This window comes from Solirubrobacter ginsenosidimutans (assembly GCF_027587205.1).
The window spans coordinates 1-57,013 of the sequence record NZ_JAPDOD010000008.1; the positions used below are offsets into that span (position 1 = coordinate 1).

At 71.8% G+C, this 57,013-nt stretch carries 53 protein-coding genes; 26 read left to right on the forward strand and 27 right to left on the reverse strand.

Translation table 11 applies throughout. The features are described from left to right. From OM076_RS11455 to OM076_RS11470, 4 genes are all read right to left on the reverse strand, one after another. On the reverse strand, positions 1-451 hold a 451-nt coding region (locus OM076_RS11455), incomplete at its 3' end, for an eCIS core domain-containing protein (protein WP_270040005.1). A gap of 62 nt (positions 452-513) precedes the next feature. Continuing rightward, complete coding sequence (locus tag OM076_RS11460) at positions 514-1,611, reverse strand: hypothetical protein (RefSeq protein WP_270040007.1); 1,098 nt, start codon at positions 1,609-1,611, stop codon at positions 514-516. A 60-nt stretch (positions 1,612-1,671) separates the two neighbouring features. Next, positions 1,672-2,502, reverse strand: a complete 831-nt coding sequence (locus tag OM076_RS11465; protein WP_270040008.1) for a methyltransferase domain-containing protein — start codon at positions 2,500-2,502, stop codon at positions 1,672-1,674. 38 nt (positions 2,503-2,540) lie between these two features. Continuing rightward, positions 2,541-4,415: an alpha/beta fold hydrolase gene (locus OM076_RS11470; RefSeq protein ID WP_270040010.1), complete on the reverse strand. Its 1,875-nt coding sequence runs from the start codon at positions 4,413-4,415 to the stop codon at positions 2,541-2,543. Between the two features lie 120 nt (positions 4,416-4,535). Between OM076_RS11470 and OM076_RS11475 the strand changes: the two genes are divergently transcribed. Together OM076_RS11475 and OM076_RS11480 are read left to right on the forward strand one after the other, a co-directional pair. Beyond that, positions 4,536-5,333, forward strand: a complete 798-nt coding sequence (locus OM076_RS11475) for a sigma-70 family RNA polymerase sigma factor (protein WP_270040011.1) — start codon at positions 4,536-4,538, stop codon at positions 5,331-5,333. After that, positions 5,320-5,799: an ester cyclase gene (locus OM076_RS11480; protein WP_270040012.1), complete on the forward strand. Its 480-nt coding sequence runs from the start codon at positions 5,320-5,322 to the stop codon at positions 5,797-5,799. Before OM076_RS11475 ends, OM076_RS11480 begins: the two co-directional genes overlap by 14 nt. A 3-nt stretch (positions 5,800-5,802) precedes the next feature. Here OM076_RS11480 and OM076_RS11485 read toward each other — a convergent pair whose 3' ends face one another. Further along, the gene (locus OM076_RS11485; RefSeq protein WP_270040014.1) at positions 5,803-6,105 is read right to left on the reverse strand and encodes a YciI family protein; all 303 of its coding nucleotides are present in this window, start codon (positions 6,103-6,105) and stop codon (positions 5,803-5,805) included. Positions 6,106-6,206: 101 nt separating this feature from the next. Between OM076_RS11485 and OM076_RS11490 the strand changes: the two genes are divergently transcribed. Next, complete coding sequence (locus OM076_RS11490) at positions 6,207-7,742, forward strand: alpha/beta hydrolase (RefSeq protein WP_270040015.1); 1,536 nt, start codon at positions 6,207-6,209, stop codon at positions 7,740-7,742. A gap of 6 nt (positions 7,743-7,748) precedes the next feature. Here OM076_RS11490 and OM076_RS11495 read toward each other — a convergent pair whose 3' ends face one another. Then, on the reverse strand, positions 7,749-9,086 hold the full coding sequence (locus OM076_RS11495; RefSeq protein ID WP_270040017.1) for an FTR1 family iron permease: 1,338 nt from the start codon (positions 9,084-9,086) through the stop codon (positions 7,749-7,751). Beyond that, the gene (gene efeO, locus OM076_RS11500; RefSeq protein WP_270040020.1) at positions 9,083-11,023 is read right to left on the reverse strand and encodes an iron uptake system protein EfeO; all 1,941 of its coding nucleotides are present in this window, start codon (positions 11,021-11,023) and stop codon (positions 9,083-9,085) included. Before efeO ends, OM076_RS11495 begins: the two co-directional genes overlap by 4 nt. 83 nt (positions 11,024-11,106) lie before the next feature. Here efeO and OM076_RS11505 point away from each other — a divergent pair, with 83 nt between their 5' ends. The 3 genes from OM076_RS11505 to OM076_RS11515 are packed head-to-tail and all read left to right on the forward strand — an operon-like array spanning position 11,107 to position 12,564. Beyond that, positions 11,107-11,958, forward strand: a complete 852-nt coding sequence (locus OM076_RS11505) for a hypothetical protein (protein WP_270040021.1) — start codon at positions 11,107-11,109, stop codon at positions 11,956-11,958. 34 nt (positions 11,959-11,992) lie between these two features. Beyond that, positions 11,993-12,394 (forward strand): hypothetical protein, encoded by a 402-nt coding sequence (locus OM076_RS11510; RefSeq protein WP_270040023.1) that lies wholly within the window; start codon positions 11,993-11,995, stop codon positions 12,392-12,394. Then, positions 12,391-12,564: a hypothetical protein gene (locus OM076_RS11515; RefSeq protein WP_270040024.1), complete on the forward strand. Its 174-nt coding sequence runs from the start codon at positions 12,391-12,393 to the stop codon at positions 12,562-12,564. The genes OM076_RS11510 and OM076_RS11515 overlap by 4 nt, the downstream gene beginning before the upstream one ends. 4 nt (positions 12,565-12,568) lie before the next feature. On the opposite strand, the gene OM076_RS11520 is transcribed toward OM076_RS11515, so the two are convergent. The 3 genes from OM076_RS11520 to OM076_RS11530 are packed head-to-tail and all read right to left on the reverse strand — an operon-like array spanning position 12,569 to position 14,255. Continuing rightward, positions 12,569-12,724 (reverse strand): hypothetical protein, encoded by a 156-nt coding sequence (locus OM076_RS11520; protein ID WP_270040025.1) that lies wholly within the window; start codon positions 12,722-12,724, stop codon positions 12,569-12,571. Further along, positions 12,700-13,761 (reverse strand): hypothetical protein, encoded by a 1,062-nt coding sequence (locus OM076_RS11525; protein WP_270040027.1) that lies wholly within the window; start codon positions 13,759-13,761, stop codon positions 12,700-12,702. Before OM076_RS11525 ends, OM076_RS11520 begins: the two co-directional genes overlap by 25 nt. Next, positions 13,758-14,255: an RNA polymerase sigma factor gene (locus OM076_RS11530; RefSeq protein ID WP_270040028.1), complete on the reverse strand. Its 498-nt coding sequence runs from the start codon at positions 14,253-14,255 to the stop codon at positions 13,758-13,760. The genes OM076_RS11525 and OM076_RS11530 overlap by 4 nt, the downstream gene beginning before the upstream one ends. A 60-nt stretch (positions 14,256-14,315) precedes the next feature. On the opposite strand from OM076_RS11530, the gene OM076_RS11535 reads away from it, so the two are divergent. From OM076_RS11535 to OM076_RS11575, 9 genes are all read left to right on the forward strand, one after another. Continuing rightward, positions 14,316-14,600 carry a YciI family protein gene (locus tag OM076_RS11535; RefSeq protein ID WP_270040029.1) on the forward strand — a complete coding sequence of 95 codons (285 nt, stop codon included), beginning with the start codon at positions 14,316-14,318 and terminating at the stop codon, positions 14,598-14,600. Positions 14,601-14,758: 158 nt separating this feature from the next. Beyond that, entirely contained in the window at positions 14,759-15,340 is a 582-nt protein-coding gene (locus OM076_RS11540; RefSeq protein WP_270040030.1) for a M15 family metallopeptidase, read from the forward strand. Continuing rightward, complete coding sequence (locus tag OM076_RS11545; RefSeq protein WP_270040031.1) at positions 15,337-15,855, forward strand: hypothetical protein; 519 nt, start codon at positions 15,337-15,339, stop codon at positions 15,853-15,855. Before OM076_RS11540 ends, OM076_RS11545 begins: the two co-directional genes overlap by 4 nt. Next, positions 15,852-16,910, forward strand: a complete 1,059-nt coding sequence (locus OM076_RS11550; RefSeq protein ID WP_270040033.1) for an efflux RND transporter periplasmic adaptor subunit — start codon at positions 15,852-15,854, stop codon at positions 16,908-16,910. Before OM076_RS11545 ends, OM076_RS11550 begins: the two co-directional genes overlap by 4 nt. Next, positions 16,907-17,581 (forward strand): ABC transporter ATP-binding protein, encoded by a 675-nt coding sequence (locus tag OM076_RS11555; protein ID WP_270040034.1) that lies wholly within the window; start codon positions 16,907-16,909, stop codon positions 17,579-17,581. Before OM076_RS11550 ends, OM076_RS11555 begins: the two co-directional genes overlap by 4 nt. Then, a complete protein-coding gene (locus OM076_RS11560) occupies positions 17,578-18,801 on the forward strand; it encodes an ABC transporter permease (protein WP_270040035.1) in 1,224 nt (407 codons plus the stop codon). Before OM076_RS11555 ends, OM076_RS11560 begins: the two co-directional genes overlap by 4 nt. A 59-nt stretch (positions 18,802-18,860) precedes the next feature. Then, a complete protein-coding gene (locus OM076_RS11565) occupies positions 18,861-20,447 on the forward strand; it encodes an FMN-binding glutamate synthase family protein (protein WP_270040036.1) in 1,587 nt (528 codons plus the stop codon). Continuing rightward, complete coding sequence (locus OM076_RS11570; RefSeq protein ID WP_270040038.1) at positions 20,444-22,174, forward strand: thiamine pyrophosphate-dependent enzyme; 1,731 nt, start codon at positions 20,444-20,446, stop codon at positions 22,172-22,174. Before OM076_RS11565 ends, OM076_RS11570 begins: the two co-directional genes overlap by 4 nt. A gap of 34 nt (positions 22,175-22,208) precedes the next feature. Next, entirely contained in the window at positions 22,209-23,786 is a 1,578-nt protein-coding gene (locus OM076_RS11575) for a PAS domain S-box protein (RefSeq protein ID WP_270040040.1), read from the forward strand. Here the strand turns inward: OM076_RS11575 and OM076_RS11580 are convergent. After that, positions 23,755-25,107, reverse strand: coding sequence for a TRAFs-binding domain-containing protein (locus tag OM076_RS11580; RefSeq protein ID WP_270040042.1), 1,353 nt, complete (start codon positions 25,105-25,107; stop codon positions 23,755-23,757). The genes OM076_RS11575 and OM076_RS11580 overlap by 32 nt on opposite strands. A gap of 87 nt (positions 25,108-25,194) precedes the next feature. Between OM076_RS11580 and OM076_RS11585 the strand changes: the two genes are divergently transcribed. After that, positions 25,195-26,073, forward strand: a complete 879-nt coding sequence (locus OM076_RS11585) for a DUF4231 domain-containing protein (protein ID WP_270040044.1) — start codon at positions 25,195-25,197, stop codon at positions 26,071-26,073. Here the strand turns inward: OM076_RS11585 and OM076_RS11590 are convergent. From OM076_RS11590 to OM076_RS11600, 3 genes are read right to left on the reverse strand one after another with little or no spacing between them, the layout of a single operon-like run. After that, entirely contained in the window at positions 26,063-26,824 is a 762-nt protein-coding gene (locus OM076_RS11590) for a methyltransferase domain-containing protein (protein WP_270040045.1), read from the reverse strand. The genes OM076_RS11585 and OM076_RS11590 overlap by 11 nt on opposite strands. 25 nt (positions 26,825-26,849) lie before the next feature. Continuing rightward, positions 26,850-27,452, reverse strand: a complete 603-nt coding sequence (locus OM076_RS11595; protein WP_270040046.1) for an acyl-CoA dehydrogenase family protein — start codon at positions 27,450-27,452, stop codon at positions 26,850-26,852. Between the two features lie 3 nt (positions 27,453-27,455). After that, the gene (locus OM076_RS11600; RefSeq protein WP_270040047.1) at positions 27,456-28,019 is read right to left on the reverse strand and encodes an OsmC family protein; all 564 of its coding nucleotides are present in this window, start codon (positions 28,017-28,019) and stop codon (positions 27,456-27,458) included. A 2-nt stretch (positions 28,020-28,021) separates the two neighbouring features. Here OM076_RS11600 and OM076_RS11605 point away from each other — a divergent pair, with 2 nt between their 5' ends. The 3 genes from OM076_RS11605 to OM076_RS11615 all read left to right on the forward strand — a co-directional run bounded on the left by OM076_RS11605 (position 28,022) and on the right by OM076_RS11615 (position 39,260). Then, positions 28,022-30,937, forward strand: coding sequence for an ATP-binding protein (locus OM076_RS11605; RefSeq protein WP_270040048.1), 2,916 nt, complete (start codon positions 28,022-28,024; stop codon positions 30,935-30,937). 359 nt (positions 30,938-31,296) lie between these two features. Continuing rightward, complete coding sequence (locus tag OM076_RS11610; protein WP_270040049.1) at positions 31,297-34,701, forward strand: ThuA domain-containing protein; 3,405 nt, start codon at positions 31,297-31,299, stop codon at positions 34,699-34,701. 191 nt (positions 34,702-34,892) lie between these two features. After that, positions 34,893-39,260, forward strand: coding sequence for a PKD domain-containing protein (locus OM076_RS11615; protein WP_270040050.1), 4,368 nt, complete (start codon positions 34,893-34,895; stop codon positions 39,258-39,260). A gap of 42 nt (positions 39,261-39,302) precedes the next feature. Here the strand turns inward: OM076_RS11615 and OM076_RS11620 are convergent, their stop codons facing one another. Further along, positions 39,303-39,815, reverse strand: coding sequence for a GNAT family N-acetyltransferase (locus OM076_RS11620; protein WP_270040051.1), 513 nt, complete (start codon positions 39,813-39,815; stop codon positions 39,303-39,305). 30 nt (positions 39,816-39,845) lie between these two features. Between OM076_RS11620 and OM076_RS11625 the strand changes: the two genes are divergently transcribed. Further along, positions 39,846-40,394, forward strand: coding sequence for a helix-turn-helix domain-containing protein (locus OM076_RS11625; RefSeq protein WP_372518029.1), 549 nt, complete (start codon positions 39,846-39,848; stop codon positions 40,392-40,394). Positions 40,395-40,398: 4 nt separating this feature from the next. Here OM076_RS11625 and OM076_RS11630 read toward each other — a convergent pair whose 3' ends face one another. The 4 genes from OM076_RS11630 to pdxR form a co-directional block, all read right to left on the reverse strand. Continuing rightward, positions 40,399-40,875 carry a MerR family transcriptional regulator gene (locus tag OM076_RS11630; RefSeq protein WP_270040052.1) on the reverse strand — a complete coding sequence of 159 codons (477 nt, stop codon included), beginning with the start codon at positions 40,873-40,875 and terminating at the stop codon, positions 40,399-40,401. Between the two features lie 6 nt (positions 40,876-40,881). Beyond that, positions 40,882-41,751, reverse strand: a complete 870-nt coding sequence (locus tag OM076_RS11635; protein ID WP_270040053.1) for an SDR family NAD(P)-dependent oxidoreductase — start codon at positions 41,749-41,751, stop codon at positions 40,882-40,884. An 88-nt stretch (positions 41,752-41,839) separates the two neighbouring features. Next, entirely contained in the window at positions 41,840-42,313 is a 474-nt protein-coding gene (locus tag OM076_RS11640) for a hypothetical protein (protein ID WP_270040054.1), read from the reverse strand. A gap of 390 nt (positions 42,314-42,703) precedes the next feature. Beyond that, positions 42,704-44,149: a MocR-like pyridoxine biosynthesis transcription factor PdxR gene (pdxR, locus tag OM076_RS11645; protein WP_270040055.1), complete on the reverse strand. Its 1,446-nt coding sequence runs from the start codon at positions 44,147-44,149 to the stop codon at positions 42,704-42,706. Between the two features lie 67 nt (positions 44,150-44,216). On the opposite strand from pdxR, the gene OM076_RS11650 reads away from it, so the two are divergent. Further along, positions 44,217-44,861, forward strand: coding sequence for a pyridoxamine 5'-phosphate oxidase family protein (locus OM076_RS11650; protein ID WP_270040056.1), 645 nt, complete (start codon positions 44,217-44,219; stop codon positions 44,859-44,861). Next, entirely contained in the window at positions 44,858-45,520 is a 663-nt protein-coding gene (locus OM076_RS11655) for an MBL fold metallo-hydrolase (protein WP_270040057.1), read from the forward strand. Before OM076_RS11650 ends, OM076_RS11655 begins: the two co-directional genes overlap by 4 nt. Before the next feature lie 3 nt (positions 45,521-45,523). Here OM076_RS11655 and OM076_RS11660 read toward each other — a convergent pair whose 3' ends face one another. Next, entirely contained in the window at positions 45,524-45,964 is a 441-nt protein-coding gene (locus OM076_RS11660) for a MarR family winged helix-turn-helix transcriptional regulator (protein WP_372518030.1), read from the reverse strand. 86 nt (positions 45,965-46,050) lie between these two features. On the opposite strand from OM076_RS11660, the gene OM076_RS11665 reads away from it, so the two are divergent. Further along, positions 46,051-46,695 (forward strand): FMN-dependent NADH-azoreductase, encoded by a 645-nt coding sequence (locus OM076_RS11665; protein ID WP_270040059.1) that lies wholly within the window; start codon positions 46,051-46,053, stop codon positions 46,693-46,695. On the opposite strand, the gene OM076_RS11670 is transcribed toward OM076_RS11665, so the two are convergent. Genes OM076_RS11670 through larA form a run of 4 tightly spaced genes read right to left on the reverse strand, consistent with a single transcriptional unit; the run spans position 46,692 to position 50,933 of the window. Next, the gene (locus OM076_RS11670; RefSeq protein ID WP_270040060.1) at positions 46,692-47,447 is read right to left on the reverse strand and encodes a hydroxypyruvate isomerase family protein; all 756 of its coding nucleotides are present in this window, start codon (positions 47,445-47,447) and stop codon (positions 46,692-46,694) included. The genes OM076_RS11665 and OM076_RS11670 overlap by 4 nt on opposite strands. Continuing rightward, positions 47,444-48,487, reverse strand: a complete 1,044-nt coding sequence (locus OM076_RS11675; protein WP_270040061.1) for an MBL fold metallo-hydrolase — start codon at positions 48,485-48,487, stop codon at positions 47,444-47,446. The genes OM076_RS11670 and OM076_RS11675 overlap by 4 nt, the downstream gene beginning before the upstream one ends. Continuing rightward, positions 48,484-49,683, reverse strand: coding sequence for a magnesium transporter CorA family protein (locus tag OM076_RS11680; RefSeq protein ID WP_270040062.1), 1,200 nt, complete (start codon positions 49,681-49,683; stop codon positions 48,484-48,486). The genes OM076_RS11675 and OM076_RS11680 overlap by 4 nt, the downstream gene beginning before the upstream one ends. Continuing rightward, positions 49,680-50,933, reverse strand: coding sequence for a nickel-dependent lactate racemase (gene larA, locus OM076_RS11685; protein WP_270040063.1), 1,254 nt, complete (start codon positions 50,931-50,933; stop codon positions 49,680-49,682). Before larA ends, OM076_RS11680 begins: the two co-directional genes overlap by 4 nt. Positions 50,934-50,973: 40 nt before the next feature. On the opposite strand from larA, the gene OM076_RS11690 reads away from it, so the two are divergent. Continuing rightward, on the forward strand, positions 50,974-51,396 hold the full coding sequence (locus OM076_RS11690) for a cupin domain-containing protein (protein WP_270040064.1): 423 nt from the start codon (positions 50,974-50,976) through the stop codon (positions 51,394-51,396). Here the strand turns inward: OM076_RS11690 and OM076_RS11695 are convergent. Continuing rightward, positions 51,393-52,046 (reverse strand): TetR/AcrR family transcriptional regulator, encoded by a 654-nt coding sequence (locus OM076_RS11695; protein WP_270040065.1) that lies wholly within the window; start codon positions 52,044-52,046, stop codon positions 51,393-51,395. The two genes, OM076_RS11690 and OM076_RS11695, sit on opposite strands and share 4 nt — an antisense overlap. A gap of 107 nt (positions 52,047-52,153) precedes the next feature. On the opposite strand from OM076_RS11695, the gene OM076_RS11700 reads away from it, so the two are divergent. Next, positions 52,154-53,617, forward strand: coding sequence for an MFS transporter (locus OM076_RS11700; protein WP_270040066.1), 1,464 nt, complete (start codon positions 52,154-52,156; stop codon positions 53,615-53,617). A 76-nt stretch (positions 53,618-53,693) separates the two neighbouring features. Beyond that, positions 53,694-54,647 (forward strand): hypothetical protein, encoded by a 954-nt coding sequence (locus tag OM076_RS11705; RefSeq protein ID WP_270040067.1) that lies wholly within the window; start codon positions 53,694-53,696, stop codon positions 54,645-54,647. Positions 54,648-54,881: 234 nt separating this feature from the next. Here OM076_RS11705 and OM076_RS11710 read toward each other — a convergent pair whose 3' ends face one another. Then, a complete protein-coding gene (locus OM076_RS11710) occupies positions 54,882-56,549 on the reverse strand; it encodes a DEAD/DEAH box helicase (protein ID WP_270040068.1) in 1,668 nt (555 codons plus the stop codon). A gap of 188 nt (positions 56,550-56,737) precedes the next feature. Next, a complete protein-coding gene (locus tag OM076_RS11715) occupies positions 56,738-56,944 on the reverse strand; it encodes a hypothetical protein (RefSeq protein ID WP_270040069.1) in 207 nt (68 codons plus the stop codon). Between the last annotated feature and the right edge of the window lie 69 nt (positions 56,945-57,013).

Here is a 57,013-nt window from a genome sequence, read left to right on the forward strand (position 1 = left end):
CCACCGCGCTCGCCGCGCGCTCCGCGGCCGCCTCCGCGCCGGCGGCCCCGCTCGCCCGCCGGCGCTGCTGCACCACGTGGGCGAGCTCGTGGGCGACGACGTCCGCCGGCGGGTCGGCTTCCTTGAAGGCGATCGTGGCGCGGCTGGCGGCGGCCCGCGCCCCGAGCGCGCCCAGCCCGGCCGTCGCCTCCGCCCCGCCGAGGTGCGCCCGCACGTCGCCGAAGCCGGTCCCGAACGCGCGCTCCATCTCCGCGCGCCGCGGCACCTCTGACGCGCGTCCGGAGGTCGCGAGCGCAAACGCCGGCGTGCGGTGGAGGACGTGAGAGACGGCCCGATTGCCCGCGGCGCCCTGAAGGGCCAGCACGGCCCGGACACCCATCGGCAGGGCCGCACGCCGCACGCTCTCGCCGCGCGGCGTCTGAGCGGCGCGCTGCAGAAGTTCCCGCTCCATGCCCCCTACGACGGAGCCACGAGAGCGGCATTCCCGGCCGGGGGATCAGCGGGGGATCTCCCCTAGAACACCCAGGTCAGGGTGACCGTGCCGCTGTACCCGCCGGTCTTGTCGCCCTTGACCGTCCCGCTGACCGACCAGCCGGGCTTGCCCTGAGCGGCGCTCTTGCGGGCTTTTTCCACGACGTCGGTCACGGCCTTCTTGAGCAGCGGGCCGTGTTGTGTGACGTTCTCGATGCTCAAGTTGCCGGCGAGCGCGCCGCCGCTGGCCGCGAAGGTGTCCTGCGTGGCGCTCATGACCTTGGCGATGTCCTCGGCGGCGATGACATTGCCGCCGAGCGTGCCGATCGTGATCTGCGCCGACCAGCTCGCCTTGCCGTCGCCCTCGGGCACGACGCTGCCCTTGACGGTCACGAGATCACCCGCCTTGACCTCGGCCTTGACGCCCTTGCCGATGTCGACGCCGACCTTCGTCTGCCCGCGCTTGAACGACGTGCCGGCGCCCTCCGGGCTGCCGTGGATCTCGACCTCGCCGGCGTTGCCCTTGATCTTCGCGCTGCCCTTCGCCCCGCCCTCCGGGAGCGTCTCGCCCTCGAACTTGAGCGCCCCGACGTTGCCGCTGACCTTGCCGCCGAGCGAGATCGTAATGCTCTCGCTGGAGTTGCCGAAGCTGAGCTCGGTCGGGATGCGGTCGAGGTTGCCGAGGATCGCGGTCGCCTCCGCCTGCACGCCGCGGACGTCGGCAAGCTCGCGATGCTCGAGCAGCTCGATGCCCTGCTCGCGGGCGCTGCGGCGGATCAGCGCCTCGATCGCCGGCGCCTTCATCCGGTCGCGGACCTTGCCCTGCTCGACGTCCAGTTCGCCGGCCATGTAGACGAGCTCTGGAACGGACTGGACCGGCGTGCCGGGCTCGGTCTGGCGGATCTCGCGCGCCAGCGCGGCGAACCACGTCAGGACGCGCTCGGACGAGGCCGCCTGGCGGTCGGTGACGGTCAGGTTCGGCTGGCGCATCAGCAACCGCGCGACCGCCTGGTTGCCGGCGGTCCGCTGAAGCGCCAGGACCGCGGGCTCCGGGACCGGGATCTCGGTCGCCGCCGGTTCACGCTCGAGCGCCGGGCGCTCGCGCTCGTCAAGCGGCTCCCGATCCCCGGGGCGCGTCATCGGCCGACACTACAAGCGTCCGTGCGTGTCATGTAGTCCCAAGACGCCGAACCGCTCCGTTCATTCCGTCGTCTTGGCCAGATACGTGTAGTAGTTGCAGGCGGCGAAGAACGTGCCGTCCTGCGCGGAGCGCCGCTGGTCGGCGAGCCAGGCGTCGACGTCAGCCGCGGGCATCAGCCCGGTTGAGGCCGCCAGCGGCGCGTAGGTCTCAGCGAGGTTCAGGAAGAAGCGACCCGATCCCGCCTCCGCGTACACGTGGGCCTGCATGGTCTCCAGGCGCAGCCCGGCCTGCGGGAGCAGTCGCGGGAGCTCTCGCATGACCCGCGGCGCGCTCATGATCATCGACTGGAGCGCGAGCTCCATCGACTCGCCGTGCCGCGGGTCGGAAGCGCCGAAGGTGAGCGACGCGTAGTCGCCGTCGAAGATGGCGACGGAGCCGCCGGGGCGGGTCACACGGGCGGCCTCGGCGAGCGCCGCGAGCGGATCGCGGACGTGGCTGACGAGTGTGTGGGCGACGGCGACGTCGAAGGCCGCGTCCGGCAGGTCCAGCGCATGCGCGTCGCCCATGACGAACTCGACGCGGTCGGCGACGCCCTCGCCGGCCGCAAGGCGTTCGGCGGCGGCGATGAACTCCGGACTCTGATCGATCCCCATGACGGTGCCGGTGAAGTCGTTTCGCGCGGCGATCGCGCGCGTCACGACGCCGGTGCCGCAGCCGAGGTCGAGGACGGACGCGGTGTTCGGCAGGTCGAGGAGCTTCAGGTACGCCTCGCGGTAGGTCAGAAACGTCGGATCCTTGGCTCGGAACTCCAGCCGCTCGATGAACCGGTCGAGCGTCGCGGTGTTCTGCTCGTTGATGAACTGCATCGCGTCACGGATTTGTGTCGGCATGTTCAGCAGGCGTGAGATCCGGGTTCACACCGGTGACATCAGGCGTCCCAGGTGACGGAGACCATCGCGTCAGGGGCATACGTGCAGAACGTGCCCGTGTGCACGGCGAGCGACAGGTGCCGGCCAAGCTCGGGGTGCTGGTCGTCCAGGCGCCGTACCGCGCTGTGCACCGCCTTGCTCACGCTGACCCGCGCACGCTCGCTGTCCGACGCCGCGCGCCGGTCGCGCCCGCCCAGACCCAGCGCGACGGCGAGCTCGTTGGTCAGCGCGTCGAGTTCGGCCTTGGCGCGCGCACCGCGCTCGGGGTCGTTCCAGCGGCGCGCCTGCTCGATCTCGGCCTCCAGTTCGACGATTCGCTCGCGGTAGACGCGCTTGGCGGCGACGTCCAGCATCGCTCCGGCGTCCGCCGGCGCGACGACGAGATCACCCTCGCGCGACGCATCATCGCCGCGCTGCGCGTCACCGGCCAGCAGGTCGAGCACGTGGAACTCGCGGTGGGGATGGCGCAGGAGCCGGGCAAGGTACCCGAGGCCTTTGGCGTCGCGCATCCGGACCACCTTCCCGCCGAAGGCAACCGTCCAGTACTCCCCCTCACGCCGGAACACCCTCGCGGGCTCGAGCTGCGACGGCGCTCTTCCCGGCGACGTGGCCAGGAGCTGCCACGAGTCGTGGACCGGAGCCAGCGAGTGACTGCCACGGTCGGCGAAGGCGATGTTCGCGCCCGCCACGAGGTCGGCCACCGTTCGCGAGACCAGCACTTCCCCGGCGGAGGCGCGGGCGAGGATCTCGGCGGCGACGTCCACGGCGACTCCGGCGAACTCGGACCCATGTGGCTCGCACTCGCCGGTGTGAAGACCGGCCCGGCCTGCGACGCCGCACGCGGTGCTCTCCGCGACGATCGCCTCGGCGCAGCGGATGGCGCGCGCGGGCCCGTCGAAGGACGCGCCGAGGCTGTCCCCGCGAGCCGCCAGCATCGCACCGCGAAACCGCGCGACGTTGCTGCGGACAACCTCGTAGGGCGCGTCGACGAACAGCACGGTGGCCACGACGCGGTCGGGTTCGGGTTCCGGCCGCGTCCCGGTCACCAACTCCTGGATCTCGGCCACGAGCGACTCGGTGTCACCGATCCAGGGCAGATGATCGGAGCCGGGCAGCTCGACGTAGCGCGCTCCGGGGATGTGGTCGGCCATGTACCGGGAGTGCGACACATCCACCGCGACGTCGCCGACGCGATGGAGGATCACGACCGGGACGCGGATCGCCGGCAACAGGGGGCGGACATCGACATCCAGCATCATCCGCAGCAGTGCACGCGCCGCGGTCGGTGTCGCCGCCAAGCGCTGGGCCCGCCCCCAGGCACGCCGCGCCGCATCGTCCCCAGCCACGGACGGGGCCATCGCCGCGAGGTCGCCGCCGTCGCCCCACTCGCGTTCGAGCCGGTCAAGCGCGTCGTCCACGGTGTCCCCGCCCCAGTAGCGGCCGATGAAGCTGCGGCGCCAGTCATAGTGGGCGAAGCAGCCCCAGAGCAGCAGCCCCAGCGTCCGCTCGGGATAGGTGGCCGCGAACAGCAGGCACATCGGGCCGCCCTCGGAGGCGCCGAAGAGCGCCGCCCGATCGGACCCGACCGCCTCCATCACGGCGCGGACATCGTCCATCCGCTGCTCGAGCGTCGGCAGGCGATCCTCGGGCACCCGGTCAGACAGGCCCGTACCGCGCTTGTCGAACAGGATCAACCGGCAGAACGAGGCCAGACGCCGATAGAACGAGGCGAGCGCCGGCGATTCCCACGCCACCTCGACATGGGAGATGTAGCCGCGGACGATGATCAGGTCGACCGGCCCATCGCCCACCACCTGGTAGGCGATGTGAGCGTCGCCACTCTTGACGTACCGCGTCTCCGGCTCGCTGCGCACAGTCGACCTCGCATCAAACGTAGCCACCGTCAGCTGTGCATAAGGGCGAAGGCGGCCTTGATCCGCTCTTGAGCCTACGGATCGGGAATCCTTGAGCTTTGGCCACCAGTCTCGCGGTTCATGAACGATGACGGCTTTGCGCTGTTTCTCCAAAATATCGGCCGCACGCCGCTGCTGACGGCGACGGAGGAGCGGGCGCTGGCGTACCGCTGCGAACGTGGCGACCTGGCGGCCAAGGACCGCATGATCGAGGCCAACCTCCGACTGGTCGTACACATCGCGAAGCGCTACCAGCGCGAGAACAATCCGCTCACGCTGCCCGACCTCGTCCAGGAGGGCACGCTCGGCTTGGTCCGAGCCGTCGAAAAGTTCGACCCACGTACCGGCAACCGCTTCTCGACCTACGCGACGATCTGGATCCGGCAGGCGATCGGCAGGGCGGTCGCCGACAAGAGCCGCACGATCCGCGTGCCGGTCCCCATGGATCAACGGCTGCGCGCGCTCGCCAAGCTCGGAGCACAACTCGGGTACGACCCCGAGCCGGAGGAGGCGGCGGAGCGCCTCGGCTGGACGGTCGAGGCGGTCGAGGACGTGCGCGCGGCGCGCCATGTCGTGGTCTCGCTCAACGCGCCGGTCGGTGAGAACGAGGTCGAGCTCGGCATGCTGATCCCGGCCACGACCGGCCAGCCGCTCGACGAGATCGACGACGGCGTGCTCGCGTCGTTGATGCGCGAGCTCAGCGAACGCGAGCGGCGTGTGCTGACGATGCGCTTCGGCCTCGACGGCGACGATCCCAAGAGCCAGATGGAGACCGCGCGACGCCTCCAATGGCGCCGCAGCGAGATCCGCCGGCTCGAGGAATACGCGCTCAACAAGCTTCGCCTCGCGGCGGGAACCGCCTCCCTTGCCGCGGCGTAGTCGCACGCGCGCCCCGCGCTCGGCGCCGCCGCTCGTCCGCCGCCGCGGCCACCGCTGCCACGACGTGCGCGACGACCGCGCCAAGCGCGTCGTTCGCCGCTACTACGAGGACGTGCTCGAAGGCCGGCGCCTCGTTGTGCTCGATCAGCTGGTGGCGCCCGGGTTCGTCGGCTACGACCCCGCGGGCGCGACGATGGACCGCGCCGGATACTTCGCCGCGGTCCTGGCTCTGCACCGGGGATTCAGCGAGCTGCACGTGTCGATCGACGACCAGATCGCCGAGCGCGACATGGTCACCACCCGCTGGTCGGCCGCCGCCAGGCATACCGGCGTGTTCGCCGGCATCCCGGGGACCGGCCGCGAAGTGCTGATGGCCGGGATCGACATCCACCGGCTCGAGGGCGATCGCGTCATCGAGCTGTGGGAGCAGCTGGACTTCGCGAGCCTGCTCGCCCAGCTGCTCTGACGATCAGCTCCCGCGCACGAAGCCCGCGAGCAGCTTCCCGACCTCGAACTCGCCGACGCCGCTGACGACGACCGGGTCGGCGGCGGCGTGGGCGCGCAACGCCTCCTCTTCGGAATCCTCGGCCTGCACGACGCCAAGGCCCCACGAGGCCGAGTCGAGGACCGGGCCGAAGATGACCATCTGGCCCGACTCGATGTACGGCCGCCAGTGCGCCGCGTGCCGGCCCATCAGCGCGCGCTCCTCGTCGGTCATGTCCAGCGCGAACGTCGGACGGGGACCCTTGAGCCGGAAGACGAAGGTGGTCATCGGCCGAGTGTATGGAGGAGGATGAGAGCGACAGCGCGACACGGAGACCGGAGGCGGTCATGTCGAAGCAACGCAGGTGGCTCGCAGCAACCTTGACCGCGATGGCGGTGACGCTGCTGCCGGGGGTCGCGAGCGCGGCTCCGTCGAGCCTGCGCTGGACGCCGTGTCACGCCGACGTCGGGCCGCGGTTCGAGTGCGCCGTCGCGCAGGTGCCGCTGGACTATTCGCAGCCGCGCGGCGCCACGATCTCGATCGCGCTCACGCGGCTGCCCGCGACCGGTCCGGCGCGCCGGATCGGCTCGCTGTTCCTGAACCCGGGCGGGCCGGGCGGCTCCGGCGTCGACTACGTGCTGGGCGCCGGGCCGGCGCTCTACACCGACGCCGTGCGGGCGCGCTTCGACCTCGTCGGCTTCGACCCGCGCGGCGTCATGCGCAGCACCCCGCTGCGGTGCTTCCGCAGCCAGGACGAGTGGCCGCAGGCGCCGCCGATCGCGTTCCCGCTGACCTTCGCCGAGGAGCAGCAGTGGATCGCCACCGACCGCGCGATCGACCGCGCGTGCCTGCTGCACGGCGGCGCGATCCGCGATCACATGTCGACGGCCAACGGCGCGCGTGACATGGACGTCCTGCGCTCGCTCGTGGGCGACGACAAGCTCACCTACGCCGGCGTCTCCTACGGCTCCTATCTCGGTGTCACCTACGCCAACCTCTTCCCGGGAAAGGTTCGAGCGCTCGTCGTCGACGGCGTGCTGGACCCGATCGCGTGGTCGACGGGGCGCGGCTTCGAGAGCGCCTTCGTGCCGTTCTCGACGCGCCTGCGCAGCGACGCCGGCGCGCAGGCGACGCTGAACGAGTTCTTCCGCCTCTGCGACGCCGGCGGGCCGCGCTGCGCGTTCGCCGGCGGTGCCGCCGCCCGCTTCGCCGCGCTGGCGCGACGCGTGCGTCAGACGCCGATCGAGATCCCCATCGACGACGGGACGACCGAGACGATCAACTACTCGACGCTGATCAGCATCACCTTGGGCGCCATGTACGACTCACACCAGTGGGAGGACCTGGCCGGGTTCCTGGCCTTGCTCGAGGGGATCGGCGCGGGCTCGCGGATCGCCGCGACGGTCCCGCGGCCCGCCGTGCCGGGACCGCCGCGCTACACCCCGCCGGGCGCCAACACCCGGCGTGGCATCGAGCTGGACTACATGAACTTCATCGAGGCCTTCCCGGGCGTCGCGTGCTCGGACTCCAACAACCCGCGGCTCTACGCCGCGTGGTCGATCAACGGCGCGCTCGCCGACGCGCAGTTCGGGTACTTCGGCCGGCTCTGGACCTGGGCCTCGAGCATCTGCGCGGAGTGGCCCGGCCGCGATAAGGACCGCTACATGGGCCCGTTCAACGCCGTCACGGCCAATCCCGTGCTCGTCGTCGGCAACCGGTTCGACCCGGCCACCCGCTACGAGGGCGCGCTGACGGTCCGCGGCCTCCTGCCGCGCTCCGCGCTGTTGACCGTCGAAGGCTGGGCGCACACGTCCTTGTTCCTCTCGGCCTGCGCGGACGAGACGATCGCGAACTACCTGATCGCCGTCCGGACGCCCGCGCCCGGTGCGACGTGCCGGCAGGACGTGGTGCCGTTCGCGGGCTGAACGCGCTCAGGCGGGGGTCGCGGCGCGGGCGCGCCGGCGCTGCGGCGCCTTGACCTGGACCTCGCGGGCCACGACGTAGGAGCCGATGACGGCGACCAGCGCGACGAGTTGGAGCGCGAGGCCCTGGTAGGTGGCGAAGAGGCCGAGCCAGCTGTTCGCCCACACCGGCAGCGCGAAGCCCGTCGGGGTCGTCGGGAGCCAGCCGAGGCCCTGGAGGACGTGGGCGGTGTTGCCGACCATCACGGCCAGCACGAACGCGATCATCACGCCGGTGGCGATCAGCATCTTCTTGTAGGGCAGCTTGCGCTGCAGCGCGAAGGTGATGATGCCGACGGCGAGCGTCGCCGCGAGGCCGATGCCGCTGCCCAGCACGCACGCCCGCGTGCCCGCCGAGACCTGCAGGTTCTGGACGAAGAGGACGGTCTCGAACCCCTCGCGATAGACCGAGGTCAGGCCGAGGATCCCCAGCCCGATCGCCTGCCCGGAGAGGAAGCCGACCTTCTCGAGCGACTTGCGCCGGCGGTTGAAGCGCGCGATCCACTGGCTCCAGTAGACGCGATGGAAGAACCAGTTGGTGATCACGAGCAGCACGACGATGGCCACGATCCCGGTGATCGCCTCCAGGCGCAGACCGCCGGTGCCGAACTGCTCGATCACGAGCTGCACGATCGCCCACGTGATCGCGGTCGCGAAGATCCCGGCGATCCCGCCCAGCAGCACCGGCCGCCGCAGGTGCTTGCGGGCGCCCACGAAGCTGGCGGTGATCGCGGCGAGGATCAGGACGGCCTCCAAGCCCTCGCGGAAGACGAGGATCGCCGCGTCGGTGACGACCTGCGCGTGGCTGACCTTGACGTCGCCGTTGGCCTGCTGGGCCGCGTTGAGCGCGTTGCGGGCGGCGCCGGTGTCGGGCTTTTTTCCCCGATCGAGCGCGGTCAGCACGTTCCACATCGCCGTGTTGAGCGCGGGGTTGTCCAGCGCCCCCGCGCGCCACTCGGCGTCGAGCGCCGCGGCGATCGTCCCCGCGTCGAGGTCCTTGCGAATGGCGTCGTAGTCGCGCGCCGGCGCGCGCGTCGCCGGCGGGGCGAGGGCGTCGACGTCGTCGGCCAGCGGCCACGGCTGGAACTCGTTGCGGGTCTCGTCGACCGTGCGGGCCAGCTTCGCGTACGCCGGGTCGAGCTTCGCCAGTAGCCGCGTCTCGGTCCGCAGGTGCGCCGCCAGGGCGGCGTCGTGCGCGCGTACCGCCTGCCGGTACTGCGTGCCGATGTCACCCGGGAGCGTCGCCGCCTGCGCGGGCGCGGCGAGTACCAGCGCCGCGAACGCGGCCACCACCAGCGCCCGGATCACTGGCCGAGGGCGTCCGAGAGCTTCGCCATCGGCTTCGCCAGCGCGGCGACCAGCTGCGCGAGCTGCCGGCGTTCGGCGTCGTCGACGGTGGCATAGCTCGGGAACCTGCCGCCCGGCCCCAGGGTGGCCAGCTCTTTCTGCACGGCGTCGAAGCGGGCGGCGATGTCGGCCTCGAGCGTCGGGTCCTTCGCCTTCAGCGCGGGCGCGAGCAGGCCGAACGTCGTCTGCGAGCCCGAGACGTTGGCGAGGAAGTCGGAGAGATCGGTGTGCGAGTAGCGATCCTCCTCGCCCGTGATCTTGGACTTGGCGACCTCGTCGAGCAGCCCGTTGGCGCCGTTGGCCAGCTCGTCGGGCTGGTAGTCGAGCGTGCGGGTCTTGGCCTCGAGGGTCTGCACGTCGGCGAGCAGCTTATCCGCGATCGGTGCCATTCCGGTAGTCGAGTCCTTCTCCCACAGCGCCTGCTCGATCCGGTGGAAACCGGTCCAGGACTGGCCCTTTTGAACGTCGTTGACGCGGGCATCGATGTCCGGGTCGAGCGTGCCGAAACTCTCCGCCACGGGCTCGATCGTCTCGTACGGCACCCGCGCGGCGGCGAACTCGGACTTCGCCTTCTCGACGTCTCCCGCCTTGACCGCGGCGACGAAGGCTCGCACCTGCGTGACGAGCTCCACCGCCTGCGTGTGGACGTAGCGTTTGTAGCCGGTGACGGCGGCCTCCAGCTCCGGGTCGTCGGACGCGGCCACCGCCTGGCCGCCGACGGTCACGATGCCCGTGGCGGCGGTCGTCCCGCCGGGGCAGCTGAGCGCGTAGTCGCCCGGTTGCAGCGTGAGCGTGAACGAGCCGGCGAGGCCGGCGACGAGGTTCTCCTTCTCGCCGAGGATGCGCGAGCCCTGCAGGATCTCGAGCTCGCTGACGCGGCCGGTGCCGGCGTTGGTGACCTTGAACGTCGTGCGGCCGGCGTCGAGCTTGAGCGCCGAGGGCGAGCAGCCCGCGTCGGTCAGCTTGAGCTCGACGGTCTTGGCCCCGGCGGCGCTCGGCGCGTCCTTTCCGCCGCCGCCGCAACCGGCCACGACCAGCACGAGCAGGAGCAGGAGGATGATCGGCCCGGAGGCGACCGGCGCGCGAGTGGGGACCTTCACGCCGGCGGGCCAGAGCACGTAGAGCGCGGCGGGAACCAGGAACACGACGTAGCCGATCAGCTCCGCGTAGGTCGGCAGCGGCTGCCAGCCGAGCATCCCGGTCAGCAGCGCCGACGTCCACGAGCCCGGGACGACCAGCCACGTGAGGTCGAGCGCCTGGCCCTGGCCGGCGTTCAGCCAGCCGGCCTCGTGGGCGGTGTGGACGGTCGTGGCGACGAGCCCGGCGGCGACGAGGACGAGCACGAAACCGGTGACGCGGAAGAACCGCGAGAGGTTCAGGCGTACGCCGCCGCTGTAGATCAGGAACCCGATCGCGACCGCGCACGCGAGGCCGAGCAGCGCACCCAGGCCCGCCGTCCCCGGATCGTCGGCGCCCTGGAACACGGCGAGCAGGAAGACCACGGTCTCGAGGCCTTCGCGGATCACCGCGAAGAACGCCATCGCGACCAGCGCGCTGGTCGAGCCGCTGACGAGCGCCGCCCGCGCGCTGTCTCGCAGGTGACCGGACAGGCCGCGCGCGTGCCGGCGCATCCACACGATCATGAAGGTCACGATCCCGATCGCCGCGACGCCGATGACGGTCTCAAGCCCTTCCTGTTGGCGCTGCGGCAGTTCCTCGTCGAGGATCTCCAGGAGGACGCCGATCGCGACGCAGATGGCGATGGCGGCGGCGACGCCGAGCCACATCGGGCGAAGCGCGTCGCGCCGGCCCTCCTGGCGCAGGAAGCTGGCGATGATGCCGACGATGAGCGCGGCCTCGACCCCCTCCCGGAGGCCGATCACAAAACTGGGCAGCATGAGTTAGGTGACCCTAAGAGGAGATGATGAGAGGACGGTGGTGATCTCATCGACCTGTCATCTGGGCGCACGACCTTCCGAAGGTGCTGCACGCCATCTACCGCTCGACCGGCAAAGTGAACACCAAACCGCGTCCGGCGGGATTCTCGAAGCGCGAATCGCTGGAGTCCTTCCTCAGCGCGTGGGAGGCCGCCGGCGCCGCGACGGGCGACCTGCTCTTCCTCAACGACGGGCCCGTGCCGGACGAGCAGCTCGAGCTGATGGAGGCGTCGGGCGCGGTGGTCGTGCGCGCCGCCGACGACGCGATGGGCGCGTACGTGGCGGCGATGGACCTCGCGTTCGAGCAGGGCTGGCCGGACACCGACCTCGTCTACTTCGGCGAGGACGACTACCTGTACCGCTCGGACACGTTCGCGGCGCTCACCGCGGCCGCGGCGGCGCTGCCGGAGGTCGATCACTTCGCCCCCTACGCGACGATCGGCCGCACGATGCCCAACGGCGAGCCGCTGCACGACGGCCTGCGCCGTCCGCGCCTCGGCGGAGAGCCGCTCGCGGAGGTCGACGGTGTGACGTGGCATCGCGCGACGAGCCACACGGTCTCCTACGCGATCCGCGTCGGCGCGCTGCGCGCCGATCGCCCGCTGCACCTGCTGGCGCTGCGGGCGGGCGGGGCGTGGGACCACGCGATGTGCCTCGCCTGCGCGGGCCGCCTGCCCTTCACCGCGCGAGAACTGCTCGATCCGCTCCCGGGCGCCCCGCTGCAGCGCCGCGCGAAGGTCACGCTGTGGCGGATCGCGATCAGCGCCGTCGCCCTGCGCCGCCGGGTCCGGGGCGCTCACGTCATCGCGGCGCCGATGCCCGCGCTCGCCTCGCACATGGAGGTCGGGCTGATGGCCGCGGGCGCCGACTGGGCGCCGCTGCAGCCCCGCGCCTGACCCCTGCGCCGGGACCGCTGGGATATTCCTTGGCGTGAGCTCCGACATCTACGTCCGCGCGTTCGCCGACGGCGCCGTCGCCGATCGCGACGGGCTCGCGGTCCGGCGGCTGTTGTTGGAGGCGTGCGGGTTCCGGGTCGAGGCTGACGGCAGCCTGCGGGTCGCGGGCGCCGAGGTCCGCGGCCTGCCCGTCGCGGGCCGGCCGTTCGCGGGCCTCCAGTTCAGCCGCAGCTCGGTCCCCGCGTTCGACCTGATCGTGGCCGTCGCGCGGGCGGGCGGCATGGTGATCCTGCCGGTCGGGTGCGCGGCCTGCATCGTGGCCGAGGAGCAGCGCGCGCACCTGCCGGCCGACATCGCCGGAGACGGTGTGGAGCTCGTCGATTCCGGGGCCGCCCTCGCCGCCGTGGTGCAGCGCGCTCTACCGTCCTCACCGTGAGTCCATCCGAGCCCGATCTCGCCGAAGCGCTCGAGTTGCGCGACGAGCTGCTGATGGCGTGTCGCGAAGTGCTGCTCGGCGTCGGCACACGAGCGGCGTCGGCCCTGGTGGCGCACATCGACGCGCTGCTCGACCTCGACGACGAGGCCTCACCGGGGTCGCAGCGCTGAGCGCTCAGCGCACCAGGCGCCACCGGTAACCGAAGTACGGCAGCCGGGCCAAGCCGTTCTCGATCGGGTAGGTGCGCCACTTCGCGTGGGCGTCCGGCCGTCCCTGAACGGCCTTGACGCCGTCGGGCACCACGATCAGCAGCCGGTCCGCCGAGCCCATCGTGATGCCGGTGCGCTCGGCGGTGCGGAGCGGCTTGCAGGCCGTTCCGCTGCCATTGGAGAGCGCGGCGGCGAGGCACACGTAGCCCTTGCCGGGCAGCAGCCACACGTCGTCGGCGAGCGCCCGGATCCCGGCCTTGTCGATGCCGAGTCGTGCGCGGGAACGATCCGCAGGCGCTTGAGCGTTGCCGCGGGCGGTGCGGTGCCGGTGCGCAGGGCGGCGAAGACCTCGCTCGCCGGCTTGGTGCCCGGCCCGGGGTGGGGGAGGAGCGCGAGCAGCCTGCGGTTGGCCTTGGTCACGGGCAGGCGCTCGTAGATCGAGAACGTCAGGACGGTCCTCGAACGGATCGCGGGGCGGTGCATCGCCGGCATCGCGGGCTGGTCGGTGGTGAGCGTGAGCCGCAGCGGGCGCCCGGTGGCGGGATCGATGTCATAGACCACCGCGCCGCGCGGGAAGTTGCGCAGGCGGACCTCGAAGCGCCCGCCGCCGAGATCGCGCAGGTTGCCCGCCCGGTAGGCGCGGCGGAAGGCGACCAGCGGGTCGCCGTTCGGTATCGGGTTGTTCTTCGGCTCCTTGACCCGCTTGCGGGTCTCCACACGGTAGGTGGAGGTCGACCAGACGCTCGTGCGCTTCGCGGTCTCGCGCGCGTCGGTGGTGACGCGGACCTTGCCGTGGTGGACGTCGGAGTGCAACGTGTGGGTGACCGAGCCGAGCGCCCAGCCCTCGGTCCGCTGGCGGCTGCCGAGCTTGCCGTTGGCGTAGCCCGCGATGTCGATCCGCCAGTGGGCGATGCCCTTCCCGCCCGTCGCGGCATACGCGCGGGCGGCGAGGCTGGGGGATTCTCCGCGGCCGAGCAGCAGGACCGCCGCCGCCAGGCCGACCACGAGGACGGCGGCGGGGATGAGCCGGCGGGCCACGCGGCGCGGCCGGCGCGGGCCCGGGCTCGCGAGCACCCGCGCTGTGAGCGCGGCCGGAACCGTCAACTCGTCACCGACCGGGTCGGCGCGCTTGAGGTCGTCGAGCAGGTCGGGGGTCATGACACGCTCCTCGTCACATCGCGGTCGAGTTCGGCGGCCAGCCGCGCGCGGGCACGGTGCAGGCGGGTGTGGACGGCCTGGGCGCTGCAGCCGAGCACGACCCCCGCCTGCGCGCCGTCCAGCCCTTCCCACGCGGTCAGCATCAGCACCTCGCGGTCGAGCGGCTTAAGGCGTGAGAGGGCCTCCCAGAGCGGGTGCGGCCCGCCGGCGGCGTCGTCAGCGGCCCGATCGCGAGCGAGCGCGCTGAGCCGCTCGGCCAGCGCGTCCCGCCGCCGCGCCGCCCGCCACTCGTTGGCGAGCAGCCGCCGGGCGACGCCGAAGAGCCACAGGACCGGCTCGGTCTTCGGGACGCGGCGGCGCCGCCGCCACGCGACCACGAACACCTCGGCGACGATCTCCTCGGCCGTCGCCGCGTCGGTCCGCCGTGACGCGTACGCGAGCACATCCCGCCCGTGGTCGGCGAACAGCCGCTCGAACCTCTCCCGATCGTGCACTGCACCCCCATGTGCGGCCGCGGCGCATTCCTTACCGGCCGGCGCTACCGTCGGCCGCCGATGTTCGTCCTCCTGCTCACCTACATCAAGCCGCTGCCCGAAGTCGATGCCCTGATGCGCAAGCACATGGCGTGGCTGAACGAGCAGTACGCGGCGGGCCGCTTCATCGTCTCGGGCCGCCGCATCCCCCGCACCGGCGGGGTGATCCTCGCCCGCGGCGACGACCTCGAGGAGATCGAGGCGCTCGCGGCGAGCGACCCGTTCGTCTCCGGCGGGGTCGCGACCGTCGAGATCGTCCAGTTCCGCGCCTCCCAGACCGCCAAGGGCCTCGACGCGCTTCTCTGACCTCGGTCGCGCGCGTCTCCGTGCGCATATCGTCGGCGTATCGAAAACCGCATACGTCCTGGCAACACCGCGCCGGTTGAAATGGCGGTGTGACTCCCAGTAGACCGGCACGAACAACGACCCGGCGGGCCCGGATTCGCAGGCGCCGCGCCGCCGCCGTGCTCACCGCCGTCGTGGCGATCACCGCAGCTCTCGGCTCCCAGTCGCTGGTGTCGTCGCCCTCCGCGGCGGCGTCTTCGCCCCCGCCGCCCGCCGACCGCTCCCGCGACGAGCGGGGCGATGTGCTCGGCGAGGCCGGCGGTGCCGTCCCCGGCGGCACGACGGTCTTCGATGACGAGGTTCCGGGTGTCGCCAACCTCGATCGGGCGCTCCTGCGTGCCCTGCGCCGGGCTGCGACGGCCGCAGCGAACGACGGCGTGGAGTTCGTCGTCGACAGCGGCTGGCGTTCGCCGGACTACCAGGAGCGACTCCTTCGTGAGGCGGTTCTGCAGTACGGCTCACAGGCGGAAGCGGCCCGGTGGGTGGCCACGCCGACCACGTCCGCTCACGTGTCGGGGCAGGCGGTCGACATCGGGCCCGCCGATGCCGCGGCGTGGCTGTCCGGACACGGCGCCGCGTACGGGCTGTGCCAGGTCTACGGCAACGAACCCTGGCACTACGAGCTGCGCCCGGAGGCCATCGCTCAGGGCTGCCCGGCCATGTATGCCGACCCGACGCACGATCCAAGGATGCAGCAGTGAAGAGCAGCTCTCGGCCGCTGGCCGCCCTCGCCATGGTCGTCCTGATCGGCGCGGGCTGTGGCTCGAACGCACCATCAGAGACCGGCAACGAGCACGCCACCAACCAGGACGCCGCGGTGAAGTTCGCCGAGTGCATGCGCGACAACGGCGTCAGCCAGTTCCCGGACCCGGACGCGTCCGGCGCTTTGACCATCGACGGGGTCTTGAATGGCTCGTCGATCGACCCGAACGGCGCAGCCTGGAAGCGGGCCAGCGCCGCGTGCAAAGACCTGCAGCCATCCGGGTTCACGGGCCCCGGGAAGCGGAGCCCCAAGCAGCAGTCGGCGGGCCTCGAGTTCGCCCAGTGCATCCGCGAGCACGGCGTGAAGGACTTTCCGGACCCGCTCAACGGCGAGCCCCTCGTCGACACGAATCGCATCCCGTCCGCCGCGACCAGCGATGGCATGACGATTCTCAACGCCGCGATGCAGCAGTGCCGCGATCTCGGGGCGAAGGCCATCAAGGGCCAGCGGTGAGGCGGAAGACGTGGGCGCTGGCGGCGGCGGCCGTCCCGGTTGCCGTAGCCGCGACCGGCGGCGCGGTCGTCGCGTCCGGTTCGCGGGACGCGACGCCGTCCGTGCCCCAGGCGACGGCGAACACCGTGAAGGTGCAACGGGGAGAGCTCTTCTCGATGGTCTCGCTCAATGGGACCCTGACGTATCGGGCGCGTTCGGACGGCGCGCCGTACTCCGCGATCAACCAGGCCCGCGGGATCTACACCGAGCTCCCCGGCGAAGGCGACACGGTCGACTGCGGCGACGTGTTCTACCGAGTGGACGAGGACCCGGTGCTGCTGCTGTGCGGCACGATCCCGGCCTACCGGGACCTGCATGTCGGCGATACGGGCAAGGACGTCCGGCAGCTCAACCGAAACCTGCACGCGACCGGCTCCAGGTTCACCTCGAAGACCAAGCAGGCGCTCAAGCAGCTCCAGCGCCGCAAGGGCATCCACGCGACCGGAGCGCTCGAGCTCGGCGACGCGGTCTTCCTGCCCAAGCCGGCCACGATCTCCAAGGTGACCGGCAAGCTCGGTGCATCCGCCCGGCCGGGCGCACCGGTCGCCGAGGCCACATCCGACACGCTCGAGGTGCAGGTGGAGCTCGACGCGACGCAGCAGGGCGAAGTCACGAAGGGCGACCGCGCGCGGATCACCCTGCCCGGCAACACGTCGGCGACGGGAAGGGTCGACCGGCTCGGGAAGATCGCGCGGACCGCCGGGAAGGACGGCGACCCCCAGAGCGCGACGATCCCGGCCTCCATCCGCCTCGACGAGCCGAAGCAGGCGCGCGGGCTCGACAAGGCGCCGGTCCAGGTGGACATCACGACCCAGGGCGTGCAGAGCGCCCTGAGCGTCCCCGTCACCGCGCTCGTCGGGAGGTCCGGCGGCGGGTTCGCGGTCGAGGTCGTGCGCGACGGCGGGCGACGTGAGCTGGTCGCCGTGAAGCTGGGCCTGTTCGACACCGCCGGCGGACGAGTCGCCGTCGAGGGCGACATCGACGAAGGCGATTCCGTCGTGGTGCCGTCGCTATGAGTGACGAAGCGGTCCTCGAGCTGGACGCGGTCACCAAGGTCTACGGCGAGGAGCCCCCGGTGTCGGCGCTGCGGGGGGTGTCCTTCCTCGTCCGGCGGGGGGAGCTCGTGGCGATCGTCGGGCCGTCCGGGTCGGGCAAATCCACCCTGCTGCACGTCATCGGGACATTGGAGCGGCCCAGCAGCGGCGTGGTCCGGATCGGCGGGGTCGATGCGGCGCGGCTGAGCGACCGCGAGCTGTCGCTGCTGCGGGCCCGGGAGATCGGGTTCGTCTTCCAGCAGTTCTTCCTGGCCGAACATGCCACGGCGCGCGAGAACGTCGCCGACGGGCTGCTCTACGCCGGCGTCCCCCCCGCCGAGCGCTACCGGCGCGCGGATGCGGCGCTCGAACGGGTCGGCCTCTCCGAACGCGCGCGCTTCAAGCCCACCAAGCTCTCCGGAGGGGAGCGGCAGCGGGTGGCGATCGCCCGGGCGCTCGTCGGACGTCCGGCGATCGTGCTCGCCGACGAGCCCACCGGGAACCTCGACAGCGCCACCGGCGCATCGATCATGGAGCTCATCCGCGAGCTCAACGCGGCCGGCGCCACGATCCTCATGATCACCCACGACGCGGCCCTCGCCGAGCAGCTGCCGCGCCAGATCCGCATGCTGGACGGTCAGGTGGTGGCGTGAGTGCCAAGGGCGGACGCCTGCGGCTGAAGGACTGGCTGCGGGTGACGAGTGTCGGGCTGCGCGTCCGGCCGCTGCGCGCCGCGCTGTCCGCGCTCGGGATCGCGATCGGGACAGCAGCGATCGTGGCGGTCCTCGGCCTGACGTCCTCGTCGCAGGCCGGGCTGCTCGCCGAGATCGACCGGCTCGGCACGAACCTGCTGACCCTCGAAGCCGGGCAGAGCCTCACCGGGGCGGAGGCGAAGCTGCCGCTCGAGGCCCCGGCGCGGATCACGCACCTGGACGACGTCCAGCTCGTGGCACACACCGCGCTGATCAAGCGCAAGTACGTCTACCGCAACTCGCTGATCCCGGTGGGCAACACCGGTGGGCTGCAAGTACGGGCCACCAGCCTGAACCTGCTCTCCGTGCTGGACACCGGCCTCGCCCGCGGCGCCTGGCTGAACCCGGGGACCGCCCGCGAGCCGGTCGCGGTGCTCGGCTCGGCCGCCGCGCGGCGACTGGGCGTCGACCGGATCTTCCCCGACCAGCGGATCCGGCTGGGAGGCCAGTGGTTCAACGTCGCGGGCGTCTTGACGAGTTCGCCGCTCGAGCCCGACATCGACAGCAGCGCCTTGATCGGCTACCCGGCCGCCCAGCGCTACCTCGGCTACATCAGCCTCATCCAGGGCGCGCCGCAGGCCGGTCCGCCGAGCTCGATCTACGTGCGCGCGGACACCGACCATGTCGCGACGGTGCAGGCGCTGCTCGCGCCGACCGCCGACCCCGAGGCGCCCAACGAGGTCGACGTCAGCCAGCCGTCCGACGTGCTCACCGCCCGCGCCGCCGCGGCGGGAGCGTTCGACAGCCTGTTCCTCGGGCTCGGTGTCGTCGCACTGATCGTGGGTGCCGTCGGCGTCGCCAACATCATGATCATCTCGGTGCTGGAGCGCCGCTCGGAGATCGGCCTCCGGCGCGCTCTCGGCGCGACCAAGAGCCAGATCCGCACACAGTTCCTCGGCGAGTCGATCCTGCTCGCGCTGATCGGCGGCGTGGTCGGCGTGCTGGCCGGGATCGCGGCCACGGCCATCTACGCCGGCACGAAGGGCTGGGACACCGTGATCCCGGCCGATGCCTGGGCGGGCGGCATCGCCTCAGCCATCCTGATCGGCGCGTTCGCCGGCCTGATGCCGGCCGTCCGAGCGTCCCGGCTGCCGCCCACGGTCGCACTGCGAACCGCATGAGGAGCGGGTTCTCATGAGCGCCGCCTAGTCCTCACGGTGGGCGGGTAGCGTCGGCGACGATGACGCGGTTCGCCCCCTTCGCCGCAGCGACGGCGCTGCTGATCGTCACCGTGCTCGCGGCGGTGCTCACCGGCGCGACCGCGTGGATCGTCATCGCCGCCCTGCTCGCGCTGCTCGTCGCGGTCGGGCTCTATGACCTGGCGCAGCGCAGGCACAGCATCCTGCGCAACTACCCGCTGATCGGCCACGCCCGCTTCGGCCTCGAGGCGCTGCGGCCGGAGCTGCAGCAGTACTTCATCGAGCGCAACACCGACGGGCGGCCGTATGACCGCGACACGCGGACCTCGATCTATGAGCGCGCCAAGGGCATCAAGGACGAGCAGGCGTTCGGCACCGAACGCGATGTCACCGCGCCCGGGTACGAGTGGCTGCTCCACTCGATCGCGCCGCTCGAGCCGCCAGACCGCCTGCCGACCGTGCGGATCGGCGGACCCGACTGCTCCCAGCCTTACGAGATGGCGCTGCTCAACGTCTCGGCGATGAGCTTCGGCGCGCTCTCCGGCGCCGCGCTGCGGTCGCTCAACGCGGGTGCGAAGGCCGGCGGCTTCGCCCACGACACCGGCGAGGGCGGCCTGACCAAGTACCACCTCGAGCACGGGGGAGACCTGATCTGGGAGCTCGGCAGCGGCTACTTCGGCGCCCGCACGCGCGACGGCGGGTTCGACGGCGGCGAGTTCCGCGACAAGGCCGCCCACGCCAGCGTCAAGTGCGTCTCGCTCAAGCTCAGCCAGGGCGCCAAGCCCGGCATCGGCGGCCAGCTGCCCGGCAGCAAGGTCACCAAGGAGATCGCCGAGGCGCGCGACGTGCCGCAGGGGAAGTCCTGCGACAGCCCCTCCGCGCACACGGCGTTCTCGACCCCGCGCGAGCTGATCCGCTTCATCGCGCGGCTGCGCGAGCTCAGCGGTGGCAAGCCCGCCGGCTTCAAGCTCTGCGTTGGCTCGCGGCGTGAGCTGCTGGCGATCTGCAAGGCGATGCTCGAGGAGGGAACGGCGCCCGACTTCATCATCGTCGACGGCGCCGAGGGCGGGACCGGCGCGGCGCCGATGGAGTACGCCGACCACGTCGGCACGCCGCTCACCGAGGGTCTGATGACCGTGCACAACGCGCTCGTCGGCGCCGGCCTGAGAGATCGCGTGAGGATCGGTGCCAGCGGCAAGGTCGCGACCGGCAGTGACATCGTCAAGCGCCTCGCGCAGGGCGCCGACTACACCAACGCGGCGCGGGCGATGATGATGGCCGTCGGCTGTATCCAGTCGCAGGAATGCCATCTCAACACGTGCCCGGTGGGCGTCGCGACGCAGGACCCGAAGCGTGCCCGGGCACTCGACGTGCCGGACAAGACGGAGCGCGTCCGCCGCTATCAGGCGGCCGCGGTGAAGGAGGCGGTGCGCATCATGGCGTCCATGGGCGTCGACGACCCGGCGAAGCTCGAGCCGCAGCACCTGATGCGCCGCGTCAACGAGCACACGACGTGCAGCTACGCCGAGCTCTACGAATGGCTCGAGCCGGGCGAGCTCGCGAGCGGCGACCCGCGTGAGAGCTGGGCCGCCGACTGGCACCGCGCGAGCGCGGAAGCGTTCGCATGAGTACCGTCGCCGAGCACATCGTCACCGCCCTCGCCCAGCAGGGCGTCAAGACCGTCTGGGGCGTCGTCGGCGACGCGCTGAACCCGGTCACGGACGCGATCCGGCGCAACGACGACATCGACTGGGTCGGCGTGCGCCACGAGGAGGCGGGTGCGTTCGCAGCGTCCGCGCAGGCCCAGCTCACCGGCGGGCTCGGCGTCTGCATGGGCACCGTCGGCCCCGGCTCGATCCACCTGCTCAACGGGCTCTACGACGCGAAGAAGTCGCACGCGCCGGTGCTCGCGCTGTGCGGCCAGGTGCCACTTGCGGAGCTGGGCTCGGACTTCTTCCAGGAGGTCAACAACGACGTCGTGTTCGCCGACGTCGCGGTCTTCAACCACACGATCACCAGCCCGGAGCAACTCCCCGGGATGCTCGAGCGAGCGGTCCAGGCCGCGTTGAGCGAGCGCGGCGTCGCCGTGCTCACGCTGCCTGGCGACGTCGGCGGGCTCGACCTCCCCAAGGGCAAGCCGGAGGCGCGCTTCATCGCCCCGCCGGCGCAGGTCGTCCCGGACGCCGACGCGGTCCGCGACGCCGCCGAACGGATCGACGCGGCCGGGAAGGTCACCCTGCTCGTGGGGATCGGGGCGCGTGAGGCGCGCGAGGAGGTGCTCGCGCTCGCCGAGAAGCTGTCGGCGCCGATGGTCCTGACACTCAAGGCCAAGGAGGGGCTCGAGCGCGAGAACCCGTTCCAGGTCGGCCAGACCGGGCTGATCGGCAACCCCGCCGCGCGCCGCGCGCTCGATCAGTGCGATCTGCTGCTGATGCTCGGCACCGACTTCCCGTACAGCGACTGGTATCCGGAGGGCAAGGTGGTCGTGCAGGTGGACGAGCGCGGCGCGCATCTCGGTCGCAGAACGCCCGTCGACGCCGGCATCGTGGGCGACGCGGGGCTGACCGCCCGCGCCCTGCTCGACCGCGTGAGCGCGAAGGCCGACCGCGACCACCTCGAGGACGCCGCCGGGCGCTACGCGTCCTGGCGCGAGGACCAGAAGCAGCTCGCCGATCCGAAGTTCGAGGACAGCGGCTTGGTGCACAAGCTGCGCGCGAAGTTCGACAACCCGGACCAGCGCATCCGCCCCGAGGCGCTCGCGGACGCGCTGAACACCTACGCCGCCGCCGACGCGATCTTCACCTCCGACACCGGCATGTCGACGGTCTGGCTGTCGCGCTTCGTCGAGCTGCACGGCACCCGCCGCCTCGTCGGCTCCTACAACCTCGGCTCGATGGCCAACGCGATGCCGCAGGCGCTCGGCGCGCAGGCCCTGGACAAGGCGCGCCAGGTGATCGCGTTCTGCGGCGACGGCGGCCTGACGATGCTGCTCGGGGACGTGATCACCGCGGTCGCCTACGAGCTCCCGGTCAAGCTCGTCGTCTTCGACAACGGGCGCCTGGGCATGGTCAAGCTGGAGCAGGAACAGGGCGGGCTGCCCGAGTTCGGCACCGTCCTCGCCAACCCGGACCTCGCGGCGGTCGCCCGCGCGATGGGCCTGCACGGCATCCGCGTCGAGGGCGCCGACACCCTTCACGACGCCGTCCGCGAGGCGCTCGCCCACCCCGGCCCGGTGCTCCTGGATGTCATCACCAACCCCGACGAGATCTCGCTCCCGCCGCGCGTCAAGGTCGCCGACGGCTGGGGCTTCGCGGTCGCCAAGCTCAGCGAGGAGCTCGAAAGCCGCCGCAGCTGAACCACGCCCGATATGGTCTCGCCGGATACCGGGCATGGACGACGCGGGGCAACACGGGGAGTTCATTCTCGGCGAGTCGTTCGCCGCGATCCTCACGGAGACGACGCAGTCGCTCGTCTGCGTCTACGACCGCGAAGCCAGGATCGTGCTGTTCAACGACGCGTGCGAGCGCGCCACCGGCTTCTCGCGCGAAGAGGTCCTCGGCAGGGACGCGCGCGACTTCGTGATCCCGAGTGAGGAGCGCGAGGCGTTCGGCGACTTCCTCGAGTACGTGTGGAAGACCGGCACGCCGAGCCCGCAGGTCGGCCACTGGCAGACGAAGTCCGGCGGCCGGCGGCTGATCGCCTGGTCCAACCGGCCGATGACCGACAAGGCCGGCGAGTACATCGCGCTCGTCACCACCGGCATCGACCTGACCGACCGCGAGTCCCTGCGCGACGAGGAGGACCGCGCGCTGCAGGGTGACCCGGAGGCCAAGCTCGCGCAGATCTCGCGGCTGGCGTCCGAGCAGCGCGCGCTGCGCCGGGTCGCCACGCTGGTCGCCGCCGAGGTCGACCCGGACCGCGTCTTCATGGCCGTCTCCGAGGAGTGCGCCCGGGTGCTGCAGGTCAACTCCTCAGCGGTCTTCCGCTACAGCGACGACGGCCGCGCGACGATCGTCGGCCGCCACAACCGCGACAGCGTCTCGGTGCTGGGCGTCGGCGAGGTGCTCGAGGCCAAGGAGAGCTCGGCGATCGGCCGCGTGCTGCGCACCGGCGCGCCCGCCCGGATCGACGACTGGGGCGGCGTGCGCGACGAGAGCGAGATCGCCGAGGCGATCTTCCGCGTCGGCTACCGCTCGTCCGCGGCCGCGCCGATCGTCGTCGCCGGCCGGCTCTGGGGCGCGGTCGCGATCACGAGCCAGGACCCGCTCCCCGAGGACAGCGAGGATCGGCTCGGCGCATTCTGCGAGCTGGTCTCGCTCGCGGTCGCGAGCGCGCAGGCGCGGGCGGACCTGATCGCCTCCCGCGCCCGCCTGGTCGAGGCGGGCGACGAGCAGCGCCGGCGGCTGGAGCGCAACCTCCACGACGGCGCCCAGCAGCACCTCGTCTCCGTCGCGGTCAAACTGCGCGTGGCTCGCTCACAGCTCGCCGCCAAGCCGGAGATCACGGCGCGCCTGCTCGACGAGGCGATGCAGGAGCTCGGCACCGGCCTGGAGGAGCTGCGCGAGATCGCGCGCGGCCTGCACCCCGCGATCCTGGGCGAGCACGGCCTGGGCCGCGCGCTGGAGGTGCTGGCCAACCGCCTCCCGGTCACCGTCGAGCTCGACGTCCTCACCGAGCGCCTCGCCGACCACCTGGAGGCGACGACCTACTACATCGTCTCCGAGGCGTTGACCAACGTCGCCAAGCACGCCCGCGCCGATCGCGCCCGGGTGACCGTCGCACTGGACGGGAATGTCCTGCGCTGCGAGATCTCAGACGACGGCCGCGGCGGCGCCGACGCCGCGCTCGGCACTGGCATCGTCGGCCTCCGCGACCGCGCCGAGGCCGCGGGTGGAACGCTCGCGGTCATCAGCCCTCCCGGCCTCGGGACCGTCGTCACGGCCGCGCTGCCGCGGTCGGATCGCTAGCCGCCGCGACCAGCTCGCGCTCGATCTCGTCCGTCCAGTCGACCACGACGCCTCCGATCGCGCGCGCCTCGCGGATCAGCGACAGGTTGTTCGCCGTGGAGCCGGGTTCCCATGGCTCTCGCACCGCCGCCAGCGCGGCCATCGCACCGGCCATCGCTTCTTCGCGGTCCCCGCCGACCACCGCGAGCTCGAGCCGCGTCGCATGATCCCAATAGTCCGGTGCCCCGCTGTCGATCCGGCGGCGGTTCGCGTACGCCACGACCGGCACCAGCGCGCGCTGGTCCTTGCCGCCCGGCTCGCGGATCTCCATCAGCGTCACCGCGTTGACCCCGGGATACGCATCGCGCCAGTCGGCCTCGAAGCCGCGCAGGTAGGCGCCGATCGCCTTGTCGAGATGCCCGCGGGCCTTGAGCACGGACCCGGCGCGCTCCTTGTCCCAGCGATCCTTGTAGACGCGGCCGAGCAACCCGTAGGTCTCGCTGCTGGGCCCGTGGCTGGCGATCAGTTCCTGCACCACCCGCTCGGCCTCCGACGACCGGCCGGCACGGTTGAGGGCGAATCCGTACTGCTCGCGCACCATCAACGTGCGGCGGATCGGCTCGGGCACCGACTCGACCAGGCGTGTCATGTCGTCCCACGCTCGGGCGGCGCGGTAGGAGAGCAGCAGATCGACCAGGACGCCGGCCTCGACGTCCTCGAACCGGCCGAGCCGGCGCTCTTCGTCGCGCAGCGAGTCGGCGCCCTGGGCCCGAGCGTTCGCCAGACGTTGCTTGGTGGCGACCGAGTACTCGGCGCGCTCCCGGAAGACGTCGGTCTTCAGCCGGTCGATCTCGGGCCGCGAGAGATCGCCGATGAGCTGGAACACCGGGCTGTCGGTCAGCGCGTCGCGCGCCGCCTCGAGCGATTTGACGATCGGCGCCTTGTCCGCGGCCGGGTCAGCCGGTCGCCCACTGCGGTCGAGCTTGTAGCGCACGGCGCGGTCGGGCGCGAGATCGAACGGGGGGCGATTGATGTCGGCGTTGACCAGGACGGTGGAGTACGGCCGGACGGCGTGCCTCACGCCGAGTTCGTAGAACACGTTCGCGTTGGCCGTCGTCAGGTCGGCGATCGCGTAGTCGGAGAGGATCAGCCGCTCGTACATCGGCTTGTGGATGATGCCGCCGACGAGTTCCTGGTCGGCGCGCAGCGGATCGAGCTCCGCCTCGCGGATCGCGGGGGCGAGCAGGTCGGCGTACACCGCGTCGAAATCGACCGTGCCGCCGCGGCCGTCCGGCTTGATGCCGAACGGCATGACGACGAAGCAGAGCGGGTGTTGGGCCACGCGCGACAGCCTACGCCGCGGCAGCGGGCAGTCGTTCGTCTCGTGCAGGTCGCGACTTTCCGGGAGCTCAGCTAGGGTCCGGGCGAGATGAGCGTCAGCACCGGCGCGTCCGCCGTCGAGCGCGCCTGGCAGCAGCAGAGCGTGTGGTCGCAGGTCGCCGACCGCCTCAAGCGCGACCTGGAGGGCAATCGCAGGATGGTCCTGGCGATGACGGTCCTCGGCGCAGTGCTGTCGGGTGGCGCGGTGGTCGCCGGGCTCGAGTCCAGCCTCGGCAAGGGACTCGCGGCGCTGGGCGGCGCGGCGGTCGCCCTCGCGGCGCTCGCGCGCGGGCGCGCGGGCGCGGCGACGGTGCGCGATTGGACGCGTGCGCGCTCGGTGTCCGAGGCGCTCAAGTCGGAGGTCTACGTGTACCGGGCGGGTGTCGGCGCCTACGCGAAGCCGGACGGCGACCGCATCCTCGAGGAGCGCACCGAGATGGTCGAGCGCGACGCCGCGGACCTCGCGCCGCGCAAGGCCGGCGTCGAGCCCGTGCCGCGCGAGCTGCCGCCCGTCACCGACGCCGCCACCTACCTGGACGAGCGCGTCGGCGGTCAGATCAGCGGCTTCTACCGGCCGCGTGCCGCCGATCTCCAGCGCAAGCTCGCGCGCGTCCGCGACGCGCAACTCGCGCTCTCGGTCGCCGGTGTCGTGGCCGCCGCCGTCGCGGCGTTCACCGAGAGCGACGCGGTCGCGATCTGGGTCCCGGTGCTCACGACCGTCGCCGCGGCGGTGGCCACCCACGCGGCCGCGCAGCGCTACGAGTACCTGCTCGTCGAGTACGTCCGCACCACCGACGAGCTCGAGCGCCTGCGTGACCGCCGCGGGTCGGCGGCGGCCATGAGCGACGAAGCCCTGATCCGCGCCGCCGAACACGTCATCTCGGTCCAGAACGAAGGGTGGATGGCGAAGCTGACCACTACGGCTTGATCGCCAGCACCGACACGCTGGTCACGCCGTAGCGCTCGACGGCGCGCTGGGCCCGCGGGGAGAGGAATTGGTAGGCGGGGTTCGTGCGCACGGTCTGGACGCGCAGACCGGCGGCCTCGATCGCCTCGAGGTAGGGGGTGAGCGGGACGGCGCCCGCGATGCACGCCGCCCACAGGGACACGTTGCCGCGCGTCCGCTCGGCGAGATGCAGCTCGGAGACGATGTCGGCGAGCGCGAGCCGGCCGCCCGGCCGCAGCGCCCACGCGGCCGCGTCGAAGACGGCCCGCTTGTCGGGCGCGAGGTTGATGACGCCGTTGGAGATCACGACGTCGATGCTTCCGCCCTCGACCGGCGGGGACTCGATCAGACCTTCGACGAACTCGACGTTGTGGGGCGCGTTCCGGCGGGCCTTGGCGAGCTGGGCGTCGGTCATGTCGACGCCGACGACGTGCCCGCCGGTGCCCGCGAGGTGGGCGGCGGCGAACGAGTCGGTGCCCGAACCCGAGCCGAGGTCGAGGACGCTCGCGCCCGGCTGGATGCCGGCGAGGTCGAGGAAGTGGCCGACCCCGGCGAACGAGTCCAGCGCCTCGGACGGGATCGCGTCGAGCCACTCGGGCGGATAGCCGAGCCGCAGCGCCAGCGGCCGGCCGATCTCGAAGTGGTAGTCGCCGCCGGGGTCGCGGGCGACGTCGCGGTACATGGCGCGGATCTCGTCGCGCAGCGCGGCGGTGTCGAACAGTGCGGTGCTCATGGGGTGGTGTCTCCAGTTTCGAAGTTCAGTTCAGGACGAGTGCGCGGCCGGCGACGGCGTCGATGAACGCGTTCGCGGCCTGCGCGTGGGCGAACAAGGCGAGCGTGTCGGCCCCGTCGGCGTCGACGAGCGCCGCCGCGCGGGACAGGGTCGCCTGGGCGGCGGAGAGCTCGATCGCGCGCGGGCTGTCGGACCCTTCGGCGACGCCGAGCGAAACGGACGCGTCCAACAGCTCCGCGAGCAGCCTGTGCTCCAGGCCTGCGTCCTCGATGAAGCCGTGGCCGAGGACGACGCCGTCGCTCACGACCTCGCGCAACGCGGCGGCGAGTCGCGACGAGCGACCGGCCGACCAGCGCCGGACGAGCGCCAGCACGGCGGCCAGGTGCACGTTGACCTCGGAGGCGAGCGCGGCATCGCCCCGGGCGAGGCGGCTGGAGGCGACGACGACGTCGTGCACCGAGGTCACGCCGAGCCCGCCGAGCTCGGCGGGGATCGGCGCGGTGAAGAAGCCCGCCCGCTTGAGCGCCGCGACGCCCGTGTGCGGGAACGAGGCGTCGCGCTCGCCCAGCTCACCCGCCAGCCGCACCAGCCAGGCGCCGGGCCCGGTCGTGGCCTGGAGCTCGATCATCGCTCAGACGACGCTGACCTCGACCGGCACGCCGTTGGCGACCATGTCGAAGACGGCGGAGCGAGCCTGCGCGTGCTCGACGAGCTCGTGCAACGTGTCGTCGGGCGCGTCGCCCTCGACGATGAACGTGACGCGGATCTTCGTGAAGCCGTTGCGCGCCTCGTCGGAGAGGCCGAGCGCGCCGCGGACGTCCATGTCGCCCTCGAGGATCGACTCGACCGCGGTGAGCTTGATCTTGCGCGCCGCCGCCGCGTAGACGAGCGTCGTCGTCAGGGACGCCGCGAGGGCGTGCAGGAGGTACTCGGCCGGGTTGGGGCCGGTGTCGGCGCCGAGCAGGACCGCGGGCTCGCCGGCGTCGACGGTGAAGGCCTCGGCGCGGGAGACGTTCTCCTCGCCGGCGCCGTAGAAGACCTGGATCGAGGACTGGCTGTGGGCGCCGTCGACCCACTGGTTGTGGGCGCGGAACTGGAAGACGCCGAGCGCGGGCTCGGCCTTGATCGCGTCCAACGTGTCGTACAGCTGAGTGCTGTCGACGCCGTTGCGCACGCGGTCGATGACCTGCGTCATGGGTGACTCCTGGGGAGGATCGTGGGGAGGAGTCGAATGTCGCGTACGCGGCGGTCCGCCGCAACGGTAGGGTTTTCTGCGTACGACCCGAGGGATTTCAGTCGCTGCTGGAACGGGACTCGGAACTCGAGGCGCTTCGCGGTGCCTGCGAGCGAGCCGCGGCGGGCTCGGGCGGGCTCGCCCTGATCGAGGGCGCAGCGGGCGCGGGCAAGACCGCGTTGATGGACGCGGCCGCCGTGGCCGCCGAGGATGCGGGGCTGCTGGTGCTGCGGGCGCGCGGCGCGGAGCTCGAGCGCGCCTTCGGCTTCGGCGTCGTCCGCCAGCTGTTCGAGCCGGCGCTGCGCCGGGACCTGTTCACCGGCGCCGCGCGCCTCGCCGCTCCCGTGCTCGGGCTCGAGCTCGGGGCGGAGCTCTCCGACGATCCGTTCGCCGCACGGCACGGGCTCTACTGGCTGACCGCCAACCTCGCGGCGGAGCGGCCCCTCGCACTGCTGGTCGACGATGCGCACTGGGCCGACACCGCGTCGATCGGCACGCTCGCCCACCTCGCCAACCGGCTGCAGGGGATCGGCGTCGCCTTGATCGTGGCCGCGCGCGCAGAGGACGCGTCGCCGGTGCTCGAGGCGTTGCGCGCGCATGCGAGCCTGGCGATCGGCGTGCACCCGCTGGGGGAGACCGCCGCGGCGGCGGTGGTGCGCGCGATCGCGCCGTCCGCGGATGCGGCGCTGTGCCACGCCTGCCACACCGCGACGGGCGGCAACCCGTTCCTGCTGCGGGAACTCGCCCGCTCGCTCGCCGGCGACAGCGCCGAGCGCCGGCCGATCGGCGCTCTCGCTCGCGCGTTGCGCGCGGATGATCCGGCCGCCGCGGCGCAGAGCCCTGCGAGTGTCACGCGCGAATTCGCCGCGCGGCTGCAGCGCCTGGGCGACGCGGCTGAGCGGCTCGCGCGCGCCGCGGCGGTGCTCGGCGGCGGCGTGTCACTGCGCCGCGCGGCGACGCTCGCCGAGCTCGACGACGCCACCGCGGCCGCCGCCGCCGACGCGCTGATCGCCGGCGGCGTCCTGCGCGGAGCGCACCCGCTCGAGTTCCTGCACCCGCTGATCGGTGCCGCCGTCTACGCGGGCATCGGCCCCGCCGCGCGCTCGCGTGACCACGGCCGTGCGGCGCACCTGCTCGCGCGGGAGGCCGAGTCGCCCGAGCGCGTCGCCGCCCAGTTGCTGCGCTGTCCACCGTCCGGCGATCCGTGGGCGTTCGAGCAGCTCACGGCCGCGGCGCGGCTGGCCGGGGCGGGCGGGGCGGCCGACGCCGTCGCGACCTATCTGCAGCGCGCCCTCGACGAGCCCGCACCGCCCGAGCGCCGCGCCGAGGTCCTGCTCGGCCTCGCCCGCGCCGAGGCGAACTTCGCTGCCGGCCGCGCCGTCGCCCACCTGCGCGAGCTCCTCGAGGGTGAGGTTGAGGTCGAGGGTCGGTTCGCGGCGACGATGCTGCTCGCCGGGCTGCTCGGTCAGACGGGCCAGGCGCCCGCCGCGGCCGACGTGCTCGAGCAGCAGTTCGGCGCGTTCGCCGAGCGCCCCGACCTGCGCGGACCCGCCGAGGCCGCGCTCGCCAACATCGCCCGCATCGATCCCGCCACCCGCCGGCGCGCGGACGCCGTGATCGCGCGCATGCGCGCGCGGGTGCTCCAGGGGGAGCGGGACCCAGCCGTGCTGGGCACGATCGCGGCCGAGCTCGCGATGGCCGGCGAACCGGCCGCGGAGGTCGCGGCGGTCGCCGAGCGCGCCGTGGTCGGCGTCGATGCCAGCTCGACCACCGCCACGGACTGGTCCTGGTACAACGCCGTCCGCTCGCTAGTCATCGCGGAGCGCTACGAGACCGCGCTGCACGCGCTGGATCTCGCCTTCGAGCGTCACCGCGAGCGTGCCGCGGTGCTCGACGTCGGCGGCGTGCTGATCTTCCGCGCCGAGCTCTACGTGCACAGCGGCGACCTGGTCAACGCCGAGGTCGACGCCCGCAGCCTGCACGAGATCGCGACCGTCTACGGCTGGCCGCTCGGGCTCGGGATGGCGGTCGCGGCGCTGGGCGAGGTGCTGATCGAGCGAGGCGAGCTCGTCGAGGCGGAGCGGGCCGTCTTCGACGGTTCCTACAACCTGGCGGCCGCGGCGCTCCCGCACGTCTACATGACCCTCTGGGTGCTGCGGGTGCGCGGGTTGCTCCGGATCGCCCAGGGTCGCCTCGAGGAGGCGGCGGTGGAGTTGCGCGAGTGTGGCCGGCGGGCGCTTGCCATGGACCACCTCAACCCCGCCGTGCTGGTCTGGCGCGCGCACCTGGCGGTCGTGCTGCACCGGCTCGGGGACCACCAGGAGGAGGCCGAGGCGCTGATCGAGGAGGAGCTCGAACGGGCGCGCGGGTTCGGCGGCCGCCGCGCGCTGGGGATCGCGCTCTGCGCCGCCGCGCAGGTCACCTCCGACCTCGACCTCCTGCGCGAGGCGGTCGCGACCCTCGACGGCTCTGCGGCGATCCTCGAGACCGCTCGGGCGTATCTCGCGCTCGGCGCCGCGCTGCGCGGCGAAGGTGACATCGACGCCGCGAAGGGGGCACTGCGCCACGCGGTCGACCTCGCTCACCGCAGCGGCGCCCGAGCCATCGAGGAGGCCGCGCTCGCCGAGTTGCGGGCCACCGGCGCGCGCCCGCGGCGGCGGCTGACCACCGGCGCCGGCGCGCTGACACCGAGCGAGCGGCGGATCGCGGAACTCGCGGCGGGCGGGCAGCAGAACCGCGAGATCGCCGAAGCCCTATTCGTCACGACGGCGACCGTCGAGTACCACCTGCGCAACGCCTACCGCAAGCTCGAGATCAACTCGCGCACGCAGCTCACTAACGTCCTGCTGCCGGCAATGCGTGTCGGCTCCGCGACATAAGCCTTCGCCCTTCTCATCAAAGCCCTTCATCGATTGCTCCGATGATTGCGGGGTGGCAAACGGCTGTTCTCGGGTGAGTGACACGCGCAACCAGGATCAAAAGTCGGATGAATGAACCAACTTGTCATCGGCGGCGAAAGATCCTTCGTAAGCCCTTGCAATGAATTGAAAGGAATTCGTTGACACAGACACCGAACTCGGTGTAGCGTCACCGCCGCCGAGTGGGCCAGTAGCGAGAGAGGGTCCAGGGCCTCATTCGGAGACGGTGTCTCGTACTTCGGAGGAGGGAACGGATGCAGCTGTCCTTGGCGGCACGGCCGCCGCATGCTCAATCATCGGCGGAGGGACCCCCGGGTCGCATGAAGCGGTCCATCGTCGCGTTTTTGGGCGCCTTGTTGGCGGCGTTCGCGCTCAGTACCGCGCCCGCGCTCGCGAACGCAGGAAAGGTGCTCGTCTTCACGGGCACCGGCGGCACATTGAACCCGTCCAGCGCCGACGCGGTCACCGCGATCAAGGCGCTCGGCACGGCCAACGACTTCACGGTGGACAACTCCGCCGACAAGGCGGACATCAACGCGACCAACCTCGCCAACTACCGCGCGGTCGTGTTCGTCAACTCCGCGGGTGACGCGCTCGACGCCGCCGGCGAGACCGCGCTGACCGACTACGTCAACAACGGCGGCGGCTGGGTCGGCATGGGCGAGAGCGCCCTGCTCGAGCAGGGCGGCGCCGCGTTCTTCAACACGCTGACCGGTCTGACCGGCACGCGCGTCACGGGCACGGCCACCGCGAGCGCGGCGGACCTCGACTTCCCGGATCGCGTCCACCCTTCCACGCGCTCGCTGCCGCTGGTGGAGAAGGCGCTGACCGAGACCTGGTACACGTGGGCTACGAACCCGACCGGCACCGTGCACACGGTCGCCCGCGTCCGCGGCAACACGCTGCCGGACGGCACCTCGGTCACCAATGACGCGGTCAGCCGCCTCACCGGCAACAACGCGACGGTTCAGCCCCAGCTCGAGCGTCCCGCTTCCTGGTGCCGCGACATCCAGCAGGGTCGCTCCTTCTACACCGAGCTAGGCAGCTCGGCGGCCAGCCTCGCCAACGCCGACGTCCAGAAGCACCTGCTCGGCGCGATCCAATGGGCGGCGGGCATGGTCCGCGGCGGCTGCAAGGCCGGCATCAACTCCAACTACTCGGCCACGCGGATCACGCCGATCCAGACCGGCACCAACAACAACCTCTACGGCGAGATGACCAAGTCGGCGCTCGCCGACGACGGGCGCGTCTTCTACGGCGGCCGCGCCATCTGCTACGCCGGCTACACCCAGATCACCAACTGGGACTCGGCCAACACCGGCCTCGGCTGCGGCACGATCCACGTGTGGGACCCGCGCGTCGCCGGCACCAACAACCAGAACCCCGACAAGATCGCGATGGTCGCGAACCTGTCGGTCTTCGGCGCGCACGGCAGCTCGCCCGAGTACGGCCAGAACTCCACGTCCGAGGCCGGCCTCGTCGGCATGGCGCTCGACCCCGACTTCACCAAGGGCCGCCCGTACATCTACGTCCAGTACTACCCGTACTTCGGCGGCGAGCAGGGCAAGGACACCACCCCGAAGCTCGGCCCGGGCTTCGACCGCCGCACCTACAAGGGCGAGAAGCGCATCAGCCGCTTCACGTACGACGAGGCCACCAAGAAGCTCGTCCCCGGCTCGGAGAAGGTCATCTTCTCCTACATCTCGCAGGTCTACAGCTGCTGCCACAACGGCGCCGGCATGGCGTTCGACTCCAAGGGCAACCTCTACGTCACCAACGGCGACAGCACGCCGAACGGCACCGCGGCCAACGGCACCAACAACCAGTCCAACAACAACAACGGCGGCTACGTCAACCCGGACCCGCACTTCACGCTCCCGTGCCCCGGCGCCGCCGCGACGACGCACTGCGGTGACACGCCCGCCGACCAACGGCCGGCCGACACGGGGCCACTGATCTCCTACGGCGACGCCCGCGGCACTTCGGGCAACACGAACGTCTACGAGGGCAAGATCATCCGGATCCACCCGCTGGCGAATCCGGGTGACACGCCGGGCATCGGCTCGACGTACACGATCCCGGATGCCACCGCGCCGAACGGGGCGAACCTGTTCCCGCCGGACAGCCAGCCCGTCCTCGACGGCAAGGCCAAGCCGGAGATCTTCGCGATGGGCGTGCGCTCCAACTACACGATCCACATCGACAAGAAGACCGACGCGATCACCACCGCGTGGATCGGCCCGGACCAGAGCTCGGAGATCCCGCAGTGGGGCCCGGCGAAGACCGAGAACGCGACGATGATGAACTCCGCGGGCAACTGGGGCTGGCCGTTCTGCCAGGCCGGCAACCGCTGGGACTACCGCGCCAAGCTGCCCACGCTCAACGGTGGCGATCCGGCGCCGTTCGGCACCCCGGGCACGGTCGGCGGCGGCGCCGACGGCCAGACCGGCGGCTTCTTCGACTGCCGCGGCGAGGTGCAGAACCTGTCCCCGTACAACACGGGCCTGACGACGATCCCCGCTCCGAAGCCGGTCAACATCTGGTACGGCCCGCAGGGTGGTTGCTACGGGTACAACAAGAACGCCAACGGCGTCGGCCTGTACTCGGCGAACATCTTCACCGCGGCTCCGGACACGTTCCGGTCCTGCCCGTGGCTCGCGAGCCCCGGTGCCAGCCAGGCGCCGATCGACGGCGGCATCTACCGCAAGCCCACCGGTGACAAGCCGGACGCCTGGCCGTCCTACTGGGACGGCAAGTGGTTCATGATCGACTTCGCCAACGCCCAGGCGCTGCGTCACGCGCTGCTGATGGACCCGGCGACGCAGTTCAAGGGCGGCCAGCCGGTCTCGGTCGACTCCCTGTTCGGCATCGTCACGCCGCAGCTGATCGGCGGCACGCGCCCGGTCTTCATGGACTTCGGCGCTGACGGCGCGCTCTACGTCGGCTCCTATAGCGGCGGCTACTACGCGTTCACCAACTCGAACCTGGGCATCTGGCGCTTCGCCTACACGGGCGGCCCCGACACCCCGGGCCCGGACCCGAAGGCGACGGTCCCGGCCGTCGGCAGCACCGTCGCCTTCAACATCGGCAAGTCCGGTGGCGTCTCCTACACGTGGGACTTCGGCGACGGCACGCCGAAGGTCACGACGCAGGCCGCGACCGTGTCGCACACGTACGACTCGGCCGGTGCCAAGAACGCGACGCTGACGGTCAACTACGCGGACGGCGACACGGCGTCCAAGGCGATCACGACCGACGCGGTCGCGACCCCGCTGTTCACGAACGTCTCCCAGCAGGTCGGCGCGGACGTGCCGCTCGTGCTGTCGCTGACGCTCGGCACGCCGGCCACGTTCGGCGCGTTCACCCCGGCCATCGACAAGGACTACACGGCGTCGACCACGGCCCGCGCGATCGCCACCAGCGGTGACGCGGCCCTCACGGTCGCCGACCCGGCCACGACGAGCACCGGGTTCCTCACCAACGGCGACTACACGCTCGCCTCACCGCTGCAGGTGAAGGCGACCAGCGCGGTCGGCGCCGGTGGCGGGACGTTCGCCAACGTCGGGAGCAGCGCGGCGCCGACGTCGCTGCTGACCTACTCGCGGTCGCTCAACGATGCCGCGATCACGCTGGACTTCAAGCAGCACGTCTCCGTCGGGGACGCCTTGAGGGCCGGCCGGTACAGCAAGACGCTGACGTTCACGCTCTCGACGACGACGCCGTAGAGCTCCCAAGTCCAAGGCCGCGGCGGTCCTGCACGGGACCGCCGCGGCTTCGGCTCGTTTCGCCGCAAGTCCATGTCACAAAAGCTTTCGATGGAGGGAAATGTCGTGTTGGAACTGAGGAGGAGGTTCCCTTGTTGGGACTGAGGAGGAGGCATACGCCATGGCTGGCCGCAGGCCTCGCCGCACTGGCGATGATCGCCCCGAATGCCGCATCGGCCGCGCCCGGCGCGATCAAGGCGGCGGACGAGGTCCCGGGCGGTCCGCTGTTCATGGACGCGTCGGGATCGGACCCGACAGACCACACCGTGAGCGTCAACCCCGGTGAGAAGGTCACGTTCAGCTATCCGACGGGCACCAGCGTCCACAACGTGACGTTCAACTCCGTCGGTCCGCAGCCGACGAATTGCGTCCAGACGGCCGCAGGGCCCGGCATCCCGCTTTCGCCCGCGCCGCCGATCGCCGGCTTCGGCCAGCCCCCCGGCTGGGAGGGCAACTGCACCTTCCCGACCCCCGGCACCTACAACTTCTTCTGCTCGATCCACGGGAACATGACCGGCAGCGTGGTGGTCGTCGACGCGGCCAACACGGCACCGACCGTGACGGCCGGGCGGACACCCACCGGTGACGTGCCGCGCAACAGCACGGTGGCGTTCACGGCCACCGGGACCGACGCGGACGGCGACACGCTGACCTACCTGTGGGACTTCGGCGACGGGAACACGTCCCCGCAGCAGAACGTCAACCACATCTTCGACAGCCCGGGCACCTACACCGTCAAGGTCACCGTCGACGACGGCAAGGGCGGCACGGGCTCGGCGACGCTGAGCGTCACCGTGACCACGCCCAACCGCGCGCCCACGGTCACCGCCGCGCGCACGCCCACGGGCAACGTCCCGAGCGGCACGGCCGTCGCGTTCACCGCGACCGGCGCCGATCTCGACGGCGACGCGCTGACCTACAGCTGGAACTTCGGCGACAGCACGCCGGTCTCCACGACGCAGAACCCCTCGCACACCTACGCGGCGGCGGGCTCCTTCACCGCGACGGTCACCGTGTCCGACGGCAAGGGCGGCACCGGCTCGGCGACGGTCCCCGTCACGGTCACGGCGTCCAACACCGCCCCGACGGTCACCGCCTCGCGCACGCCCGCGGGTGACGGCAACGTCAACACGACGTTCGCCTACACCGCGGTCGGCGCCGACACCGACGGCGACACGCTGACCTACGCGTGGGACTTCGGCGACGGCACCACCGGCACCGGCGCGAGCGTGTCGCACAAGTTCGCGACCTCGGGCGCCTACAACGTCAAGGTCACCGTCGACGACGGCAAGACCGGCACCGCTTCGGCCACGGTCCTGACGACCGTGTTCGGCGCCAGTTGCACGCCCGGCGTCCTGCGCGACGACTTCAACGGCAACGAGCTGGGCTCCGCCTGGAGCGTCGTCCGCCGCGATGCCACACTGGTCGTCAACAACGGCGCGGTCACGATCCCGACCCAGGCCGGCGATCTCTACACCACGTCCAACACGGCCAAGAACGTCGTGCTGCGCACGGCGCCCACCGGGCCGTGGACCGTGACGGCCAAGATCAACCACAAGGGCACGGCCCAGTACCAGCAGGGCGGCATCATCGTCTACGGCGACGATGACAACTACATCAAGCTGGACCGCACGTCGACCAACACGGCCGGCGCGACGACCAAGACGGAGTTCATGGAGTTCGTCCAGGAGGTCGCCGCTACGGCGCGCAACGGCACGGCGGACCACACCGCCGTCCTGCCCGCGGCCTACGATCCGAACTACTACCTGCGGATCATCTACGACGGCACGACGCTGATCGGCCAGTACTCGGCCGACGGCACGACGTGGACGCAGGCGGGCCAGTCCTCGACGGCGCTGCCGGCGAACGCCAAGATCGGCTTCTTCGCGCTCTCCAACGCGGCGACCACCACGGTCAACGCCGTGTTCGACTGGTGGCAGGTCGAGGGCACCAATGTGCCCGCGATCCCGGGCTGCGTCTCGGCCCCGAACGCCAATCCGGTGATCACCTCCGCGACGCGCACGCCGAGCGGGAACGTCGACACCAACACGGCGGTCAACTTCGCCGCCGCCGCGACCGACGCCGACGGTGACACGCTCACCTACACGTGGGACTTCGGCGACACCACGACGTCGACGCAGCAGAACCCGACGAAGACGTACGCGACGCCGGGCACGTACACCGCCAAGGTGACCGTGACCGACGGCAAGGGTGGCACCGTCAATCAGACGATCCCGGTCGTCGTCACGCAGGGCAACCGCGCCCCGACCGTGACCGCGGCCAAGACGCCCACGGGCACGACCGCCCCCGGCGCCGAGGTCTCCTTCACGGCGACTGGCGCCGACCTCGACGGCGACGCGCTCACCTACTCGTGGGACTTCGGTGACAGCACCGCGGCCTCCACCGAGCAGAACCCGAAGCACACCTACGCCAATACCGGGACGTACTCGGCCAAGGTGACGGTGTCCGACGGCAAGACGACCGGCAGCGCCACGGTCAGCGTGGTCGTCGCCGGCGCCAACATCCCCCCGACGGTCACCGCGACGCGCAACCCGACGGGCAACACCCGCGTCGGGGTCCCGGTCATCTTCGCCGCGACGGGTACCGACCCGGACGGCGATCCGCTGACCTACTCCTGGGACTTCGGTGACAGCACCGCGCTCTCCACGGATCAGAACCCGACGCACACGTTCACCACGGCCGCGACCTTCTCGGTCAAGGTCACGGTGTCCGACGGCAAGGGCGGCACCGGCTCGGCGACGCTGAGCGTCGTCGTCCAGGCCAACCGCGCCCCGACGATCTCCGCCGCCACGGCCACGCCGACGGACGGCGTCGCGCCGCTCGCGGTGACGTTCAACGCCACGGCGACGGACCCGGACGGCCACGCGATCACCTACGCGTGGGACCTCGACGGCGACGGGACGTTCGAGACGACGGCCCAGAACCCGACGAAGACGTTCAACGCGGTGACCACCGTGACGCTGAAGGTCGCCGACGCCTTCGGCGGCTCGGCGACCCGTGCGCTCACGGTCAACGCCCTCCCGGCGGTGCTCGACCCGGCTGCCCGCTACCACGTGCTCGTCTTCTCGAAGACGGCCGCGTTCCGCCACACCGCGATCCCGAACGCGGTCGCGGCGATCAAGAAGCTCGGTACCGAGAACAACTTCACCGTCGACTCGATCGAGGACGCCTCGCTGTTCACGGACGCGTTCCTGGCTCGCTACGACCTGGTGGTGTTCAACTCGACCACGGGTGACGTCCTCAATGACGCGCAGCAGGCGGCGTTCGAGCGCTTCATCCGCGCCGGCAACGGCTACACGGGCATCCACTCGGCGACGGACACCGAGTACACGTGGCCGTGGTACGGCCAGCTGACGGGCGCGTACTTCCGCAACCACCCCAATGGCACGCCGGCCGCCACGGTCGTCGTGGAAGATGCCACCAAGGCCTCCACCAAGGACCTGCCGGCGCGCTGGGATCGCGTCGACGAGTGGTACAACTTCCAGGGCATCGTCAACCCGGTCGTCAACGGCGGCGGCGACGATGTCAGCCCGCGTGGCAACACGCCGATCCACGTCCTGCTGAAGATGGACGAGTCGACCTACGTCGAGTCCGACGGCACGGACGGTGTCGACGACGACCACCCGATCGCCTGGTGCAAGCGCTTCGACGGCGGCCGGATGTTCTACACCGCGCTCGGGCACACCGAGGCGACCTACACCGAGCCGCTGTTCCTCAAGCACCTGCTCGGTGGCATGGAGACCGCGGCCGGCATGGTCGTCGACGCCGACTGTGGCGTCGACCCGAACGCGGCGCCCGTGCTGACGGCCTCGGCCGCTCCGACCGGGACCATCGGCGCCGGTGACACGGTCGCGTTCAACGCGACCGCGACCGACGCCGACAACGACACGCTCACCTACGCGTGGGACTTCGGCGACACCGCGACGTCCACGCAGCAGAACCCGATGCACACCTACAACACGCCGGGCACGTTCACGGCGAAGGTGACGGTGTCAGACGGCAAGGGCGGAACCGCGACCAAGACGTTCACGATCACGGTCGAGCTCCGCAAGGTCACGGCCACGACGCCGATCGGCGGCGACGTCGCGACCCAGCTGTCGCTCAACCTGGGCTCGGGCCCGGCGTCGCTGGGGACGATCGTCCCCGGCATCGCGGCGGACTACACCGCCTCGGTGAGCGCCTCGATCACCAGCACCGCGGGTGACGCGGCGCTGACGGTCAGCGATCCGGACACCGTCAACACCGGCAAGCTGGTCACCGGGACGTACGTGCTCGGCCAGCCGCTCCAGGTCCGCGCGACCAACGCGGCCAACCCGAACACGGCGTTCGGGGCGGTGACGGGGTCGGCCGCGCCATTGACGCTGCTGAGCTGGTCACGCGCGGTCAGCGTCGACCCGGTCACGGTCGCGTTCAAGCAGTCGGTCGGTGCCAACGAAGCGCTGCGCGCCGGCACCTACGGCAAGACCCTGACGTTCACGCTGTCGACCACGACGCCGTGACGTAGGACGTGTGAGGCCGCGGCGGGTGCGCGCCGCGGCTCTCTACACGGGTTCGCGTGGAAGACCCTCGCCGGTGGCGAGGGTCTTCTGCGTCCAGGCCACGTCGTGCCAGGCGCCGCCCTTGTAGCCGATGTCGCGGTAGGTGCCGACCGGCTCGAAGCCCAGCGCCGCGTGCAGGCCCTCGCTCCCCGGGTTCGGGAGCGTCATCCCCGCGATCGCGGTGCGGTACCCGCGCTCGGTGAGGTGGGGGAGGAGCACGCCGTAGAGCGCTCGCCCCGCGCCGGTCCGGTGGCGTCCGCGCTCGAGGTAGACGCTGACCTCGCACGCCCAGCGGTACGCGGCGCGCGGGTGGAACTGGCCCGCGTAGGCGTAGCCGACGACCTCGCCGCTGTCTGCTTCGAGCACGAACCAGGCGATCGCATGCTCGATGCGCGCGGCCATCTCGCTCGTGCTCGGCGGTTCGGTCTCGAAGCTGATCGGCGTGTCGGTGACGTAGGGCGCGTAGATCGCGGCGCACGCTGCTGCGTCGTCCGCGGTTGCCATCCGGATCAACATGTCACTATCGTAGACAACGTGTCCACGATGATGACGGACGAGGCGCTGGCGGCAGCGGTGCTGGCGGCCCGCGAGGCGCTGGGGTGGTCGACCAGCGCGCTGGCGGAGCGCTCCGGGGTGTCGCGGGCCATGATCGCCAAGATCGAGCGCGCGGAGGCGCAGCCGACGGCGGCGCTGCTCGGCCGCCTGTCAGGCGCGCTGGGGCTCACGCTCTCGGAGCTGATCGCGCGCGCCGAGCACGCGGACGGGCGCATCGCCCGCGCGGCCGACCAGCCCGTCTGGACCGATCCCGACAGCGGCTACACGCGGCGCGCGTTGTCTCCGGCGAGCGGCGGGCCGCTCGAGCTCGTTGAGATCGTCCTTCCGGCCGGCGCGCGGGTCGCCTACCCGGCCGACACCTACGCGTTCATCCACCAGCAGCTGTGGGTGCTCGCGGGCGTGCTGTGCTTCATGGAGGGAGACGTCGAGCACGAGCTGGCCGCGGGCGACTGCCTGATGGTCGGCCCGCCGGCCGACTGCGTGTTCAGCAACGTCCAGCGCGTGCCGTGCCGGTACCTCGTCGCGCTGTCGCGCCGCTAAGGACTCAGTCGCCCGGGTGGCCGCCGTAGATGCGGATCTTGTACTCGGTGGCTTCAAGGGCCAACGTGAGCTCGCGCAGCTGTCGCTGGATGCGCGAGCGTTGAGCGAGCATCATCGCGCGACGCTCCGGCTCCGTCGCCGGGCCCTGCTCGACCAGCACGACGTAGCGCTTGAGGTCGCGGATCGTCATGCCGGAGGCGCGCATGCGCGTGATGAACACGAGGCGGCGCAGGGTGGCCGCGTCGTAGACGCGGTGCCCCGAGCCGTTGCGCGGCGGGCGGACGAGGCCAACGTCCTCGTAGTAGCGCAGGGTGTAACTGCTCAGCCTGGTGAGCGCAGCCGCCTCCGCGATGGTCTTCGGCAGCGCGTCGGCCTCGATCCTGCCGTCGTCGAGCAGTTCGTGCAGCGCGTCGATCACCGACGCGCCCGCCGCGTCGTCGGTGGCGTCGAGCAGGCGGGCGATGAGGTCCTCGGTGGCCATCGTGGATCAGGTCTGGGCAAATGCTCGCACGGCCGGCGCGGCATCGGGGAAGTCAGCGGACTCGCTCACCTGCCGCCACCGGCGGACCTCGTCGAGGTGGCGCTCGTAGGAGGCGGTGAGGTTGCGCACGGCCTCGCCCCCGAGCGGCAGGCGCAGCGGGGCCTCGGGAGCGTCGATGACGTGGCGGATGGCGGCGGCGGCGCGGACCGGGTCGCCCTCCTGGACGCCGTCGGCACCCGCCATGTCGGCGCGGATGGCGCCGATCACGCCGTCGTACTCGGGGCGCTCGGCCGACGTGAGCAGCGCGTCGGCGGCGTTGAAGCCGGTGCGGAAGCGGCTCGGCTCGACGATGAGTACGCGGATGCCGAAGGGCGCGAGCTCACCGCTGAGCGCCTCTGACCACCCCTCGAGCGCGAACTTGCCCGCGGAGTAGCTGCCCACGGCCGGGAACGACAGGCGGCCACCCTGGCTGCTCATTTGCACGATCGCGCCGGAGTGGGCCTCGCGCATGTGCGGCAGCACGGCACGCACGAGCGAGGCGGGGCCGAGCAGGTGCTGGGCCAGCATGTCACGCAGCTCGGCGTCGGTGACCTCCTCGGCGGCGCCGACGCGGCCGACGCCGGCATTGTTGACCAGCACGTCGACCGTGCCGAACCGCTTGAGGGTGGCGTCGACGATGGCCGGGGCGGCCTCGGTGTCGCGGACGTCGTGCTCGATCGGCAACAGCAGGTCGCCGAAGCGCTCGCGCAGGTGGTCAAAGCGCGCGACGCGACGCGCGGTGCCGACGACCTGCTCGCCGGCCTGCAGTGCGGCCTCGGCCAAGGCAAGCCCGAGGCCCGAGGTCGCGCCGGTGATGATCCATGTCCTGGTCTTCATGGCGCGGACGCTAGACCTTCGAGCGCGCTCGAAGTCAAGGACGACAGCAGGCGCAGGTCGGCGTCGTGCCGGGCGCCAGAGACGTGTACTAGTCGTCCTCGGCCGCGGGGTCGTACGTGAACGGGTCGTACGGGAGGTCCGGGTGCTCGCCGACGTTGGCGAGGTCATAGGTGCGGATGACGCCGGCGTCCTCGTCGAACGCGGCGGCATAGCGTTGCGTGAACGCCGGGTTGGCGCCCGCCTCGCGCAGCGCCGCCATCTGCGCGGAGACCAGTCGCAGCGCGGCCATCGTGCGCATCCGCGCGCCGAAGAGGTCCTGACCGACGTGCACCGCGTTGTCGCGCATCGCCTCGGCCATCGTCGGCGTCAGGCCCTCCACGAAGGCGAGGTCCTCCTTGGCCCAGCGCGCGAGCTCGAACGTCGTGCGGTCGACGATCGCGATCCGGCTGTAGAAGCCGTAGAACAGCTTGTGGAGCGCGTCGAGCCGGTCGGCCTCGGGGACGGACTCGGTGTACTGCTTGAGGCTCTCGGCCAGCGTCTGCGGCTCTTGCGATGTCGGCATCGCCCGCGACGATGGCGATGCCGCGGCCCGCGGTCAAGAAGCTCCAGGATCCCGGCAATCAATCGGGGTGCGGTTTCCCGTACTCCGTGCGAGCGGTGCCCGTAGGCCACAGACGCCAGCCTGCACCCCGAGCGAGGCGGCCCTGGAGTGGCAGAGTTCCACCTGTCGGACGGAACCCCCCAGAGACCACACGACAGACATGACCGTTCAAGCCACCCAAACGCAGCGGAACCCCTCCTCGCTTCCCCACGCGTTTCTCCTCCCCGTTGTCCGCGAGCTGCCGTCTCTCCCCACCCCTGCCCTGACCAAGCAGTGGTGACGGCACTCGCCTGAGGGCGAACCGGCTTGAACATCGAAGGCCCCGCTCCTCCTCGGCGGGGCCTTCGGCGTTTAAAGGGCTTGGGCGAGCGCGTTGGCCGCGGCGGGTGCCTGTGCCTCGGGCAGGTTCGCGTAGCCGACGATCAGCCGTCCGTCGATCGCGTCGAGCGCCACGCCCTGGTCGTGCGCACGGCGCGCGACGTCGTGCGCGTTCGTCCCGGCGGGGAGGTGGAGCACCGCGTGCAGGCCGGCCGCGGCACCGGAGATCGCGAGCTCCGGCAGGCGCTCGGCGAGGGCGTCCAGGAGTGCCTCGCGGCGGCGCTGGTAGAGGCGGCGCTGGCGCCGGAGGTGCCGGTCGAAGTCGCCGCGGATGAGCAGGTCGGCGAGCGCGAGTTGGTCGAGGACCGGGGGCGGGGCGGGAGCGTCGACCTCCATGCCGGGCGGGAGCACGAGCCACCCGAGCCGTAGGCCGGGCGCGAGCGTCTTCGACGTCGACCCGCCGTACAGGACGACGTCGGGCGCCAGCCCCTGGAGGGAGCCGACGGGCTGGCGGTCGTAGCGGAACTCGGCGTCGTAGTCGTCCTCGATCACGAGCGCGCGGTGGTCGCGCGCCCACTCGATCAGCGCGGCGCGACGCTCCGGCTCGAGGACCGCGCCCGTCGGGTACTGGTGGGCGGGGGTGACGAAGATGGCGCCGACGTCGGGCAGCGCGTCCGTGCGCAGGCCATGCTCGTCGACTGTGACGGGCACCGGATGCAGCCCGGCGCGGGTGAGCGTCGCCGTGAGGCGGGGCCAGCACGGGTCCTCGGTCGCGACCCGCCGCACACCGCGCGCGGCGAGCAGCCGCCACACGAACGGCAGGCTCGGCCCGAACCCGCCGGTGACGAGCACCTGGCCGGCCGACGCCAGCACCCCGCGCCGCCGGGCGAGCGAGGCCGCGAGCGCCGCCCGCAGCTCCGGTTCCCCGCGCGGGTCGGGATACCCGAACCGCGCGTCCGGCGTCGTCCGCAGCGCGCGGTGCAGCGCACGCCCCCACGCGGGCCGGAACGCGCCGTCCAGCGCGGGCAACGCGGGCCGCAGGTCGAACTTCGGCACGCGCGCCGGCGGCGTCGCGAAGGGTCGCGCCAGGCCGGGGGCTTCGCCGCGCCCCGCCACGCCGACCGCATGGCCGCGCCCCGCCGCGCCGAGGGCTTCGCCGCGCCCCGCCGCGCCTAGGGCTGCGCCGCGCCCCGGCGCGTCGAGCGTCGACTTTCTCGTGCTCTGCGCGAGAAAGTCTTCTCTCGCGCCGCCTTCGGCGACGAAGGTGCCGCCGCCGCGGCGGGTGTGCAGGTAGCCCTCGGCGGCGAGCTGCGCGTAGCCCTCGACGACCACGCCGCGTGACACGCCGAGCTCCGTCGCCAGCACGCGCGTCGGCGGCAGCCGTGTGCCCGGCGGCAGGCGCCGGACCGCGTCGCGGAGCGCATGCTCGAAGCGCAGGCGCAGCGAGCCGTCCCCGCGCAGGTCGAGATGGAGGTCCACTTGGCCCGCGATTATGGCGGACGTTTGGACCTGGAACGGGGACCAATACCGGCGTAGCGTCCAGGTCGTGACCGCTCCCTCGACACGCACGCGCGTCCGCCGGGTCCCCAACCGCGCGGACTACTCGCGCTCCACGATCGACGCCATCCTCGACGAGGCGCTGATCGCGCATCTCGGCTTCGCCATCGACGGCCAGCCGTACGTGATCCCGACGCTCCATGCCCGCGCCGGCGACGTCGTCTACGTCCACGGCTCGTCGGCCAGCCGCGCGATCCGCGGCCTCACGGGCGGGCTCAGCGCCTGCCTGACGGTGACGCTCCTCGACGGGCTCGTCCTCGCCCGCTCGGCGTTTCATCACTCGATGAACTACCGGTCGGTCGTCGTGCTGGGCGAGGCGCGGCCCGTGGAAGGACCGGGCGAACGGCTCCGCGCGCTCGAAGCGTTCACCGAGCGCCTGGTGCCGGGCCGCTGGGACGAGGTACGCCCGCCCACGCCGCAGGAGCTCAAGGGGACGCGCGTGCTCGCGTTCGATCTCGGCGAGGCGTCCGCGAAGGTGCGCACCGGTCCGCCGGTCGACGACGACGAGGACTACGAGCGCGACGTCTGGGCGGGCGTGATCCCGCTCGCCCTCACCGCGGGCCCGCCGGCGCCGGACCCCAAGCTCACGCCGGGCATCGAGCCATCGGCGGCGGTGCGAAGCTGGGGACGGTGAACGCCTGGCTCCTCGGCAGCGGCGGGTGGGTCCCGACCGTCACGCGGGAGACGACGTGCGTGCTCATCCGTGACGGCGAGCACGCGCTCATCCTCGACGCCGGGACCGGCCTGCAGCACGCGGCGGCCCATCTAGACGGCGTGACGCGCATCGACCTCGCGCTCACGCACTTCCATCTCGACCACGTCTTCGGCCTGTCCTACCTGCCGAGCCTCCCGGTCGTCCCGCAGATCTGGGCGCCCGGCGCCTGGCTCTACGACCGGCCGAGCGAGGAGCTGCTCGGACCGTTCTCGCCCTTCGTCGGGACGGTCGGGGAGCTGCGACCGCACCAGCGGATCGGTGGCTTCGACCTCAGCGCCCGCGCCCAGCCGCTCCACTGGCACCCGACCGCGGGCCTGCGCGTCGGCGACCGCCTCGCGCTGATCACCGACACGGCCTACGACCCCGGCTCCGCCCCGTTCGCCCGCGGCGTCGACCACCTGCTCCATGAGGCCTGGTCGCTCGACGGAGACCCGAGCCCGGCCGAGGCCGCGCGGGTCGCCCGCGACGCGCACGCCCGCCGCCTCACGCTCGTCCACCTGCACCCGCACGCCGACGAAGCGGCGCTGCTGGCCGCGGCGCCCGGCGCCACGCTCGGCCGCGACGGCGCGGAGCTCTAACGCTCAGCAGCCGGCGGCGGTGGCCTTGAGCAGGAGCTCGTAGAGCGTCTCGCGCTGCTTGTGCGTCAGCGCGGCGAAGACGACGTCCTCCGCCGCGGCCAGCGTGAACTCCGCCGCCGCCAGCCGCTCGCGCCCGTCCTGCGTGAGCACGACGGTGTGCCGGCGCCGGTCCTCGGGTGAGCGCCGGCGCTCGATCAGCCCGTCGGTCTCGAGCTCGTTGAGCAACCCGACGAGGTTGGTGCGGTCCAGCTGCAGCGTCGTGGCCAGATCGGCCTGGCTGCTCTCGCCGAGATCCCGCAGCACCGTCAGCACCAGCAGGTGACGCGGGCGCAGGTTCGCGGCGTTCAGCGCCGATTCGCCCGCCACACGGAGCCGGCGCGTGAGCAGGTCGAGCAGCGCACCTGACCGGTGCAGTGGCTGCTCGATGATCGGGAGCTCGGTGATGAGAGGAATTCTAGGAGCGGGCACAGACGGTCTGTGTGCTATCAATCGTTGACGGTACACAAACGATATTGCAAGGACCAACCACCATGCCCCACCTCCTCCAGATCGACTCGAGCGTCCAGGGAGACCGTTCCGTCAGCCGCCGGCTGACCGCGCGCGCCGCGGCGAACTGGCGCGCCGCGCATCCCGACGGCACCGTCACCTATCGCGATCTTGCCGCCGATCCGGTCCCGCACTTCACGACCGACACCGGCCTCGCCCGGATGGTCCCGCCCGATCAGCACACGCCCGCCCAGGCGGAGTCGCACGCGCTCAGCGCCGAGCTGATCGACGAGGTCAAGCAGGCCGACACGATCCTGCTCGCGCTGCCCGTCTACAACTTCGGCGCGCCGAGCAGCGTCAAGGCGTGGGTCGACCATCTCGTCGCGGCCGGCCTGTCGGTCGACCCGGAGACGCACACGGGGCTGCTCGGCGGCCGCGACCTCATCGTGCTCGCCGCCCGCGGCGGTGGCTACGCGCCGGGCACCCCGCGCGAAGGGTGGGACCACGCGCAGTCCTGGCTCCCGCACGGCCTCGCGTACACGGGCCTCGAGCCGACGACCGTCATCACGGCCGAGCTCACGTTGGCCGAGGTCGACCCCCGCATGGCCGACCTGCGCCCGCTGGCGGCGGAGAGCCTGGCCGCGGCAGAGCGGGAGATCGACGCGCTCTGGACTCCGGTCGCCGCTTAACGCAACCAGCTGAGCGACGCCTCGGTGGCGCCCGTCGGCCGGTACTCGGCGCTGACCCAACCGTCGTAGCCGAGCTCGTCGAGGAGCGCGTACAGGGCGTCGAAGTCCAGCGATCCGCTCCCCGGCTCACCGCGGCCGGGGTGATCGGCGATCTGGACGTGGGCGATGACGTCGATGTGCTCGCGCAGCGCGGCGAAGACGTCCTCGCCCATCCGCGCCATGTGGAACACGTCGAACTGCAGCGCGACGTTCGGCTCGCCGACGGCGCGAGCGAACGCTGCCGCCTCGGCGGTGCTGGACACCAGGTACGGCCCGTGATCGAGCGTGTTGATCGCTTCGATCAGGACCGTGATCGGCGCTGCGGCGCGGGCCGCGAAGCGCACCTGCTCGACCGCCCGCGCGAGCTGCTCCGCGCGCGGCACCTCCGGCAAGGCGAGCCCGACGAGCGCGTTCATCTGCCCGCAGCCGACGGTGCGCGCGAACGCCACGGCCTCCGGCACGTGCGCGCGCCAGCGTTCCTCGCGCGCGGGATCATTGAGGTACCCTCGCTCGCCCGCTGCCAGGGCGCCGCCGTCGAAGTTGATCAGCACGACCTCGTGCCCGCGCGCCGCCTCGGCCACCGCCTCCAGCGGCTGCTCCGGCCACCAGAACTCGACCGCGTCGAACCCGGCCGCCGCCGCGGCGCCAAAGCGCTCCAGGAACGGCCACTCGGTGAAGAGGATCGAGACGTTGGCGGCGAAGCGCGGCGTCACGGGAGGGCGTAGCGCAGGATCTCGCCGTCGGGCGCGCGCAGGAGCGAGCCGCGCGTCGCGAGCAGCTCGAGGTGGGTGATCGTCTCGGTCGTCGCCAGCATGCGGTTGAAGAGGTTCAGCGTGTCGAAGGCGCGTTCGTGGCGCGTCCACGTGAGCTTCGCCGCCACCTCGGCCGCGGGCGCGGGTCCGTCGGCGGCGAGGATCGCCACGCACGCCGCCAGCCGCCGCTCGTGATGGGCGAGCAGCTCGTCGACGCGGCCGGCGAGATCGCCGAACACCGGCCCGTGCCCGGGCGCGACGACCGCCACCGGCAGGTCGCGAGACGCGGTCAGCGAGGCCAGGAACGCCTCGAGGCCGTGGCCGTCGGAGAACGCCTCGAACCCGATCGAGGGCGTGATGTGGGGGAGCACGTGGTCGCCCGCGAACAGCACGCCCGCCTCCGCGTCGAGGTACATCAGGTGCCCGCGGGAGTGGCCGGGCGTCAGTCGCGCCTCGAGCACCCGCCCGCTGCCCAGCGTGATCCGCTCACCATCGGCCACCCACCGGTCCGGCAGCGAGACGAACCCCCGCTCCTGGACCTGCTCGAACGTGAAGTCCGCGCGTGCCAGCGTCTCGGCCAGCGAGCCCGCGCCGTGCAGGCGCAGCTGCGCGCCGCGCTGCAGCTTGTCGCGGTCCCACAGGTCCCGATCGAGCGCGACGTCGAGGTTCAGCCGCTCCTGCTCGCCGAGCAGCACCGGCGCGCCGCTCAGCGACCGCAGCTCCGCGGCGAGCCCGTAGTGGTCGTAGTGGGAGTGGGTGCAGACGATCGCGGTGAGGTCCGCGAGCGTCGCGTCGAGCGCCGCGAACCCGTCCGTCAGGGCTTCGACCAGGCCGGGATGGCGCCAGCCGGTGTCGACGAGCGCGAGGCCCTCGCCGTCCTCGATCGCGTAGACGTCGACGGCCTTCAGGCCGTCGCCGGGGAGCGGGAGGACGATGCGGTGGACACCGGTCGCGACCTCGTACACCCCCGGCCGCGTCCAAGCATCACGTATCGCCGTCACTGACCACTGAGTCTAGGGTGCCGCTTGCGGCGCAGGCTCTGCGGCCAGCGCCGCATCAGCGGCTCGTACGGGAACTTGCCGAGGTAGAGCAGCGCGAGCGCGATGCCGAGGAACATCAGGACGCACATCGCGATGAAGCCCCACCAGCTCCCGCCGCCGGGGATCGCCGTGTTGGCGCCGTAGATGCCCGCGATCAGCGCCGGCACGAGGAAGACCGCGCTGACGATGTCGAGGCGGTCGTGGAGCCGGTCGGTCTGGGCGCGCTGGCGCTCGGTGTCCTGCGCGGCGAGGATGCCGAACGCCGAGTGCAGGGTCTCGGCGAAGTGCTCGAGCGCCTTCAGCGTGGCGAACGTGCGCCGCTCGGCGTGGTCGAGCGCGTGGGTGAACGCCCGCTCGTCGCCCTCGGGCGCGGGCCACTCGTCACGCAGCTTGTCCAGCAGCTCGAGCAGCGGCCCCACCTGGCGGCGCAGGTCGATCACCATCCGGCGCAGATCGAAGAGCGTGTCGCGGCCGATCTCCTGCCCGGGGTCGTGGTGGGCGAGCTGCCACTGGTCATACCACGCGTCGAGTGTCTCGATCACGTCGGCGTACTCGATCGCGCAGGCGGCGAGGAAGATCGTCGCCAGCGTGTACGGGGAGCGTGCGTCGGGGTGCGCCTCCCACACCTCGCGGACGGTCTCCAGCACGCTGGCCGGCGCCTCGGTGGCGAGCCCGTTCCAGCACGACACGATCCAGTCCGGGCCGACGACGAGCTCGACCGACAGCACGCACACCGTGCCCGCCGTGCTCGCGGCGTCGCCGTCCTCGCGCGTCTGCAGTGCGACCGTCGACAGCCTCCAGACGCCGCCGCCGAGCGGGTGCAGGGACGGGCGCTCGTTCGGGCGGCGCAGCTCGTCGAGCAGCGCTGCGTCGAAGCCAGGCGGGAGCGTCCCGCCGGCCTCGCCGGTGGCGAGATCGAACCAGTCCGTCTCGCGCCAGCGCGTTACCGACCGCACCACCAGCCCCGCCTGCTCGTGCTCGCGCGGGAGCAGGCGGATGAGCTGGGAGCGCTCGATCGTCGCGATGTCCGGGTCGGCGACGAGGCCGCGGGCGTCAAGCGCCGCCGCGATCCGCTCGCGCGCGGCGGGCGTGAGCTGGCGCTCCCCGAACTCGTGCAGCACCGCGGTCATCGGCATCCAGGTGCCGTCGGAGGTCATGCCCCGATGTAAGCGATCGTCTGTGGGCCTTCGGGGAGGACGCACACCGACGCGCTCGAGCCCGCGGCCGCGACGGTCGCGGCGATGTCGCGGGTCTGCTCGAGATGGACCGAGCGCAGCTCGTCGTCGGAGAGGTGCCCGGTGTGCATCACGACGCGCGCGTGGTCCTGGATGTTCGCCTGGATCTGGACCTGCCACTGGTCCGGCGTGACGTGGTCGGACTGGCCGATCTGGCGCAGGAAGTCGCGCGGGGAGGCGCTGGACTCGAGCAGCTGCCGGTAGGAGCCGTGGCCCGGGAACCCGTCGCGGCACTCGGCGGCGCACACGATCAACCCGCCCGGCTTGACGACCTTGGCCGCCGCCGACATGCCCTTGACCGCCTGGTAGAGGTTCTGGTCGAGCGGATAGCCGGAGTTGCTCGTGACGACCACGTCGAACGGCTCGGGTACCGCCCGCATCGCGAAGCGCTGGGCCGCCGCGCACGCGGCCGCGTGCATCGGGCCGAGTTCTCCCGCGAACGCCTCGATCACCCGCTGCTCACGGTTCAAGATGACGTCGAACGTAAAGTGGGGCGGCGCAGCGCCACATGCGGCTCTGATGTCCCGGTGGACGGGATTGTCCTCGAGCACGCCCCACGTGGCCTTCGGGTCGCCGATCCGGGCGGCGTTGTGGAGCACCAGGACCGTGTCCAGACCTGCGAGCCCGGGGGTGACGAGCTTCGGCCCGCCGCTGAAGCCGGCGAAGAAGTGCGGCTCGACGAACCCGGTCGTGATCCGCAGGTCGGCCTCGACCCAGAGGCGGTTGATCCACACCGGCACGCCGTTCCCGTGCTCGCCGAGGAAGACGAGCGAGTCCTTGTCGCGCGCGTCGTGGTTGACCACCCGCACCCGCTCGACGAGCTCGTCGCCCAGCATCGCCCGGAGCTCTTCGTCGGTGTTGCCGCGGTGGGTGCCGGTCGCGACGAGGATCACCACGTCCTGATCCGGCACGCCCAGCTCGTCGAGCACCGCCGGGATCATCTTGTCGCGCGGCTGCGCCCGCGTGCCGTCGCACATCGAGATCGCGACCTTCATACCCGGGCGCGCCAGTTCGCTGAGCGGCGGCCCGGCGACGGGGGCGCGCAGCGCGTCCCGCAGCACCGCGGCCTCGTCGGCGGCGCCCGCGTGGTAGGCGGGCTCGACCACGGTCGTCCGCTCTTGAGGCAGCTCGACCTCGAGCCCTCCCGCTCCATACGCCAAGCGCACCTTCATCGAGGCGCGAACTCTAGGCGAACCGGGCAGTCTCTACGGCATGAGCGAGTACTCGATCGTGAACGCCGACGACGTCACCGACCACTACGAGGGCACCGACGTCCCCGGCGAGTTCCGCCGGCTGACGCCCGCGCTGGGCGCCGAACAGGTCGCGCTGACGCTGATCCGCGTCCCGCCCCATTCGGACTTCGAGCAGGGGACCGGGCACTTCCACGACGAGATCGAGGAGATCTATCTCGTGACGCGCGGGACGATCACCTTCCGCGCGGGCGACGACGTCCACAAGCTCTCAGCGGGCAGCGCGATCCGCGTCGCGCCGAAGACGGCGCGCTCGCACCGCAACGAGGGCGACGAGCCGGTCGAGCTGTGGGCGATCTCCAAGCAGCTCGGCCACGGCGACGCGACCAAGATCGACGAGTTCTGGGAGGCGTCACCGGACGCCGCGCAGACGCGCGAGAGCTAGCGGGGCGCGGGGCGGCGCAGGACGGCGTCGAGCTTCTCGACGCCGAGCGCCGGGACCGGCAGCGGCGTGGCCGCGCACGGGCGCAGGCCGTCGAGCACGAGCTGCAGGTAGCGGCGCCACAGCTCCGGCTCGACGTCGCGCGAGCGGTCCATCACGGCGCCGACCATGAACTGGATCAGCGGCGCGTCGAGCGGTTCGGCGTCGGCGCGCACGACGCCCGCGGCCTTGGCGCGGTCGAAGACCTCCGTCACCAGCACGCGCAGCCGCTTGCGCGCCTCGGTGACGCACCCGCCGCCGTGGGCGCTGCAGGTCAGCAGCTCCTTGAGGCCGCGGTCGCGCGCCTGCAGCTCCGACCCCTTCTCGAAGAAGTACACGAACCCGTCCCACGGGTCCTCCTGCTCGAGCGCCGCGGACGCGATCGCGCACATCGACGCCAGGCGCTGCTCGAAGAGCGCGTCGATCAGGAGCTCCTTGTCCGCGAAGCGCCGGTAGACGGTGCCGACGCCCACGCCGGCGTGGCGGGCGATGTCGTCCAGCGTCACGCCCAGCCCGCGCTGCGCGAACAGCTCACCGGCGGCGTCGAGGATGCGGAGTCGGTTGCGCTCGGCGTCCTTGCGCAGCGGCCGATCGGTGGGGGCGAGAGAGGACATGTCGCACACAATAGTCGGAAGCGGAGGAAATATCTCCAGTTCGTGCTAACTTTGCCGAAGAAACTAGAGAGATCATCTCCACTTCCTCCCCGAAAGCTCCCCGTCACATGCCTCACCAGAATCCTCACCACGCCCGTCGCTGGGCCATCCTGGCGGTGCTCGGCATCGCTCAGCTGATGGTCGTGCTCGACGCGACGATCGTGAACATCGCCCTCCCGTCGGCCCAGAAGTCGCTCGAGTTCTCCAACGAGTCGCGCCAGTGGGTCGTCACCGCCTACGCGCTCGCGTTCGGCTCCCTGCTGCTGCTCGGCGGCCGCATCGGCGACCTCTTCGGCCGCAAGCGCACCTTCATCGCCGGCCTGCTCGGCTTCGCCGTCGCTTCCGCGATCGGCGGCACCGCCCAGAGCTTCGGCGTGCTCGTCGGCGCCCGCGCCGCGCAGGGCGTCTTCGGCGCACTCCTTGCTCCTGCCGCCCTCGGCCTGCTGACCACCACCTTCACGAACCCTGGCGAGCGTGCCAAGGCGTTCGGCATCTTCGGCGCGATCGCCGGCGGCGGCGCCGCGGTCGGCCTGCTCCTCGGCGGCCTGCTGACCGAGTACGCCTCATGGCGCTGGTGCCTCTACGTGAACCTGCTGTTCGCGATCCCGGCCGCGGTCGCCGCGTACTCGCTGCTGCACACCGTCGTGCCGGAGCACCGCCCGCGCCTGGACATCCCGGGCACGATCACCGCTTCGACCGGCCTGTTCGCCCTCGTCTACGGCTTCTCGCACGCCGAGACCACCAGCTGGGGCGACCCGCTGACGATCGCGATGCTCTCCGCGTCCGCGATCCTGCTGACGAGCTTCATCCTGATCCAGCAGCGCTCGAAGAACCCGCTGCTGCCGCTGCGGATCGTGCTCAACCGCATGCGCGGTGGCGCCTACCTGGCGATGGGCCTGGCCGGCGCGGGCATGTTCGGTGTCTTCCTGTTCCTGACCTTCTACCTGCAGAACACGCTCGGCTTCTCGCCGATCCAGTCCGGCCTGGCGTTCCTGCCGATGTCGGCGGCGATCATCGCGACCGCCACCACCGCGACGACCCGCCTGGTCCCGCGGATCGGGGCGAAGCCGCTGGTCCTGACCGGCATGACGTTCGCCTCGGGCGCGATGCTGTTCTTCGCGCAGCTGACCGTCGACTCCACCTACGCCGCCCACATCCTCCCGGGCCTCGTGCTGCTCGGCGTCGGCCTCGGCCTCGTGTTCGCCCCGGCCTTCAGCACCGCGACGGTCGGCGTCGCCAACAGCGACGCGGGCGTCGCCTCGGCGATGGTCAACACCAGCCAGCAGGTCGGCGGGTCGGTCGGCACCGCGCTGCTCTCGACGCTCGCCGGTAGCGCCGTCACCAGCTACGCGGTCGACCATGGCACCAGCCAGGCCGCGATGGCCGCGGCCGCCGTCCACGGCTACACCACCGCGTTCTACTTCTCGGCCGCGATCTTCGCCGCCGGCGCGATCCTCTCGGCGCTCGTCCTGCGCGGCGGCGTGCCGCAGCTGGCGCCGTCCCAGGCCGCCGAGCCGGTCCTCGCGCACTAGCCCCTCCGGGTGAAGTGGTCACTTATCCCCCTCCAGCGGGGATGAGTGACCACCGGGGAGGCTAGGGTTCGCGGGCGTGAAGCTCTCCCGCTGGCTAGCAAGCACGGTCGCGACGCTCGTCCTCGCCGCACCCGCGTCCGCCGCGCGGATCCCGACCGCCGACGAGAGCGCCGCCCTCAACGGGCTGATCGCGAAGATCGACGCCGAGTGCACCCTTGCCGAGCATTCGGTCAGCCTCCCGCTCGTGACCGACGACGGGACGTGGGGGAGGGTCACCGCCGGCTGCGGCGACGCGTCGCAGGGCGGCGCGGCGTTCCGCGGCCGAGGTGTGTGGGCGCACCGCTCCAGCGCGACCGCGACCGACTGGGCGATCGTCGGCTCCACCGAGGCGTCGCGCATTCCACCCTGCAGCGGGAAGAACGGGCTGCTCGAGCTCGTCCCGGAAGCGGTCGTCCGTGACCTGCGCGAGGAGTGCGCCGGCCCGCCGTCGGGCTACCGGCCATCGCCGGATCTGGTCTTCAGCGTCTTTCGCAATGCGACCCACGAGTACGACTCGATCGGCGCGTCGATCTACTTGAGCTCGAAGAGCGAGGTCAACGGCGGCGGGTTCGGGCTGTTCTCGATCGATCGCACCGGCCCGCCGACCGCCTCCGGCTCCAAGCCGAAGCTGCGGGACATGACGCGGGCCTTCGGCAAGCCGCGCCGGACGCGCTGCGGCGCCACGTGGACGAAGCTCGCGCTGAAGGCGACGGCATGCGCGTCAGGCGCCGTGACGAAGCTGACGATGGGGGAGCCCTGGCGCCTCTCGCCCGACTCCGAGGACCGCGAGCACCCCGCGAACGCCTACGTGCGGGTGGGGGATACGATCGAGCTCGCGCACTACCTCGACCCGCAACTCGCCAAGCTCGGCGCCGACCAGCGCTTCCGGCTCGCGAAGCTCCGGATCGGCAGCGCCGACGTCACGGCGACCGTCGTGACCCGCGCCGGGCGGATCACGGCCTTCGAGACGTCGATCAAGCAGCGCCACTAGGCGGGACGAACGTCAACTGCGCCGGGTGGGGGAGGGGGAGTGGCAGTGCCACTCGTCCCGGGCTGCCGTGGACCCGCTCGGCTCGCGGCTCCTCACGGTGTCCCGGCGCGAGATTTCGGGCAACAGAGCCGCGCCGAGCGGCGGACGACGGCAGGCAGCAACGGAGGGTGCGCCACTCCCCCTCCCCTCACCGGAGCCGCGGCAGCGGCCCTCCAAAAGCCAACTCCCGCGGCGTTAGCGGCGCTTGCGCGGCGGCGGCGGGCCCGGGCGGTCGCGCCGCACGGTCGCCTTCTTGCCCTTGATCGTCGACCCGCGCAGGGCGGCGATGACCTCGTCGATCCGCGCCTCGGGCACCTCGATCAGCGAGAAGCGGTCGGAGACCTCGATCGCGCCGATCTCGCGGCCCGACACGCTGGACTCGCCGGTGATGGCGCCGACCAGGTCGCTCGGGCGCACGCCCATGGTGCGGCCGGCGCCGACGAACACGCGCGAGGCGCGAGGATCGCGCTCGCGACCGGGACGAACGCCGCCGTGCGTGCCGCCGCGCTCGCGTTCCGGCCCGCGGGGCTTGACCTCGGGGATCTCCTCCTCGTCCTCGTCGGGCGAGCCGGCGGCCTCGTGCGCGAGCTTGATCGCGGCGAGGGCGATCTCGACGACGTCGTGCTCGCCCGCCAGCGCGTCGACGACGACGCGGAAGCGCTCGAGGTCCACTCCCTCGACGAGGGTCTCCTCGATCGCCGAGCGGGTGAGCTCGAGGCGGCGGGCGCGCAGGTCGGCGACCGTCGGGAGCTTCTCGATCGTGATCTTCTGCTTGGTGACGCGCTCGATCGTCTTGAGCATCCGGTGCTCGCGCGGCTCGGCGAGCGTGATCGCGACGCCCTCGCGCCCGGCGCGCCCGACGCGGCCGATCCGGTGGGTGTAGGAGTCGGGGTCCGACGGCACGTCGTAGTTGACGACGTGGGTGAGCTGGTCGATGTCGAGGCCGCGGGCGGCGACGTCGGTGGCGACGATCAGGTCGGAGATCTCGTTGCGCAGGCGCGACATGACGCGATCGCGCTGGTCCTGCGTCATCCCGCCGTGCAGCGCCTCGGCGCGGTAGCCGCGGCCGTTCAGGGTCTCTGAGAGCTGGTCGACCTCCGCGCGCGTGCGGCAGAAGACGATCGCCGCGGTCGGGGACTCGACGTCCAGCACCCGGCCCAAGGCGGCGGGCTTGTACGCGCGCGCCACGACGTAGGCGGACTGGCGGACGAGCTGGCCCTCGCTGCTCGACGGCTCGCGATCGATCGTGATCCGCTCGGGGTCGCGCAGGCGCCGGCGGGCCATCTGCGCGATCTTCGGCGCCATCGTGGCGCTGAAGAGCACGGTCTGGCGGGTGTCGGGCGTCGCGTCGAAGAGCGCCTCGAGGTCGTCGGCGAAGCCCATGTCGAGCATCTCGTCGGCCTCGTCGAGCACGACGGTCTTGAGCTCGTCGAGCTTCAGCGAGCGCCGCGCCACGTGATCCAGCGCGCGGCCGGGGGTGGCGACGACGATGTCCACGCCGCGCGTCAGCGCCCCGAGCTGGCGGGTGATCGGCTGGCCGCCGTAGATCGGGACGACCCGCGCGCCGATGCCGCGGCCGTAGCGATGCAGTGCCTGGGAGACCTGGACGGCGAGCTCGCGCGTGGGAACCAGGACCAGCGCGGACGGCACGCCGCTGCGATCCTCGCCGAGCTGCTGCAGGAGCGGGAGCGCGAAAGCGGCCGTCTTGCCGGTGCCCGTCGCCGCCTGACCGAGCAGGTCACGGCCGGCGAGCAGCGGGCCGATCGCCTCGCGCTGGATCGGCGTCGGCTCCTCGTAGCCGAGGGAGGTGAGCGCCTCGAGCAGCTCGGGCCGCAGGTGGAGATCGGCGAACGTCGTCGTCATGTTGTCCCTAGGGATAGAAGACCGGGCAGCCGCACCCTGTTAGGGGTGACTGCCTCGTTGGACGGACGCGCCCGCGCAGGCACCATCAGAGCTATGACCAAGCTCATCCAGCGCTTCCGCAATCGACGCGACGACAACGACCGCTGGCCGCCCGGCTCCGCCGGGTTCGGCCTGCGCGTGTCCTACGCCTAAAGTCCGTTGTGCGCGTTCCGCTTGGGCACGGGAGTGCCTGAGCGGTCCGGGCACGCCAGCAACGAGGCGGCGACGAGGTCCCGCTGCGACAATGCGCGGCGGGTCTCGGCGACCGTCGGTGACGGCGAGTGCGCGAGCGGTGCGAGCTCGCGAACTTCGGGGACCGTGTATTCGTGATGCGAGGTGACCAACCTTGCGTTCATGTTCGTTCGACGGTAGACGAGCCCAGGGGCGACGTCAAGCAAAAGTCCGAGCGCTTCCGTTAGACATTC

Coding starts and splice junctions, on each gene's coding strand:
- OM076_RS11460 (WP_270040007.1), bottom strand. CDS start 1,611: ATGACGCGCCCCGGGGATCGGGAGCCGCTTGACGAGCGCGAGCGCCCG.
- OM076_RS11465 (WP_270040008.1), bottom strand. CDS start 2,502: ATGCCGACACAAATCCGTGACGCGATGCAGTTCATCAACGAGCAGAAC.
- OM076_RS11475 (WP_270040011.1), top strand. CDS start 4,536: ATGAACGATGACGGCTTTGCGCTGTTTCTCCAAAATATCGGCCGCACG.
- OM076_RS11485 (WP_270040014.1), bottom strand. CDS start 6,105: ATGACCACCTTCGTCTTCCGGCTCAAGGGTCCCCGTCCGACGTTCGCG.
- OM076_RS11490 (WP_270040015.1), top strand. CDS start 6,207: ATGGCGGTGACGCTGCTGCCGGGGGTCGCGAGCGCGGCTCCGTCGAGC.
- efeO (WP_270040020.1), bottom strand. CDS start 11,023: ATGCTGCCCAGTTTTGTGATCGGCCTCCGGGAGGGGGTCGAGGCCGCG.
- OM076_RS11520 (WP_270040025.1), bottom strand. CDS start 12,724: ATGGGCTCGGCGGACCGGCTGCTGATCGTGGTGCCCGACGGCGTCAAG.
- OM076_RS11525 (WP_270040027.1), bottom strand. CDS start 13,761: ATGACCCCCGACCTGCTCGACGACCTCAAGCGCGCCGACCCGGTCGGT.
- OM076_RS11535 (WP_270040029.1), top strand. CDS start 14,316: ATGTTCGTCCTCCTGCTCACCTACATCAAGCCGCTGCCCGAAGTCGAT.
- OM076_RS11555 (WP_270040034.1), top strand. CDS start 16,907: ATGAGTGACGAAGCGGTCCTCGAGCTGGACGCGGTCACCAAGGTCTAC.
- OM076_RS11565 (WP_270040036.1), top strand. CDS start 18,861: ATGACGCGGTTCGCCCCCTTCGCCGCAGCGACGGCGCTGCTGATCGTC.
- OM076_RS11570 (WP_270040038.1), top strand. CDS start 20,444: ATGAGTACCGTCGCCGAGCACATCGTCACCGCCCTCGCCCAGCAGGGC.
- OM076_RS11575 (WP_270040040.1), top strand. CDS start 22,209: ATGGACGACGCGGGGCAACACGGGGAGTTCATTCTCGGCGAGTCGTTC.
- OM076_RS11585 (WP_270040044.1), top strand. CDS start 25,195: ATGAGCGTCAGCACCGGCGCGTCCGCCGTCGAGCGCGCCTGGCAGCAG.
- OM076_RS11590 (WP_270040045.1), bottom strand. CDS start 26,824: ATGAGCACCGCACTGTTCGACACCGCCGCGCTGCGCGACGAGATCCGC.
- OM076_RS11595 (WP_270040046.1), bottom strand. CDS start 27,452: ATGATCGAGCTCCAGGCCACGACCGGGCCCGGCGCCTGGCTGGTGCGG.
- OM076_RS11600 (WP_270040047.1), bottom strand. CDS start 28,019: ATGACGCAGGTCATCGACCGCGTGCGCAACGGCGTCGACAGCACTCAG.
- OM076_RS11610 (WP_270040049.1), top strand. CDS start 31,297: ATGAAGCGGTCCATCGTCGCGTTTTTGGGCGCCTTGTTGGCGGCGTTC.
- OM076_RS11615 (WP_270040050.1), top strand. CDS start 34,893: ATGATCGCCCCGAATGCCGCATCGGCCGCGCCCGGCGCGATCAAGGCG.
- OM076_RS11620 (WP_270040051.1), bottom strand. CDS start 39,815: ATGTTGATCCGGATGGCAACCGCGGACGACGCAGCAGCGTGCGCCGCG.
- OM076_RS11625 (WP_372518029.1), top strand. CDS start 39,846: ATGACGGACGAGGCGCTGGCGGCAGCGGTGCTGGCGGCCCGCGAGGCG.
- OM076_RS11630 (WP_270040052.1), bottom strand. CDS start 40,875: ATGGCCACCGAGGACCTCATCGCCCGCCTGCTCGACGCCACCGACGAC.
- OM076_RS11635 (WP_270040053.1), bottom strand. CDS start 41,751: ATGAAGACCAGGACATGGATCATCACCGGCGCGACCTCGGGCCTCGGG.
- OM076_RS11640 (WP_270040054.1), bottom strand. CDS start 42,313: ATGCCGACATCGCAAGAGCCGCAGACGCTGGCCGAGAGCCTCAAGCAG.
- OM076_RS11665 (WP_270040059.1), top strand. CDS start 46,051: ATGCCCCACCTCCTCCAGATCGACTCGAGCGTCCAGGGAGACCGTTCC.
- OM076_RS11680 (WP_270040062.1), bottom strand. CDS start 49,683: ATGACCTCCGACGGCACCTGGATGCCGATGACCGCGGTGCTGCACGAG.
- larA (WP_270040063.1), bottom strand. CDS start 50,933: ATGAAGGTGCGCTTGGCGTATGGAGCGGGAGGGCTCGAGGTCGAGCTG.
- OM076_RS11690 (WP_270040064.1), top strand. CDS start 50,974: ATGAGCGAGTACTCGATCGTGAACGCCGACGACGTCACCGACCACTAC.
- OM076_RS11695 (WP_270040065.1), bottom strand. CDS start 52,046: ATGTCCTCTCTCGCCCCCACCGATCGGCCGCTGCGCAAGGACGCCGAG.
- OM076_RS11700 (WP_270040066.1), top strand. CDS start 52,154: ATGCCTCACCAGAATCCTCACCACGCCCGTCGCTGGGCCATCCTGGCG.
- OM076_RS11710 (WP_270040068.1), bottom strand. CDS start 56,549: ATGACGACGACGTTCGCCGATCTCCACCTGCGGCCCGAGCTGCTCGAG.
- OM076_RS11715 (WP_270040069.1), bottom strand. CDS start 56,944: ATGAACGCAAGGTTGGTCACCTCGCATCACGAATACACGGTCCCCGAA.